The sequence below is a fragment of the Nonomuraea sp. AD125B genome (assembly GCF_041402765.1).
In the GTDB taxonomy this organism is placed as follows: domain Bacteria; phylum Actinomycetota; class Actinomycetes; order Streptosporangiales; family Streptosporangiaceae; genus Nonomuraea; species Nonomuraea bangladeshensis.
In genome coordinates this window covers 112303-167193 of sequence record NZ_JBGLOU010000018.1, presented here as the reverse complement: position 1 = coordinate 167193, position 54891 = coordinate 112303, and the positions used below count along the sequence as shown (strand labels likewise).

Below are 54891 nucleotides of genomic sequence, written 5' to 3'. Positions count from 1 at the left end.
GGAGTCGGACGGGCGCGCGCTCACCTCGACGCCGTTGGAGAACACCAGGTCGGCGAAGAAGATGCCGTCGCGCAGCGCGACGATGTTGACCGCACGCAGGCCGACGCCCAGCGCGCTCAGCACGTCGCGGAACAGGTCGTGGGTGAGCGGCCGCGGCGGAGGCTCCTCCGCCTGGGCGAGGGCGATGGCCGTCGCCTCGGTCATCCCGATCCAGATAGGAAGGAACCGCTCCCCGTGTGCCTCCTTGAGCAAGACGATCGGTTGATTTGTGGGCATTTCGACTCTTACGCCCACGACCTCCATCTGCAACACGGGCTGCTCCGTATTCCTGACCGGTGACCCGGCACAGCTCTTGGTTCGTCGCTTCTGCTGACTGGCTACTTCATTTCAACGTAACACCCGGAAGGCCCCGATTGCTCCCCGGCCACCATCCGGGGTCTCCTCACCGCCCCAGGACCGAACGTACCCCTGTGCGGACCAACGACGCGTGCAGGTCGAGCAGGAGGTTGGACAGCTCCCGCGCGGTCTCCTCGGCCTCGCCGATGGCGCCCGGGGCGCGGCGTTTCAGCACCGGCGCGACGCTCTGCTCGACCAGGCCGCACTCGCGCTCGGCGGCGGCCTTGACCGCGCGCAGGTGCCGGGCGCCGAGACCGAAGCGGGCCAGGGCGCCGACGGTGCGGGCGATCTTGAGCGCCTCCTCGTCGTAGCGGCGGGCGACCGGGGTCAGCAGGCCGTAGTCCTCGCACTCGGCGAGGGTCTCCTCGTCGATGCCGGCGGCCTCCAGCAGCTCGGCGCGGCCGAGCCTGACCTCCTGCTTGTCGGGCAGGGCCCGGGGGCGGCCGAAGCTCTCGGCCATGCGGTCCTTGATGACCCGCAGCGGCAGGTAGTGGTCGCGCTGCTCGGTGAGGATGAAGCGGAGCTGCTCGACGTGCAGGTGCGTGAACTTGCGAAAGCCGGAGGGGCTGCGCTCGGGCTCGATGAGCCCTTCGCCCTCCAAGAACCTGATCTTGGAGATCGTCACATCGGGGAACTCGCCCTGCAGCAGGGCGAGCACCTCCCCGATGCTCATGTGCGAGCGGGCCGCCTGGGAAGTCATGCGCTGTGGTTGCCCCGCATGAGGAAGACCAGCCGGAATTTGCCGATCTGCACCTCGTCGCCGGAGTGCAGTGGAACCTCCTCGATCCGCTCGCGGTTGACGTAGGTGCCGTTGAGGCTGCCCACGTCGCGGACGGAGAACTGGCCGCCGCGGTGACGGTAGAACTCCACGTGGCGGCGCGAGACGGTGATGTCGTCGAGGAAGATGTCGCTCTCCGGGTGGCGCCCGGTCGTGGTGAGCTCCTTGTCCAGCCGGAAGCGGCTGCCCTGGTTGGGGCCCCTGGTCACCGTGAGCAACGCCGTGCCGGGCGGGAGCTGCTCCACCAGCGCCCGCTCCTGCAGGAGCATGTCGCCTGTCTCAGCCTCGTACGCCTCGATTCCCGCCACGGAGATCGTCGAAGTGGTGTCCCCTGCGACCTCGTGTCTGGTCAGCGGTGACCCGCAGCGGGAACAGAAACGGGCATCCTCGGGGTTGGCGTGCCCGCACTGCGTGCAGTAGACGCTCGGCATCGATCGGCTCGGCCTCCTACCGCGAAGACGCGGCGACGGTGCTCAGGACGCGCCTCGCTTCGCTTTCTTCAAGTTTGCGAATGCCGCAACATACGCTGATCAGCGGCAAAGGTCAACTCGGGGCGCTGGACGGTGGTTTGGACGCAGACAAAGTTACCGCCGCTTCCGCCCCGTGGTCCATGCCGCCGCGCGTTTCTACATTACGATCTTGCGGCGGCCGGCGCGCACCCGGCAACCGTGGTTTCCGCCACTTTCGTACCGTTCACGCACCGCTCACTCTCCGTGACATTCATGGCCGCCGGGTCAGCCGGCGGCCTGTTCCACCACCCGCGCCCACCGCTCCAGGAGCGCCTGGGCGCCGTCCATGTCCGCCGCCTCGGCCCACAGGTCGGTGACGGGCTCGGTGGCGGCGGGCAGCACCAGCACCCAGCTCCCGTCGTCGCGGGCCACCCGCACCCCGTCGGTGGTGTCCACGCGGTAGCCCGCGGGCTCGGCCTCGGCGGCCTCGATGACCGAGCGCATGACCGCGCCCTTGGCCGCCCACGGCGTCGGCACCGTCCTGCGCAGCAGCCTGACCTCGGGGATCCTCGCGTCGATCTGGCTGAGCGAGAGCCGGGTACGGGCGACCAGCCCGAGCAGGCGCATGAACGCGGCCAGCCCGTCGATGGCCGGGCTGAACTCCGGCACCACGAACCCGCCCCGCCCGTCCGCCGCGAAGATCATGTCGGGGCCCGCGACGGCCGCGGTGAGGGCGTCCAGCGAGGTGGAGGTCCACTGCACCTGCACGCCGTGGAAACGGCACACCTGCTCGGCGACCCGGGTCGTGGTGACCGGCAGCGCCACCCGGCCGCCCCTGCGCTCGGCGGCGACCAGGTCGAGCACGACGAGCAGGGCGCGTTCCTCGTCGATGAGCTGGCCCATCTCGTCCACCAGGGCGATGCGCTCGCCGACCGGGTCGAAGCGCACGCCGAAGGCCGCCCGCGAGGAGCTGACCAGCTCCGACAGCCGTTGCAGGTCGCGGCGGCGCTCGGCCAGCGTCTCGGTGGGCGAGACGTCGTCGAGGCGGGCGTTGACGGTGAGCACGTCCACGCCGACCCGGCCGAGCAGGGTGGGCAGCACCAGCGAGGAGGTGCCGCCCGCGCAGTCCACGACGACCTTCATGTCGCGTACGTCGCCGACGCCGACGTGGCGCAGCAGCTCGTAGGTGTAGTCCTCGATCGCGCGGGAAGGATGCGTCAGCTCGGCGATCTCGCCGGGGAAGGCGCGGCGGAACTCCTGGCGGGAGAAGACTCGCTCCAGCTTGCGCTGCGCGCCGGGGGCGAGGTCGGCGCCGCGGGCGTCCATGAGGACGATGTCCACGCTCTGCGGGTCGCCGGGCGTGGTGCGCAGCGCGATGCCGCCGGCGGCGCCCTCCCTGCCGGTGTGGAAGCGGGCCACCGGCAGCGGGGCCGCCTCCAGGTCGAGGACGTTGATCGCCCCTGCGGTGAGCGCGCCGTTGACCGCCCGCTTGAGCGCGCGGGCGGCGAGCGAGCAGTCGCGGGCGGTGACGACGTACTCGCCCTTCTTCAGGGTGGTGGCGTAGGCGCTGGCCAGGCGGACGCACAGCTCGGCGGTGATCTCGACGTTGACCAGGCCGCTCACGCCCCGGGGGCCGAACAGGCTGCGCTGGCCGCGCGACTCCCAGATGACGCTGGTGTTGACGACCGCGCCGGCCTCGATGGTCTTGAACGGGTAGACCCTGACGCCGCTGGAGACGTACGCCTCGGACTCGATGACGCACTCGTCGCCGATGACCGCGTTCTCCTCGATGCGGGCGCCGGTCATGACGTCGGTGCTCTTGCCGACGACGCAGCCGCGTAAGTGGGCGCCAGGGCCCAGGTAGACGTTGTCGTGGACGATCGCGCGGTGCAGGAAGGCGCCCTCGCGGACCACGACGTTGCTGCCGAGCACGGTGTACTCGCGCAGCTCGGCGCCCGCCTCGACCTTGGCGTAGTCGCCGATGAGCAGCGGGCCCTTGAGCACGGCGTCGGGGTCGACCGAGGCCGACTCGGCGACCCAGACGCCGGGCGAGAGCTCGAAGCCGCCGAGGTCCAGCTCGACCCGGCCGGACAGGGCGTCGGCGTGGGCCTTGAGATAGCTGTCGTGGGTGCCGACGTCCTCCCAGTAGCCGTCGGCGACGTAGCCGTAGATGGCGGCGCCCTGCTCCAGCAGGGCGGGGAAGACGTCGCTCGACCAGTCGACGGGCTCGCCGGTGGCGACGGCGTCGAGGATCTCGGGCTCCATGACGTAGATGCCGGTGTTGACGGTGTCGGAGAAGACCTGGCCCCAGGTGGGCTTCTCCAGGAAGCGCTGCACGCGCCCGCCCTCGTCGACGATGATGATCCCGAATTCGAGGGGGTTGGGGACGCGCTTGAGCCCGATGGTGACAAGTGCCGAATTTTCCCGATGAAAACGGATCATTTCGGATAAATCGATGTCCGTGAGGGCGTCGCCGCTGATCACCAGGAACCGGTCGTCGCGCAGGCGGTCGGCGGCGTTCTTGACGCTGCCGGCGGTGCCGAGAGGGACGTCCTCGGTGGCGTACTCCAGGTGCATGCCCAGCTCGTCGCCGTCGCCGAAGTAGTTGCGCACCAGCGCCGCCAGGAACTGCACGGTCACCACGGTCTCGGTGATGCCGTGCCGTTTGAGCAGGCGCAGGACGTGCTCCATGATCGGGCGGTTGACCACCGGCAGGAGGGGTTTGGGCTGGTTGGCGGTCATCGGCCGCAGCCGCGTGCCCTCCCCGCCCGCCATGACGACCGCCTTCACCCGCTCACTCCTTCTTGGCCGAGGTCACGAGCCGGCGCACCTGCACCACGTACAGCAGTCCGGCCCACCAGTACAGGCCCGTTCCCCAGAGGGCGAAGGCCCAGCCGACGATCCGGGCTATATCGGCATACCACCCGGAGTGGGAGGCAAGGAAGAGGAGGGGGAAGGCGTACATGAGGTTGAACATCGCGGCCTTGCCCAGGAAATGCACCTGAAGTGCCCGGTAGCCGTGCCTGCGGAGGACGGGGAAGGAACACGCGACGAAGACTTCGCGCGCCAGGATGACCAGCACCAGCCACCACGGGATCACCTCGCGCAGCAGCAGCGCCAGGATCGTGGCGAAGACGTAGAGCTTGTCGGCGGCCGGGTCGATGAGCCGGCCGAGCTTGCTGGTCTGGTTGAACGCCCGGGCGATCTTTCCGTCGAGCCAGTCGGTGAAGCCCGCGACGGCGAGGATCCCGATGGCCCACCCGTCGGCCTGCGGCACGAGGACCAGCCACAGGAACACGGGCACGCCGAGGAGGCGCAGGAAGCTCAGCAGGTTGGGAACCGTCCAGATCCGGTCCTCGGCGGAAGTTTCGCTCACGCAGCAGACCCTACTGATTGCGCCGAACTCCCGCGCAGCCGGTCGGGCCCGGCCCCGTGCTCCGCCGTCAGGCGCGCTGGAAGGAGTGCGTACGGCCGACCTCGGCGAAGCCGAGCCGGGCGTAGAAGTCCTTCGGCCAGTCGGCCGCGTCGGCGACCAGGAAGATCAGCTCGGCGCCGGCCGCCTCGGCGAGCAGCGCGCTCAGCAGCGCGCGGGCGTGACCCCTGCCGCGATGCTCCTCGGCCGTCCAGACGTCCTCGATCTGGGCGACGCCGCCGTGCAGGTAGAGGTCGGCGCGGGCGGCGAGCTCGCCGCCGGGGGCGCGCACGCCGCGGAAGAGCACCCGGTCGGCGCCCGCCACGCGGTTCTCCACGCGCCTGGCCAGCGCCTCGACCACCTCCTCGCCCGCCTCGGGCAGGCTGCGGCGCCAGTCGCGGCGCAGCACCTCCATCAGCTCGGCCGTCTCCAGGGGCTCGGCCGGGGGCGGGTCCTCGGGGACGGCGCCGCGGAAGGCCATGACGAGGTGGACCTCGTGGGCGTAGCCGGCGCGGGCGAAGGCGGGCGCGAACGTCTCGCCGAGGCGGTCGTCGGCGACCGTCACCAGCCGGTGGCCGTGGCCGGTCAGGACCTCGTCGGCGGCCCGCAGCACCTCGTCCGGCTCGGCGGGCTCCCACACGAGGAGGCGGTTGTCGTCGTAGGAGCCGGGGTAACGCTCGTCGAGCACGGCCACCCCGCCGGGCACGGGCACCTCGCGCGGCGCCCGGCGGCGGGCGAAGCCGCGCAGGAACGCGAGCGCGCGGGCCAGGTCGGCCGCGTCGCTCTCGCGCCGTAAGGCGGCCAGGTGGGCGACGTCGTCCATCACACCCGCCATGTCGGGAACGCGGGCCGTGCCCGCCGGGCCAGGAACGCGGGCCGTGCCCGCCGGGCCAGGAACGCGGGCCGTGCCCGCCGTGCCGGGCGGGAGCGGTCAGCCGGCACTGCGCACGGCCTTGAGGAACGCCTCGATGAGGGCCGGGTCCTTCACCCCGGGCGCGGTCTCGACGCCGCTCGACACGTCGACCCCCCACGGGTCGGCGGCGGCGATCGCCTCGGTCACGTTGTCCGGGGACAGCCCGCCGGCCAGCAGCCAGCGGCCCGACGGCCGGCCACGCACGGCCGCCCAGTCCCACGGCTGCCCGGAGCCGGCGTGCGGGGCGTCGACCAGGAGGAGGTCCTCGTCGTAGGCGCCGCAGCGCAGGTCGGCCCCCGAGTCGACGGCGCGGACCAGGGTGGGGCCGAGGTCGCGCAGCGCGAGGAAGTCGGCGTGCGGGTGACGGCCGTGGAGCTGGATCGCCCGCACGCCGGAGGTCAGCGCCGCCGCCCGGACCGTCTCCGGGTCCTCGCCGCGGAAGACGCCGACGGTCAGGACGTGCCCGGGCACCGCCGCGGCCAGCTCGGCGGCGCGCTCGGGCGTGACCCGGCGCGGGCTGCGGGTCATGACGAACCCGATGGCGTCGGCCCCCGCCTCGACGGCGGCGGCCACGTGGGCGGGCTCGCTCAGGCCGCAGATCTTGACGTACACACCCACGACATTAGCGGCGCCGGGCGGCTGCCGGCGACCACGACCAGAACAGCAGCGCGAGGATCAGCCCGAACAGCATCACCCCGTTGGGCAGGTGCGCCCCCAGGACCGCCCAGGTGAAGTGCTGGGCCATGCCGAGGACGAACAGCGCGAGGCTGGCCAGGGCGGGCCAGCCCGCGCCCCGGCCCGGCCGCCAGACGAGCACGGCCAGCACGATCTGCACCAGGGCGATGAGGTGGACCACCATCCCGGCCATCACGTGCGTCTCGGCCAGGGACTCGGTCTCGACCGCCTGCCCGGCGAACGAGGCCGCGACCAGCAGCGCGGCGGCCTGGGCGATGATCGCCACGCGGAGCGCGTACAGCAGGCCGGCGGAGACCTGGCCGGCGGCCGGCCGGTTCATGACCGTGGTGCTCTCCATGTCGGAGGTCCTTTCGAAGCAGGGGTTCGGTGCGGGACCTCATGGTGGCGACGCGCGGCTCGGGGCGTCGTCAGCCTGCGGGATGAGAGCCGGTCCGCCCCGCGGCGGAGCGGGCGGGAGCGCAGGTCAGGAACCCCGGCGGACGGGGCGGAAGGAGGCGTCCACCAGGCCCGCGCGGTGGGCGACCACGGCGGCCTGGATGCGGTTGCGCAGCCCCAGCTTGTCCATCGCGGCCGCGATGTGGGTCTTGACGGTGGTCACGCCGACGTGCAGCTCCTCGGCGATCTCGGCGTTGGACAGGCCGGTGCCGACCAGGGCGAGCACCTCCAGCTCGCGCTCGGTCAGCCCGGCGGGCACCGGGGCGGCGGCCTGCTCCTCCGCGGCGAGGAAGCGTTCGACGACGCGGCGCAGCACGGACGGCGCGAGCAGCTGCTCCCCCGTGGCGGCCCGGCGCACGGCGTCCACCATCCGCTCCGGCTCGTCGTCCTTGACCAGGAACCCGACCGCTCCGGCGCGGAGGGCGGCGTGCACGTTGGCGTCCTCGGCGAACGTGGTCAGCACGACGATCCTGATGCCCGGCCGCCCGGCCAGCACCCGCTTGATCGCCTCCAGCCCGTCCACCCGGGGCATGCGCAGGTCCATGAGGATGACGTCGGGCAGGTGCCGTTCGGCCAGGCGGACCGCCTCGGCGCCGTCCTCGGCCTCCCCGACGACCTCCATGTCGCCCGCGGCCTGCAGCAGCATGCGCACGCCCGCGCGGACCAGCGCCTGGTCGTCGGCCACCAGGACGCGGATCACGTGGCGCTCCTCGCGGGCAGGCTCGCGGCCAGCAGCCAGCCGCCCTCGCCGTCGGGGCCGGCGCTGAGCGTGCCGCCGAGCGCGCGCACCCGTTCGCGCATGCCGGCCAGGCCACGGCCGGAGGACGGCAGGCGTTCGATGACGGTGGGCGGGGGGCCGTTGCGGATCTCCACCGCCAGCCCCTCCCCTTCGGGGGCGACGCTGACGCTGACCCGGGTGCCGGGGCCGGCGTGTTTGAGCACGTTCGTGAGTCCTTCCTGGACGATGCGCGCCGCCGAGGCGCGGGCGGTGAGCGGGGCCTGGTCGGTGGCGGGGTCGAGGTGGAGGTCCACGACGAGGCCGGCGGCGGCCATGCGCTCGGCCGACTCGCGTACGACGTCGGTGGGGTCGGCCAGCAGGTGCGGCTGACGCTCGGGCTCGCGCAGCAGGTCGAGCAGGTCGCGCAGGTCCTGCAGCACCTGGTGTCCGGTCTCGCGGATGTCGCTGAGCGCGTCGGCGACCGGGCCGTCGGGCGCGGTGTAGCGGGCGGCGCTGGCCCGCAGCACCATGGCGCCGACGTGGTGGGCGACGATGTCGTGGACGTCGCGGGCGATGCGCTCGCGCTCGGCGAGCTGGTCGGCCCGCACCTGGGCGACGGCCGCGCGGGCCGCCTCCTCGGCGCGCAGCCGCTCGGCGGCCGCCGCGGCCTGCCGCATGCCGAGGTAGCGGCCGATGGCGATGGGCGTGGCGACCAGCATCATGAGCACGCCGACGCGGAACGGCGTGACCTCGGTGCCCTCGCCGACGACGGCGATGGCGGTCAGCATGCAGCCGGCCGCGTAGGCCGCCACCAGCCACGCCGCCGACGCCACCCGCATGGCGAACACGCCGACGGAGATGAGAGTGAGGATCACGCAGGTGTTGACGGCCTCGTTGAGATAGGTGTCGGCGCACACCAGCAGCACGCCCTGGCCGAGCAGGACCAGGCCGGGCAGCCGCCTGGCCACCCCCAGCGACAGGCCGCCCACCACGGCCAGCAGCCCGACCACCCAGACGGGCTGGCTGCCGGAGTGCCAGGTCGTCCAGGTGCTCAGCACGGTGATGGCCACGCCCCCGGCGGCCAGCAGCGCGTCCGGGGTGACGTCGCGCTCCTCCAGCGGCCCGGCCGAGCCGCGCAGGTACGCGCCCAGCACGGCGGGCACGACCGGCAGCAGCACCGAGTACATCCAGCTGTTGACCGTGAGCGCGATGCCGGGATCGGCGATGTTGACCGCGGTCGCGGCGACGGCGGCGGCCGCCGCGACCACCGTGCCGCGCCGCCCGGAGCGGAACCCGGCCACGCCGACCGCGACGCAGAGGAGGATCTGCGCGGTGTTGGAGGTGTACGAGCCGAGCTGGTCGGTGATGACGAGCAGCGCGGCGAGGTAGAGGGTGACCGGCACCGGCCGGCTGCGGACGAACCCCATGGGCAGGCCGGCCAGCAGCCCCATCGGCAGGTTCGCCTCGGCCGGCAGGTAGGTCGTGTCGCCCGCGTGAGCGGTGGTGAACAGGTCCAGTGCCACTCCCGAAACCGCCAGGAGGACATCCAGCGGCACACCGCGCCAACGCATGCACTCACGCTATCCGCACACCGTGAACCGCTGATCCTCCGGTCGAAGGATGCCGCCTCCTCCTACTGGCCGCAGGTACGCCCGGTGGGTGGAGCGGTGTAGAGGGATCTTGGCCGTACTTTCGTCGCATGTCCAACGACACCGCACTTTTTCTCGGCCAGTTCCTGCGCTCCCCCGCCGTGATCGGCGCGGTCGCCCCCAGCTCGCGGCGGCTGGCCGCGGCCGTCTGCGCGCCGGTGCCCGAGCGCGGCGAGCCCACGGTCGTCGAGCTCGGGCCGGGCACGGGGCCCTTCACGGAGGAGATCCAGCAGCGGCTGGGCGGGCGCGGTCACCATCTGGCGGTGGAGCTGAACGCGCCGATGGCGAAGCTGCTCGCCGCGCGGTTCCCCCTGGTGGACGTGGCGCACGCGGACGCGGCCCGGCTGGGCGAGCTGCTGCGGGAGCGGGGGCTGAGGCAGGCGGACGTGGTGGTCAGCGGGCTGCCGTGGGCGGCCTTCCCCGAACAGGCCCAGCGGGACCTGCTGGGGGCGGTGACGGCGGCGATGGGGCAGGGCGCCGCGTTCACGACCTTCTCCTACATCCACGCGATCCCGCTCAGCTCGGCGCGGCGGTTCCGCGCGCTGCTGGCGGAGCGGTTCGAGGAGGTCGTGCCGGGCCGGACGGTGTGGCGCAACGCCCCGCCGGCGTTCGTCTTCCACGCCCGGCGGCCCCGGGCGTGACCCGCCCGGGGCGCACCGGGTGGGGGGCGGGCGCACCCGAGGCGGAGGAAGCTCTGGCTCAACCACCTCACGCCACAGGTGCTCACCCGCGCGGTGCGCCCGGGTGCCGATCGACCCCGCCTGCCCTCGCCTCGCCGATCACGCACGGGCCCTGACGTGATCGCCGCGGGCGGGCCCGCCGGCAGGATCCTCGGCGCCGTCCCGTCCCCTGCGGGCGGGTGCGCGGGGCGCCATCGCCTCGGCGGCGCCGGCCCCGGGTCGCCCCGGTCTCCGTGTGCGCGCAACCCCCTTCTTCGTCGTCCCGCACGCGGCCGGCGGCCCGCCGCCTTCCCGGCCCGTCCGCCGGGGCGGCGTTCTCGACCTCGCCGGACGGTCCGTCATTGATCTGCGCCTACCCGGAGCGGGCGGAAGCACACGCCCCTCCGTCAGCCTCCCCGTGTCAGCCGAACGCCGGCGGGCGCTTCTCGCGCAGCGCGCGGACGCCTTCGGCGACGTCGGGGCCGGTGAAACCGAGGAACTCCATGGCCAGCGAGGCGTCGAAGGACGGCCCGGCCAGGCGCAGCCAGTTGTTGAGCGCGTACTTGGTCAGCCTGATCGCCTCCTGCGCGCCGGAGGCGAGCCGGACGGCGAGCTCCATGGCCCGCTCGTGCACCTGGTCGTCGTCGACGCAGACGCTCACCAGCCCCATGCGCTCGGCCTCCTCGCCGGTGACCGGCTCGCACAGCAGCAGGTGGTATTTCGCCTTGGCCAGGCCGCACAGCAGCGGCCAGACGATGGCGGCGTGGTCGCCGGCGGCGACGCCGAGGCGGGTGTGGCCGTCGATGATGCGGGCGGTGCGCCCGGCGACGGAGATGTCGGCGAGCAGCGCCACCGCCAGCCCCGCGCCGACGGCGGGGCCCTGGATGGCGGAGACGACGGGCTTGCCGCAGTTGAGCACGTTGTAGACGATGTCGCGGGCCTCGCCGAACACGCGCAGCCTGGTCGCGTGGTCGGCCATCATCTCCTCGATCATCGACAGGTCGCCGCCGGAGGAGAACGCCCGGCCCTCTCCCCTGATGAGGACGGCCCGTACGCTGTCGTCGCGGTCGGCGTCGCGCCAGATCTCGGCCAGCTCGCGGTGGGCGGCGGCGTCGACGGCGTTGAGCCGGGCGGGCTCGCTGATCGTGATGCGCAGCACGCCGTCGGCCGGGGTGTCGAGGCGCAGCTTCTCGTAGCGGGCGTAGGCGTCGTCCTTCACCGGTCCTCCTGGGTCAAAGGGCCTGCCTGAGCCGGGCGGCCAGGTAGTCGCGGGCCTCGGCGCCCTGGTCGAACAGGCCGGGCAGGGCGGTGAAGCCGTGCAGGGCGCCGTCCCAGCGGCGGCACTCGGCCGGCACGCCGGCCTCGGCCAGGCGGCGGGCGTACGCCTCGCCCTCGTCGCGCAGCACGTCGTACTCGGCGGTCACCACGGTCGCGGGCGGCAGGCCGGCGACGTCGGGCAGCCGCAGCGGCGACAGCCTCGGGTCGGCGGGGTCGGTGTCGCCGGCGTAGCAGCGCAGGGACCAGGCCAGCTCGGCGGCGGACAGGAGGTAGCCCTTGGCGTGGTCGCGGTGGCTGGGCAGCTCCATGGCGGCGTCGAGGAGCGGGCAGGCCAGCGCCTGGTGGGCCAGGCGCAAGCCGGCGTCGCGGGCCTGCCAGGCGGCCACGGCCGCAAGGTTGCCGCCCGCGCCCTCGCCAACGACGGCCACGACGCCGTTGCTCTGGTAGAAGGCGGGCCGGGCGAAGATGTCGCGCACGACCGTCCAGGCGTCGTCGGGCGCGGCAGGGAACGGGTGCTCGGGGGCCTGCCGGTAGTCGGCCGACACCACCACCGCGCCCGTGCGGACGGCGAGGAAGCGGCCCATCGCGTCGGAGCGCCGGACGTCGCCGATGACGAAGCCGCTGCCGTGGACGAAGCCGCCGCCGTGGAAGTAGACGACGACCGGCAGCGGGTGGTCGCCGGGGTCGGCGCGGTAGACGCGGATCGGCACGTTCTCGGCCAGCTCGTCGCGGACGAAGGGCAGCGTGGTCAGCGGGCCGCGGTGCAGCGCGTACGGGTCGGGGGCCGCGCGGGCCCGCCGGATGTCCTCCGGCGTGCGCGCGTCGTGGTCGGTGCCCTCGTCAGACCCGGCGGTGGCGAGGAAGCTCCGCGCCTGGGGGTGCAGCGGCATGATCGCAGCCTAGCGGGCCGCCTCCATGAACGCATCGAAGATCCGGGTGTCCCCGTCCCGCTCGGGATGCCACTGCACGCCCACGCCGAAGCGGTGTCCCTGCAGCTCCACGCCCTCGACGATCTGGTCCTCGGCCCAGGCGACGGCCAGCAGGCCGGTGCCGAGGCGGCGTACGGACTGGTGGTGCGGCGCGACCACCTCGACGCGGTCGCCGACGGCCTTGCCGAGCGTGCTGGTCACGCTCACCTGGATCGTGTGGGCGCCCGGCCCGGCGTGCCGGTCGCTGTCGAGGGAGTCGGGCAGCCACGGGATCAGGCTGCCGCCCTGGGCGACGTTGAGCACGTGCATGCCGCGGGCGATGGCCAGGATGGGCACGTCGGCGCGTACGGCGGCGCGGGCCAGCGCCAGCTCGAAGCGGTCGCGGTTGCGCTGCGGCTCGGGGACGCGGGCGTCCTGCTCGCCGTTGTAGGCGTCCGCGCCCACCTCGACGCCGCCGGCGAGGACGAGGCCGCTCAGGCCGCGTACGTAGTCCTCCACCGCGTACGAGCTGACCGGCGGCAGGACCACCGGCGCTCCGCCCGCCCGCAGCACCGCCTTGGCGTAGGAGGGAGGCGACAGGACCGCCTCCCTGACCCAGTCGCCCCAGCGGGCGGCCTCGAAGTAGGCGGTGATGCCGATCAGCGGTCGGGACATGCGCTCTCCCGGGGGGGCAGGATGGAGTTTGGTGCCGCCGCCGGCCCGTCAGCGCCGACGGCTTGAGGCCCATCATGGCGTACGCGCTTTCCGGTATGTCACTTCTCCCAAAGATCCCCCCACATCGGACTTCAGGCTGTTCGTCCGCTTCACTGCCGCCTGTCAGGCGACCGCCTCCCGTGCCAGGCTCTCGCACAGCGCCCAGACCGCGTCCTGGTTGCGCCGGTCGAGGGCGCTCGCGGGCCAGTCCACCCGGCGGCTCTTCATGCTGAAGTAGGCCCCGCTGACCCCCTCGACCTCGGGACTCGACGCCAGGTGGATGCTGGAGCGGGCGGGCTTGGTGAGGTCGCCGAACACGTGCGGCGCGGAAAGCCGCAGCAGCGGGACGACCGGGCGGTAGGCGTAGGGGAACGATCCCATGGTCATCGACCGGTTCATCGGCGTGTGCCCGTGGCCCGGATAGGCGACGTTGACCGTGACGCCGCTGCCGGCCACCTCCTCGGCGAAGCGCAGGCTCATCGCCATGAGCATCGTCTTCGTGTGGTTGTACTGGCTGAACGTCCACCCCATGAAGCGGCGCTCCGCCTGCAGGTTGCCCAGGTCGATCGGCCCGCCGGGGATGCCTCCGGTGATGTTGACGACCCGGCCGGCGAGCACGGGCAGCAGCAGGCGGGTCAGCGTGTACGGCGTCAGCACGTGGGCGGCGAAGTTGAGCTCCACGCCGTCCTCGGTGAGGGTGCGCCGCGGCGGGTTGACGCCGACGTTGTTGACCAGCACGTCCAGCCGGTCGCAGCGCCCGGCCACCTCGGCGGCGAGCCTGGCGACCTCGCGCTGCCGCGTCAGGTCCGCGGCGACGGCCTCCACCTGCGCGCCGCCCGCGCCGAGCTCCTCGGCCGCCTGCCGGGCGCGTACGGGGTCGCGTCCGACCAGGATCACCCGGGCGCCCAGGGCGGCCAGCCCGCGCGCGGTCTCCTTGCCGATCCCACCGGTGCTGCCGGTCACCAGCACGGTCTTTCCTCGCATGAGAACCTCCGGTCCACAGTTCGTAGAGCAATGCCCTCAATATGACACTCAGTGCCACACCTGGCAACTGGTGTAGGCTCCGGGGTCATGGAGGGTCTGCGGGATCGCACCCGGCGCGCCGTCCGCGCCGAGCTGGCCGGGCGGGCGCTGGAGCTGTTCACGACGCACGGGTTCGACGAGACGACCGTCGACGACATCGCGCGCGCGGCCGGGATGTCCAGGCGCAGCTTCTTCCGCTACTTCCCGAGCAAGGAGGACGTGCTCTTCGGGCAGCTGGAGGCGATGGGCGAGCAGGTCGCCGAGGAGATCGCCGCCCGGCCGCCGCAGGAGGGGCCCTGGGAGTGCCTGCACGCGGTGCTGCGCGACTGGGAGGCGCGGATCAACACGCAGGCCGAAGTGATGCGGCTGGTCGAGCGCACCCCGGCGCTGCGCGCGAGGCTCCTGCAGAAGCGCGACGAGGCCCGCGTCCGGATCGTCGAGGCGCTGATCGGGCGGGGGGTGGCGGCGCTGGAGGCCGATCTCGTGGCGGCCGCCGCCGGGGCGGCACTCGACACGGTGGCCCGCGAGTGGCTGCGCACCCACGAGGGCACCGACGAGGGCACGGGCGAGGGCGCGGGCGGGAGCGCCGACCGGGTGGAGCTGACGGACCGCGTCTTCGCCATGCTCCGGCCCGCGTTCCTGGGCTGACCCGCCCCCCGGACCCTCGCGCCACAAAAGGCGAACACGACTTTTGTTCGGATTAATTGCCCCCGGAATAACGAAAAAAGCGATCGCGGAGAAATTCGCCCCCTATTGCGGCGAAACGGTTGTGACGCGTCAGGCGGGGTGTAAGACTCCTTTGCGAGCGCGTGGTAGCCGGGGCCGGACCGCGCCGCTCGTCACCCGGAGCCGTCAGGGAGGTGGAACGACGAGGACCGGAGCGTTTCTCCGGTCAGCAAAGTGGGGTTGCGTACAAATGTCGTTGAATCCGCGCCTGGTGAAAGAGAGTTTCTCCGTCGTCGAGCCGCACGCAGAACGGGCCACCGCCTATTTCTACGGCCGCTTGTTCGCCGAGAACCCGCAGCTGCGCGCCATGTTCCCGCCCGCCATGGACGTTCAGCGCGACCGCCTGTTCGGCGCGCTGACCCGGATCGTCTGGAGCCTCGACAGCCCCGACGGCCTCGACTCCTACCTCGGCCAGCTCGGCAGGGACCACCGCAAGTACGGTGTCCTCGCCGAGCACTACACCGCCATCGGCAACGCGCTGCTGGCCACGATCCGCCGCTTCGCCGCCGACATCTGGGACCACGAGATCGAGGCGGCGTGGGTGTCGGCGTACACCGCCGCGGCCAACTCCATGATCCGCGCGGCCGACGCCGACGCCGGCGTCTCCCCGCCCTGGTGGCTGGCCGACGTCGTCGGCCACGAGCTGCGCCACCGCGACATCGCGGTCATCACGCTGCGGCCGGCGCAGCGGCTGCCGTACCTGCCCGGCCAGTACGTCAACGTGCAGACCTCCCGCTGGCCGCGCGTGTGGCGGACGTTCTCCATCGCCAACGCGCCGCGTCCGGACAACACCATCCGGCTGCACGTGCGCTCGGTCCCCGGCGGCTGGGTGTCCACGGCGCTGACCCGGCACACCGCGGTGGGCGACACGGTCCTGCTGGGCCCGGCCATGGGCACGATGACGCCCGACGACGAGAGCGGGCGCGACATCCTGTGCGTGGCGGGCGGCACCGGCCTGGCGCCGCTGAAGTCGATCGTCGAGCACGTCATCGCCTCCGGCCGGCGGCCCAACATCCACCTGCTGTACGGCGCCCGCACCGCCGCCGAGCTCTACGACCTGCCCGACCTGCTGAGGATGGCCGCCGCGTTCCCGTGGCTGCGGGTGGTGCCGGTGGTCTCCGGCGACCCGTCCTGGGTGGGGATGAGCGGCGGCCTGCCCGAGGTGACGCAGCGCTTCCACTCCTGGACCGAGCACGAGGTGTACGTGTGCGGCCCGCCCGGCATGGTCAGCGAGACCGTGCGCCGCCTGCAGTCCGACGGCGTCCCCCTGTCCCGCATCCACCGGGACCTCGCCCACGCCCAGAGCTGACCGCCGGGCGGGGGCGCGGGTCCCGTGAGGCGCGGGGGCTGGTCGGGCGCGGGGGCCTGGTCGGGCGCGGGGCCGGTCAGGCGCGGCGGAAGGCGGCGGCGGTCTCCTCGTCGCTCGGCCAGAACGTCTCGATCGCCAGCTCCGACACCGTCACGTCCAGCGGGGTGCCGAACGTCGCGATCGTCGTGAACATCGACAGCACCCGGTCGCCGGCCGCGATGCGCAGCGGCACCAGGATGTCGGCCGGGCCGGGCACGTGGGCCACGTTGAGGTCCACGCCGGGGTAGGTGTAGGAGGCCAGTTCCTCGTACAGCTCCGCCAGCCGCGGGTCGCCCGAGGTCTCGGCCTGCCGCCGGATCGGGGGCAGCAGGTGGGCGCGCACCTCGGCCAGGTTGAGCAGCCGCCCGCCCATGCCCTGCGGGTGCAGCGACAGCCGCATCACGTTGACGGGCTCCTTCAGCAGCTCGGCCGGCACGCCGTCCATGAACATCCCGGCCGCCGCGTTGGCCGCCACCAGGTTCCACGCGGCGTCCACCACGACCGCCGGGTACGGCTCGTGCCCGGCGAGGATCCGGTCCAGCGCCTGGCGCACCACCCCCAGCTCCGGCGCGCGCACCTCCCGCTCGGGGTACATCGGCGCGAACCCGGCCGCGGTCAGCAGCGCGTTGCGCTGCCGCAGCGGCACCTCCAGCTCCTCGGCCAGCCGCCGCACCATCTCACGGCTCGGCCGGGCCCTGCCGGTCTCCAGGAAGCTGATGTGGCGGGCCGACACCTCGGCCTCGATGGCCAGGTCGAGCTGGCTCACCCGCCGCCGCTGCCGCCACGACCGCAACAACTCACCAAAAGTCTCATTTCGTACGGCTACCGCTCCCATGCCGGAAAACCTACCGTTCCGAGGGAAGCGCCACGATTACCCGTCAGGTAATGGGCGGCCCGGCGAGCCGAGGCCGGGGACGTCACGGGGCGAATCCACCAGTGCCCGGAAGTTGTCGGCGGCGCGTGGCACGATGGGCGCCAAGCCCCACCCGACAGCGACACGCTCACCAGAGACACGCCGTTTCACCTCCGCGCCCGCATCCTCCGCTCCCGCTCCGAGACCAGCTTCCACGCTGAAGGAGATCCGATGACTGACGCACTGCTCGCGATCGGCACCCGCAAGGGCCTGTTCCTCGCCCGCTCCCGCGACGGCGGCCCGTTCGAGATCGAGCCGATCCAGTTCTCCACGGTGGCGGTCCCCTCGGTGGCCGTCGACACCCGCGCCCCCGCCCCCCGGCTGCTGGCCGGCATCGAGTACGGCCACTTCGGCCCGTCCGTCATGTACAGCGACGACCTGGGCCGCACCTGGAACGAGGCCGAGCGGCCGCCGATCGCCTTCCCCGAGAAGACCGAGACCACCCTGACCCGGGTGTGGCAGCTCGTGCCCTCCCCCAGCGAGCCCGGCGTCGTGTGGGCCGGGGTCGAGCCGGGCGCGCTGTTCCGCTCCGAGGACCGCGGCGTGACCTACCAGCTGGTCGAGGGGCTGTGGGAGCACCCGCACCGCCCGCGCTGGGTGCCGGGCGGTGGCGGGCTGTGCCTGCACACGATCGTCTGCCATCCCGCCGATCCACGGGTGATGGGCGTGGCGATCTCCACGGGCGGCTTCTACCGCACCTCCGACGGCGGGCTGTCCTGGGAGGCGGCCAACCAGGGCATCAGGGCGCCGTTCCTGCCGGAGGGGCAGCAATACCCCGAGTTCGGGCACTGCGTGCACAAGGTCGCGCCCGACCCGGTCGACCCCGAACGGCTCTACCTCCAGCACCACTTCGGCGTCTACCGCAGCGACGACTTCGGCGGCGCCTGGCACGACATCGGCTCCTCGCTGCCGTCCGACTTCGGCTTCCCCGTCGTCGCCCATCCCACCCGGCCGGACACCCTCTACGTGCTGCCGCTGCACGCCGACATGGACCGCACGCCGGTCGGCCACCGCTACCGCGTCCACCGCAGCGACGACGCCGGCGGCACCTGGCGGGCGCTGGAGCGCGGCCTGCCGGAGGGGCCGGTGCACGCCGCCGTGCTGCGCGACGCGATGACCATGTCGGAGGCGGGCCTGTTCTTCGGCACCCGCGACGGCGAGGTCCACTGCTCGCGCGACGACGGCGAGAGCTGGACCCTGGTGGCCCGGCACCTGCCCGACGTCCTCACCGTGCGTGCGGCGGTGCTCTGACCCATGGCCGGATCGGTGACGATGGTGGTCTTCGTGCTGCCCAGCACGTTGCGGCGGTGGGTGAGCGGCCGGGCCGAGGTCAAGGTCTTCGCCGTGGGCGCCGACCGCGACTCCCCGCCCACCCTGGGCTCGGCGCTGGAGTCGCTGCGCCGCGCCCATCCGCTGCTGGAGGAGCGGCTGCGCGACGAGTACGGGCGCATCCGCCGCCACATCAGCATGTTCGTCTGCGGCGAGAACGCCCGGGGGCTCGGCGGCCTCGACTGCGCCCTCCCGCCGGGCGCGGAGGTCTATGTGCTGCCCGCCCTGACCTGACCTGAGCTGACCGGCCCCGCCGGGGGGCGGGGTCAGACCTTGCGCCAGCCGGGGATCCAGGCGCCGTCCTCGACGACGTAGTCGCCGAAGAGGGCGGGGGCCTCCTCGCGCATCAGCTCGCCGATGCGCTGGAACAGCAGGCGGATCTCCTCCTCCGCCCCCACGGCGGTGCGGGCCTCGATGGTGTGCCGCAGCGTGCGCACGTTGGCCGTCCACACCAGCCCGGTGGCCAGGCCCTCGGGGGCGAACCTGCGCATGAACGAGGTGCGGTGCTTCTTCTCCGAGAACGGCACGCCCTCCTCGTCGAGCCCGAAGTGGCCGGCCATCCAGAGCTGGAACTGCTCAAGCTGCTCCAGCACCGCCGTGGCCCGCTTCATCAGCTCGGCGTCGGCCTGCGCCCACTCGGGGAACCAGAACGGCAGCTCGTCGAGGCGGACGAAACGCAGCGACTCCTGCGAGATGGCCACCCCGGGACGGTGCCGGACCAGCTCGTGGGTGAGCACCCGGCTCACGTTGTGCAGCACGAAGCTGAAGCTGACGTGCTCCAGGACCGAGCCGTGCGCGCTGGCCAGGATGTTGCGCAGATATTCGTCCTGGTTTTCGCGGATGCGTACGACGTTGGGGTTGAGGCCCGGCTCGAAGGAGCGGTAGCAGAGCCGGCCGGCGAACTCGGCGAGGTTCTGCGCGTCGAGGTCGCCGCGGTCGAGCCGCTCCAGCCAGCTCTCGCCGCCGACCTCGGAGAGGTAGCGGGCCAGCTCGTCGTAGTCGAGCGCCGGACGGGCGACGACGAAGACCTCGGGTTCGACACTGCGCATGTTTTCTTGAGCCCCCCGCTCGTTCGGGTATTCGGTGACCGCAGTCATGCATCCAACCAGGTGAGAGGCCGTTTGGGAAACGGGCCGGTCAGAGGCGGTAGACGCGGCGGGCGTTGCCCGAGCCGATCATGTGGGCGATGCGGGCGGCGTCGGCGGCGCTCCACTCGCCGTCGCGGACGCGCCCGGCCAGGGCCGTGCCGAGGGCGCGCCGGTAGTAGAGCGCGCCGAGCAGGCAGCTCTCGGCCAGGCCACGGGAGCCGGAGCTGAACAGCAGCTTGTGGAACGGGGCCAGCTCCAGCAGGTCCTCCATGACCCGGGCCGCGGCGCCCGCGGTGTGCGGCAGGGCGAGGCCGACGTCCACGTAGACGTGCGGGTGGAGGCCGGCGAGGTAGGCGGCCTGGCGGTGGAACGGGTAGCAGCCCAGCAGGATCACCGGGACGCTCAGGGGCTGCAGGGCGGCGATGAAGGCGCTCAGCCGGACCGGGTCGGCGCGGTGCGGGCCGGGCGGCTCAGGGGCCGCGACGAGGCCGCTGAGCAGCAGCTCGGACGCGCTCAGCCCGCGCCCGCCATGACCGGTACGGCCGGGGTCGGCGGGGTCGGGCTGGGGCGGGACGGGGGCGGCGGAGGTGGGGAAGCCGGTGTGGAGCTGGAGGGGCAGGCCGCGTTCCCTGGCCACGTCCACGGCGCTCCACAGCAGGTGCCGCAGCAGCACCGGGTCGGTCAGCGGCTCCCTGGGCGCGGCGAGCCGCCGGTTGGCGGCGGCGATCACCGAGCCGCGGCTCGGCCGGGCCGGGTCGAAGTCGAGCCCGCACCGGGTGGCGACGACGGTCTTGAGCCCGACGGCGCGGGCGGCGCGGGCGGACAGCTCCTCGCCCAGGGTGTCGAGGTAGTCGACGGCGAGCGCGGCGCTCTCGGCGACGTCCTGCTCGATCTGCTCGACGCGGACCAGTTCGTCGGCGGCGGCGCCGCCGTGGCGGCCCATCTCGGCGGCCGACAGCAGGTCGAGGTCTTCAGTCCCGGTGTCGACCAGGAACGCGACCACCCCGGCCGCGGCCAGCAGCCGCCGGTTGACCTCGACGGCCCCGAGGTCGGCCCGGCGGGAGAGGTAGACGGCGGGCGGGGCGTGCGGCTCCAGGTCGAGCACGGGCGCGCACCAGCGCCGCACCGCCATTCCGTACGGCGTGTCGAAGTGCGTGGTGCCGGGCGGCGCCGGGGCCCCGCCCTCGCTGATCAGCAGCTCGAACCGGGCCCGGCCCAGGTCGTCGCGGTGCACCCCGTGGCAGTGGTGGTCCACCAGCGGGGCCAGCAGCGCGTCACGCACCGTGACGGGCAGTTCTACGGGGAGCATGCGGAGACTCTAAGGGAGCTCCGCACGCCCCCGCGGCCGTTTTCACACAGCCGTTTTCACACAGCCGGCGTCACCGGCGGGACAGGCGCAGCACGTTCGCGATGACCTTGGCGCCCGCGCCGCCCTCCTGGGTGAGGATCGACTCGGGGTGGAACTGCACGGCGAAACGGCGCCGCTCGGGGTCCTCGATCGCCATGACGTTGCCGTCGGGCGTGAGCGCGGTGGCCTCGAACCCGACCACTCCGGGCTGCTTGGCGTGCAGCGAGTGGTAGCGGGCGGCGGTGAACCGCTCGGGCAGGCCGTCGAGCAGGGCGCTGTCGCCGAGCCGGCCGACCTCGCCGCGCTTGCCGTGCTCGGGGTAGCCGAGCAGCTCCAGCGTGCCGCCGGCGTGCTCGACCATGGCCTGCAGGCCGAGGCAGACGCCGAAGACCGGCAGGTCGCGGGCGTAGACCTGGTCGAGCAGGGCGGACATCCCGAAGTCGGACGGCCAGCCGGGGCCGGGCGAGAGCACGACGAGGTCCGGCGCGATGTCGTCGATCATGTGGGGCGGGAAGCCGTGGCGCAGGGTCACGACGTCGGCGCCCTCCTGGCGGAAGTAGTCGGCCAGGGTGTTGACGAAGGAGTCCTCGTGGTCCACGAGCAGCACCTTCATGCCGAGCCCTGGCTGCGGGCGGGCCTCGGCGACCGGGACGGCGCCGGGCTCGTTGACCGCGGCGAGGGCGCCGAGCAGGGCGCTGGCCTTGAGCTCGGTCTCGCGCTCCTCGGCCTCGGGGTCGGAGTCGAACAGCAGCGTGGCCCCGGCGCGGACGGTGGCCACGCCGTTCTTGATCTGGGCGGTGCGCAGGGTGAGGCCGGTGTTCATGGAGCCGTCGAAGCCGATGAAGCCGATGGCGCCGCCGTACCAGCGGCGGGTGGTGGCCTCGTGGTCCTCGATGAACTGCATGGCCCAGGTCTTGGGCGCGCCGGTGACGGTGACGGCCCACATGTGGGTGAGGAAGGCGTCGAGGGCGTCGAACTCGGGGCGCAGGCGGCCCTCGATGTGGTCGACGGTGTGGATGAGGCGCGAGTAGAGCTCGATCTGGCGGCGGCCGATGACCTTGACGGTGCCGGGGACGCAGATGCGCGACTTGTCGTTGCGGTCCACGTCGGTGCACATGGTCAGCTCCGACTCCTCCTTGACGCTGGACAGGAGGGTGCGGATGGCCTCGGCGTCCTCGACCGGGTTGCTGCCGCGGGCGATCGTGCCGGAGATCGGGCAGGTCTCGACGCGGTCGCCGCTGACCCTGACGTACATCTCGGGCGAGGCGCCGACCAGGTGCTCGCCCTCGCCGAGGCTGATGAGGAACTCGTACGGGGCGGGGTTGCTGCGGCGCAGGCCGCGGTAGAAGGCGGCCGGGTCGGTGCAGGCGGCGTGGAAGACCTGGCCGGGCACCACCTCGAACAGGTCGCCGCGCTTGAACTTCTCCTTGGCGGCGGCGACGACCTTGGCGTAGTCGCCCCTGACCGGGTTGGGGGGCAGCTCGCCGGGCTCGCGCAGCGGCGTGGCGGAGCCGGCGCGCTCCAGCCCGCGGGTGGTGGCGCCGTCGACGGTGAACTCGTAGCGGTATTCGACGCAGGTCTCGCGCTGGCGGTCGACCACGACGAGCCGGTCCGGCAGGTGGAGCACCAGATCGCGCTGGTCGTCGGGGCGGACGAGCTCCTGCCGGATGGGCTCGAACTGGAAGGCCAGGTCGTAGCCGAAGGCGCCGTACAGGCCGAGGTGCGGGTCGTCGCCGCGGAAGGCGGCGATGACCTCGCGGATGGCGGTGAAGACGGTGGGCCGGCGGCTGCGCTGCTCCTCGGGGAGCAGGTCCTCCGACTCGGGGACGTGCACCTCGACCCGGTCGGCGGTCGGCTCGCTGACCGGCTTGCCCGCGGCCAGCAGGCAGGAGGCGACGGCGGGCAGGACGACGCGGCCGCGCTCGTTGAGCGCGGTGGCCGCGATGGTGCGGCCGCGGGCGACCAGTTCGAGGCACGGGTCGACGTAGCCGAAGGCCCATCGGCTGTAGCGGCCCGGGTAGTCCATGCCCGAGGAGAAGGCGCCGCCGCGGCGCTCCCCGAGGGCGGTCACGATCTCTTCGAGCGCCGCCTCGTCGACCTCGCGAGCCTCGCGCTCGACGCCGATCCCCCCGGCGGTGGTATATCCGCTCGTCTCCACTTGCTGCCCCTTACCACGTGAAATGATCGAGCCCCGGGGGCGGACACGAGAAAGGCCGCCTTCCGGGGCGGCCGTCCATGAGGAATGCGAAACTCGCGCCGCCTAGGAGCGGCGCCACCACTGGAGCTGAGCGCTGTTTCGCATGCCGACAGGTTAACCCGCCGACCAAGATCGCGCAACGCGGCCACGCCGCGGCCGTGACAAAAGGCGCGCGAAGGATCTAGCTTGGGCGTTCATGGAGCGGCCCTTGGCGTGGCGGTCGGTCTCGGTGGTCGCGGTCCTGCTGTTCGGGGCGCTGCTGGCGCTGAGCCCCTCCTACGGCTACCACCGCGACGAGCTGTACTTCCGGGTGCTGTCCGAGCACCCCGGCTGGGGGTACGTCGACCAGCCGCCGCTGACGCCGCTGCTGGCCGGGGCGGGCATCCGGCTCTTCGGCGACACGATCACCGGCATCCGGGTGTTCCCCGCGCTGGCCATGGCGGTCCTGGTGTGGCTGGTGGCGCTGATCGCGCGGGAGCTGGACGGCTCACGGGCGGCCCAGACGCTGGCGGCGGCGGGCACGGCGACGGGGGCGTACACCCTCATCGCGGGGCACTCGCTGCTGACGCTCAGCTTCGATCTGCCGCTGTGGGCGGCGGCCATCCTGTTCCTGCTCAAGGCGCTGCTGCGGGAGCGGGAGTCGCGCTGGTGGCTCGCCGCGGGGGCGGTGATCGGGCTCGCCACCTACAACAAGCACCTCATCGCGCTGCTGGTGCTGGGCCTGGCGGCCGGGCTGCTCGCCGCGGGGCCGCGCCGGGTGCTCGCGAACCCCTGGCTGTGGGCGGGCGGCCTGCTGGCGCTCGCGCTGGCCGTGCCGAACCTGCTCTACCAGGTGGCCAACGACTGGCCGCAGCTCAAGATGGCGGCGGCGCTCAGCGCGGACAAGGGCGCGGAGCTGCGGATGATGTACGTGCCGATGCAGCTCACGCTGTTCGGGCCGGCGGTGTCGGTGATCGCCGCGTTCGGGTTCGTCCGGCTGTGGCGGGACCGGCGGGTGCGGGCGCTGGCGGTGGCCTACCCGGTGGCCGCGGCGCTGACGCTGATCGCCGGCGGGCGCTTCGACTACACCGCCGGGCTGATCCTGCTGCTGTTCGCGGCCGGCTGCGTGTCGGCCGCCGCGGCGGCCCGCCGGGTCCGGCTGGCGGCGGGCGCGGGCCTCGCGCTCAGCGGGCTGGGCTCGGCGCTCCTGGCGCTGCCGCTGGTGCCGGTGGCGGAGCTGGCGGGGACGCCGGTGCCGGCGATCAACGAGGTGGCGCGCGAGTCGGTCGGCTGGCCCGAGTTCGTGGCGGCCGTCCAGAGCGTGCGCGCCGCGATCCCGCCGGCCGAGCGGGCGACGGCGATGGTGTTCACCGGCAGCTACGGCGAGCACGGCGCGCTGGCGCGGGCCGGGGTGCCGCGCGTGTACTCGGGGCACAACCACCTCTGGCTGTTCGGCCCGCCGCCGGACACCGCCACCACGGCGGTGCTGGTCAACGTGGGGCCGCGGATCCGCGAGCAGTTCGGGACGTGCGAGCGGCGGGCCACGGTGGACAACGGGGCCGGTCTGGACAACGAGGAGCAGGGCCTCGCGGTGTGGCTCTGCCGGGACCTGCGCACCCCCTGGTCGGTCACCTGGCCGCGCTGGCGGCATTTCAGCTGACCCGCGCCGGCGCGGGCCCGCTTTTGTGCATGACCGAATCTCCTATCTCTCTGTCATGTCACGGTTTACGACAAGTCTTGCTTTCCCGACATGTGCGCTTCACTCTTTCCGACAGAGGCGGAAAGATCACTCGAAGGAGAGCGTGTGCTCATCACCCCCCGAAGGCGGGCGGCCCTGGCCGGGCTCGTCGCCGCCGCCCTGTTATCCCCGCAGGCGTTGTTCCCGCAGGCCGCGGCCGCGGCCGAGCCCGGCAAGATCGACGCCGTCGTCCAGGCGGAGCTGGAGCAGGACGGCAAGGCCACCTTCTGGGTCCGGATGAAGGGGGCCGCCGACCTGAGCGGCGCCCGCCGGGCCGCCACCAAGCAGGCCAAGACCGAGCTGGTGGTCGAGTCCAAGACCGAGCGCGCCGAGTCGGCCCAGCGGAGCCTGCGCAAGCTGCTGGACGCCCGCTCGGCCGACTACACCTCGTTCTGGATCGTCAACGCCGTGCGGGTCACCGCCGACGAGAAGCTGGCCGCGGAGATCGCCAAGCTGCCCGAGGTCGAGACCATCGCCCCGGTCCGCACGCTCAGCCTGCCCAAGCCGGACAAGGCCACGGCCGAGGCTCGGGTGAACGCGGTCGAGTGGAACATCGACAGGATCGGCGCCCCGCGCGTGTGGAGCGAGACGGGCAACCGGGGCGAGGGCATCGTGGTCGCCACGATCGACTCCGGCGCCCAGTTCGACCACCCCGAGCTGGCCGCGAGCTACCGGGGCAAGAACCCCGACGGCACGGTGACGCACGACTACAACTGGTTCGACCCGGCCCGGGTCTGCCCGACGTCGGCGCCGTGCGACAACAACGGCCACGGCACGCACGTCATGGGCACCATGGTCGGCGCGAACGGCATCGGCGTCGCCCCCGGCGCCCGCTGGATCGCCGCCAAGGGCTGCGAGCTCAACACCTGCACCGACGCCTCCCTGCTGGCCGCCGGGCAGTGGATCCTCGCGCCCACGGACGCCTCGGGCCGGAACCCGCGCCCGGACCTCGCGCCGGACATCGTCAACAACTCCTGGGGCGGCGACGGCTACGACCCCTGGTACAAGGAGACGGTCGAGGCGTGGGTGGCGGCCGGCATCTTCCCGGCCTTCGCCAACGGCAACGAGGGCCCGGCCTGCGACACCTCGGGCTCCCCCGGCCAGTACGTCATCAGCTACAGCGCGGGCGGCTTCGACGTCAACAACGCCGTGTACGCCCGCTCCAGCAAGGGCGAGGGCGAGGGCGGCGAGATCAAGCCGAACATCTCCGCCCCTGCCGTGAACGTGCGCTCCTCCACCCCCGGTGGCACCTACGACAGCTACACCGGCACCTCGATGGCCTCGCCGCACGTGGCGGCCACGGTGGCGCTGATCTGGTCGGCCTCGCCCGCGCTGCAGGGCGACGTGGCCAACACCCGGCCGCTGCTGGACTCGACCGCCGTGGACGTCAACGACACGAGCTGCGGCGGCACCGCGGCCGACAACAACGTCTGGGGCGAGGGCCGGCTCGACGCGTACGCGGCCGTCAACGCAGCGCCGAGAGGCGAGACCGGCGACCTGAGCGGCACGGTCACCTCCGGCGGCGCGCCGCTCGCCGGGGCGGCGGTCACCGTGGCGGGGGCGGTGACCCGTACGGTCACCACCGGCGCGGACGGCCGGTACACGATCCCGCGCCTGCTGGAGGGCGACTACGAGCTGACCGCGGCCAAGTTCGGCTACGACACGGCGACCGCCCGGGTGACGATCGCCGCCGGGCAGAGCGCCACGGCGGACGTGCCGATGACGCAGAAGCCGGGCGGCACGGTGTCCGGCACGGTCAGCACGGCGGGCACGCCCGAGGCGGGCGCGACCGTGGCCGCGCGCGGCACTCCGGTGAGCGCCGTCACCGATGCGGCCGGCCGCTACAGCCTCACGCTGCCCGAGGGCTCCTACGAGCTGGACGTCACACCGGCCTCCCGCTGCTCGACCGCGGCGAGCGCCGAGGTCACCGTTGCCGGGAACGTCACCAAGGACATCGAGCTGCCGCTGCGTGGCGACGGGTTCGGCTACACCTGCCGCGGCGGGGCGCAGCCGTACGTGGCGGGGACCGAGAAGCTGGCGCTGACCGGCGACGACGAGGCCACGCAGGTGACGCTGCCGTTCCCGGTGCCGTTCTACGGGGCGGGCCAGAGCCGGGCGTGGATCGCCACGAACGGGTTCCTCACCTTCGCCGACAGCCGGGCGACCACCGCGAGCAACGGCAACCTGCCCACCACCTCGACGCCGAACAACGCGGTCTACCCGTACTGGGACGATCTGATCGTGGACGCTCAGGCCGGGGTGTACACGGCGGTGACCGGCACGGCACCGCACCGGGCGTTCGTGGTGGAGTGGCGCGACGTCGCCTTCTACAACGTCAGCGGGCAGCGGATCTCGTTCGCGGCGCTGCTGGGCGAGGACGGCTCGATCTCCTTCCGCTACAAGGACCTCGCCAGCGAGCGCGCCCGGGGCACCAGCGCCACGGTCGGCATCGAGAACGCGACCGGCACGGACGCGATGCGCTACTCCTACGAGGAGGCCGCGCTGTCCTCCGGGCAGGGCGTGACGTTCACCGCGAGCCGGCACGGCCTGGTGACCGGCGCGGTCACCGACGCCAACGACGGTGAGCCGATCGCCGGGGCGACGGTCAAGGTGGGCGACGTGGCGACGTTCACGACCGGCGCGGACGGCTCGTTCTCCGGCCAGGTGCTGGCCGGCGACTACGACGTCACGGTGTCCAGGGAGCACTACGGCACCTTCACCAAGCAGGTCTCGATCGCGCCCGGCTCGGTGACCAGGATCGACACGAAGCTGGTGACCGGGCGGGTGAGCGCGTCGGCGGCCGAGCTGACCGTGGTCATGCCGGCCGGATCCACCCGTACGCGGACGCTGACGCTCACCAACCTCGGCGCGGCGACGCCGTACACGGTGACGGGCGAGACGTGGGCGGCGGTGACGCCCGCGGCCGGTGAGCTGGCCACCGGGCAGCAGGTGACGCTCAAGGTGACGGTCTCCAGCGACGGGGTCGCGGCGGGCGCGGTGCGCGCCGGGAAGATCCTGGTGAAGTCGGCGAGCGGGCGGCAGCCCACGATCGAGATCGCGGTCAAGGTCGTGGTGCCGAGGCTCCAGGTGGCGGTCGACGTCGGCGGATCGAAGGCGGCGACCGACGCCGCCGGGGACGCCTGGACGCCGGACCGCAAGTACGCCCAGGGCTCGCACGGCTACGTCGCCACCTCCAGCAGGACGCTGAGCACGACCAGGACCGTCGCGGGGACGACGGACCAGGCGCTGTTCCGGTCCGCCCGCGAGGGCATGCTGGAGTACCGCTTCGACGGGGTGCCGGCCGGGACGTACACGGTGGAGCTGGACTTCGCCGAGATCAAGAACACGCAGATCGGCAAGCGCGTGTTCGACGTGCTGGTCGAGGGGCAGCTCGCGATCCCGGCGCTGGACCTGGCGCTGGAGGCGGGCGCCTACACGGCCGTGGCCAGGCAGTACACGGTCCGCGTGACCGACGGGCAGCTCAACGTGCGCTTCGCCACGCGCGTGGGGTCGCCGGTGGTGAACGCAATCCGGATCTCCGAGCGGCCCGACCGCACGGCCTCCTGACGGGGCTCCCGGGCCGGTCCCTCTCCAGGGGCCGGCCCGGGCTACCGCGCCAGGACCGGCGTATGTTACTGAGTAGTACATGAGACGCGTCCGGCTCCAGCGCGACCTCCCGGTCCCGATGCCCGACGGCGTGCGGCTGCTGGCCGACCACTACGCCCCGGCCGGGGCCGGGCGGGCGCCCGTCGTCCTCGTCCGCTCGCCGTACGGGCGGCGTGGCCTGTTCGGATTCATGTACGGCCGCGGGTTCGCCCGCCAGGGCTTCCATGTCGTCATCCAGAGCTGCCGGGGCGGCTTCGGCTCGGGCGGCACCCTGGACCCCCTCGGGGACGAGCACGAGGACGGCCTGGCCACCATCGCCTGGCTGCGCGAGCAGCCCTGGTACGGCGGCTCGTTCGCGATGTTCGGCCCCTCCTACCTCGGCTACACGCAGTGGGCCGTCGCCCCCTACGCCGGGCCGGAGCTGAAGGCGCTGGCGACGCAGATCACCGCCTCCCAGTTCCGCGACGCCGCCTACGTGGGCGGGGCGTTCGCGCTGGAGTCGGCGCTGAGCTGGACCACGCTCACCGACGGCATGTCGCGCCGCCTCGGCGGGGCCGCGGTGCTGACCGCGCCGCGCTCGACCCGCCGCGCGGTGCTGTCGGGGCGGCCGGTGGCCGAGCTGGACCTGCTGTCGGCGGGCCATCCGCTGCCGTTCTTCCAGGACCTGCTGACCCATCACGCCGACCCGGCCGTCCCCTACTGGGACAAGCGCGACTTCTCCCCCAAGGTGGGCGAGGTGGACGCGGCCGTCACCATGCTGGGCGGCTGGTACGACGTCTTCCTGCCCTGGCAGCTCCAGGACTACGCGGCGCTGCGCCGGGCGGGCCGCCGGCCCTACCTGACGATCGGCCCCTGGTGGCACATCGACGCCCGGCACGCCCGCCCCACCCTGACCGAGGCGTCGGCGTGGTTCCGCGCGCACCTGCTGGGCGACCCCTCGCTGCTGCGGCCCCAGCCGGTGCGCCTCTACGTGACGGGCGCGGAGGAGTGGCGCGACTACCCCGACTGGCCGGTGCCGGGCGTGCGCGAGCGGCGCTGGCACCTGCAGCACGGCTTCGGCCTCGGCGAGGACGGCCCGCAGGAGGCCGGGCCCGACCGTTTCCGCTACGACCCGGCCCGTCCGACGCCGGTCATCGGCGGTCCCGTGCTGCTCGGCGACTCCCGTCCGCGCGACCAGCGCAGGCTGGAGCAGCGCCGCGACGTGCTGGTCTACAGCTCGCCCGCGCTGCGCGCGGACATGGAGACGATCGGCCCGGTACGCGCCGAGTTGTTCGTCCGCTCCAGCACGCCGTACGTTGACGTCGTGGTACGGGTGTGCGACGTGGCGCCGGACGGGCGCTCGCTGAACGTGTGCGAGGGTGTGCGCCGGCTCGGGCCGGGGCCGGACGGCGTCCGCCGGGCCGAGGTCGACCTGTGGCCGATCGCGCACCGGTTCCGGCGCGGCCACCGGGTCCGCGTGCACGTGGCGGCCGGGGCCTACCCGACGATCGCCCGCAACCCGGGCACCGGCCACCCGCTGGCCGCGGGCGGGCCGATGGTGCCCGCCGACGTCGAGGTCTTCCACTCCCCCGAGCTGCCCTCCGCCGTGGTGCTGCCGCTGTGCGCGCCGCGCGGCTGATGTCGCTGGTCCTGCTGCTGCAGGGCCGGGGCGGGATGACGGCGGCGGAGCTGGCGAAGGAGCTGGAGGTCTCGGAGCGGACCGTGCACCGCGACGTGCTCGCGCTCGCCGGGGCGGGCGTGCCGGTCTACGCCGACCGGGGACGGGGCGGCGGCTACCGGCTGCTGGACGGCTACCGCACCCGGCTGACCGGGCTCGACCGGGCCGAGGCCGAGGCGCTGTTCCTGTCGGGGGTGCCGGCCGCGCTGCGCGAGATGGGGCTGCAGGACGTCGCGGCCACCGCCCGGCTGAAGGCCGCCGCGGCGCTCTCCCCCGGGCTGCGCGACGCCCCCGCGACCGCCGCGCAGCGCTTCCACCTGGACGCGCCCGGCTGGTTCGCCGGGGACGAGCCGCCGCCGCCCGCCCTCGCCACGCTGGCGCGGGCGGTGTGGAACGACCGGCGGGTGCGGGCCCGCTACAAGGACCGCGTCCGCGTGCTGGAGCCGTACGGGCTCGTGCTGAAGGCCGGGACCTGGTATCTCGCGGCGCGGCTCGGCAGCCGCTTCCTCATCTTCCGCGTGCACCGGTTCGGCGAGGTGGCCGTGCTGCCCGAGACCTTCGACCGCGAGCCCGGCTTCGACCTGGCCGCGTTCTGGGCGGAGCAGTCCGCCGAGTTCAGCCGCTCGCTGCTGCGCGAGGAGATCACGCTGCGGCTCAGCGAGCGGGGCCGGCGGATGCTCCGGCACGTCGCCGATCCGGCCGCGCTGGCCGGCGCGCTCGCCACGCTCGCTCCCGACGGCACCGTGCGGCTGGCGGTGGAGTCGATCGAGGTGGCCTTCTCGCAGGTGCTGCGGTTCGGGCCGGAGGCGGAGGTGCTGGAGCCGCCGGAGCTGCGGGCGATGGTCGCCGACGCCGCCGCCCGCACCGCCGCGCTCTATCAGCGGTAGCCCGCCGGGTCCGCCTCCTTCCCCTGCTCCAGGACCTCGGTGATGTAGCGCCACACCTGCGGGCGGCTGCCGTCCACGTCGGTGAAGCCGTACGCCTCGGCCAGCTCGCCGCTGGTCACCGAGCGGCCCGACCAGCGGCCCCGGTCCGGGTCGGCGGCGAGCGCGGCGACGGCGCGGCCCGCGTAGGCGGGCGTCTCCGACACCATCCAGGCCGGGTCGGCCTTGGCCTCCCGCCAGTTCTCCTCCGTGACGCCGAAATTGTCGAGCATGGCCTCCGAGCGCAGGAAGCCCGGCGTGATCGCCACGCCGGCGCCGCCGTGCGGGCGCAGCTCGTGCGACCAGGCGTACGCCAGCCGGTTCACCGCCACCTTGGCCAGGTCGTAGTAGACGTTGCCCCGGTAGCGGGTCTGGTTGAACTCCCAGGTGCCGTCGGTGACCTCGACGACCAGCCCGCCCTCGTGCCTGACGAGCAGCGGCAGCAGGAACCTGGCGGTGACGAGGTGGGTCTCGACGGCCAGCCGCAGCAGCCGCAGCCCGTCGTCCAGGTCGTGCTCCCACACGGGGGTGTCCCACTTCCACAGGCGGTCGCCGCCCCAGATGTCGTTGACCAGCACGTCGAGCCGCCCCTGCTCGCGCCCGACGCGCTCGGCCAGCGCGGCCACCTGCCCGGGGTCCAGGTGGTCGGCGGGCACCGCGATGCCGGTGCCGCCGGCCGCCGTGACCAGCTCGGCGGTCTCCTCGACGGTCTCCGGCCGGTCCATCTCCGAGCGTGCCGCGCGGGTGCTGCGACCCGTGCAGTAGACGGTCGCGCCGATCTCCCCGAGCGCGACCGCGATTCCTCGTCCCGTTCCGCGGGTGGCTCCCGCTACCACAGCGATCATGACGCCGATCGTGCCGCCGAAAGAGGACATCTCATGTCATGTTTTACGGCAGGACCCTGTGATAAGCACGGAATTACTATGAACACCGAATTCGAGCTTCGCGGGGTCAACCACATCGCGCTGGTCTGCTCGGACATGAAGCAGACCGTCGACTTCTACTCCGGCGTGCTGGGCATGCCGCTGATCAAGACCATCGAGCTGCCTATGGGCTGGGGCCAGCATTTCTTCTTCGACTGCGGCGGCGGCAACGCCCTCGCCTTCTTCTGGTTCCCCGACGCTCCCGACGGCGTGCCGGGGGTCTCGGCGCCGCGCAACCTGCCCGACCGGGGCGAGCTGGTCTCGGCCGTCGGCTCCATGAACCACATCGCCTTCGACGTGCCGCCGGAGAAGATCGAGGAGTACCGCGACCGGCTCGTGGCCAAGGGCATCGACGTGGGCGTGCTGCTCAACCACGACGACAGCGAGTTCGGCGTGGCCCCGGAGATGCACGACGGCGTGTTCGTACGCTCGATCTACTTCAAGGACCCCGACGGCGTCCTCGTCGAGTTCGCCGCCTGGACGCGGCGGGTCGGGCAGCCGGGCGACGTGCGTCACGAGCCGAGGACGGCCGCCGACAGGACGGGCGCTGACAGGACGGGCGCCGACAGGACCGTGCCCGGCGGGGCCGGCTGATGCCGCGCCTGCGCCGCGTGCCGCGCGCGGAGATGACCGACCCGCTCGTGACGTACTTCCACGACCGGCTGTTCTCCCCCGACAGGGAGGGCACGGCGACGGGCTCGCCGGGCGACTGGTGGGAGGTCTTCGCGCTGGACCCGAAGATCTTCCGGCACTGCGTGAAGGGCTTCCAGGTCTACCGCGAGGCCACGCTGGACCCGGTGCTGCGCGAGCTGGGCCAGACCCGGGCCGGCTGGGCGCGGCAGAGCCAGTTCGTCTACTCCCAGCACTGCAAGCAGCTCCGGGCGCTCGGCGTGCCCGAGGAGAAGGTGCGCGCGATCCCCGCCTGGCAGGTGAGCGACTGCTTCGGGGAGCTGGAGCGGGCCGTGCTGGCCTACGCCGACGCGCTGGTGCTGGACGGCGGCCGGGTGCCGGACGAGGTGTTCGCCGTGCTCCAGCGGCACCTGCCGGACGAGCAGATCCTGGAGCTGACGTACATCACCTGCATGTACGAGATGCACGCCACGATGGCGCGGGCGCTGCGGCTGGAGTTCGACGACCGGCCGGACCCGGTGACGGAGGTGCCGGCGCCCGAAGGCTACGGCTCGCGGGACATCGCCGACAACCTGACCGGCGACTTGACCGTTCGGCGCGAGTAACCGACCGCTCACCGACCACCAGGCGGCGAACTACCCACGAGTAACCAGGATGCGAAGCCGGGACCTGCGACGACGTGCGCGGGTGTCCCGCATGGTGAGACGATGGCTCGCCATTTAGGCCGAACCGTAATATTAACGGCACTGGGTTTAATACCACCGCAAAGTTAGTGTCCCTCCGTTGACGCCACGTGTCAGGACCGGTCACCCCCCGGTCCCTGGCCTTCGCCATCGGAGGGTCGATGACTACCGGTGAACCCGGACAGCAACGCACCGACCGCAGCCCCTGGAACTGGCTGCTGGTCCTGCCGATCGTGCTGCCGCTGCTCACGTTCCTGTTCAACGCCGACGAGCCCCGCCTGCTCGGCTTCCCGCTGTTCTACTGGCTGCAGATCGCCTTCATCGCCGTCGGCGTCACCTGCACGACGATCGTCTACAGGATGACCAAGTGAGCGGGCACACGACCGAGCTGGTCGTCTTCGTCGTCCTGTTCCTGCTCGTGACCGTCATGGGCTTCGTCGCGGCCCGCTGGCGGCGGCCGGAGAGCATCGACAGCCTGCACGAGTGGGGCCTCGGCGGGCGCAGCTTCGGCTCCTGGATCACCTGGTTCCTGGTCGGCGGCGACCTCTACACGGCCTATACCTTCGTGGCGGTGCCCGCGCTGGTGTTCGGGGCGGGCGCGCTGGGCTTCTACGCGCTGCCGTACACCGTGGTGGTCTACCCGCTGGTGTTCCTGGTGCTGACCCGGATGTGGTCGGTCTCGCACGTGCACGGCTTCGTCACGCCGGCCGACTTCGTCCGGGCCAGGTTCGGCTCGCCGACGCTGGCCCTCGCGGTCGCGATCACCGGGCTGGTCGCGACGATGCCGTACATCGCACTGCAGCTCGTCGGCATCGAGGCCGTGCTGAAGTCGATGGGCATCACCGGCCACCTGCCGATCGTCATCGCCTTCGCGATCCTCGCGGCCTACACCTACCAGTCGGGGCTGCGCGCGCCCGCGCTGATCGCGTTCGTCAAGGACGCGCTCATCTACATCGTGATCCTGGTCGCGGTCCTCTACATCCCGACGCAGCTGGGCGGCTGGGGCTCGATCTTCGACGCGGCCGCGCAGAAGTTCGCCGCCACCCCCGCGCCCGGCGACGGCATCACGCTGAACGCCACCAACCAGCTCCAGTACGTGACGCTGGCCTTCGGCTCGGCGCTGGCGCTGTTCCTCTACCCGCACAGCCTGACCGGCGTGCTGGCGTCGAAGAACCGCAACGTCATCAAGCGGAACATGTCCGCCCTTCCCGCCTACAGCCTCGTGCTCGGCCTGATCGCGTTGCTCGGCTACATGGCCATCGCGGCCGGCACCAAGCCGGTCGTGGGCGCGAACGGCCGGCCGGACGCCAACACGATCGTGCCGCGGCTGTTCGACCAGGTCTTCCCCGACTGGTTCACCGGCGTGGCGTACGCGGCCATCGGCATCGGCGCGCTCGTGCCCGCCGCCATCATGTCGATCGCGGCGGCCAACCTGTTCACCCGCAACATCTACCGGGAGTACCTCAACAAGGACGCCACCGACGCGCAGGAGGCCAAGGTCTCCAAGATCGTCTCGCTGGTGGTCAAGGTGGGCGCGGTGCTGTGCATCCTGCTGCTCGACCCGCAGTTCTCGATCGACCTGCAGCTCATCGGCGGCGTCATCATCCTGCAGACGCTGCCGTCGGTGGCGCTCGGCCTCTACACCCGCTGGTTCCACCGGGGCGGCCTGCTCGCGGGCTGGGCGCTCGGCCTCGCGGCCGGCATGTGGATGCTCTACCTCATCCCCAACCCGGCCAACGGCAAGGCGCACTTCGGCGGGTCGGCGTTCGGGCTGGCCAACCTGGGCTTCGACACCACGATGACGGTGTACGCCGGGTTCCTGGCGCTGATCGTCAACCTGGCGGTGGCGGTGCTCGGCACGCTGGCCTTCCGGGCGTTCAAGGTGGCCGACGGGCCGGACGCCACCCGGCGCGAGCACTACTTCGTGGACGAGGGCGACCCGCGGGTCAAGGACCTCGACCTCAGCGGCTCGCACTGACGTCAACCATGGAGGTGGGCGGGGTTGGCGACCTCCAGCTTCGCCCGCACCGCCTGCTCCAGCGCGGTCACCAGCGCGTGGTCGTCGGGCAGGCGGCCGTCGCGGACGGCGGCGGCCAGCTCGGCGTCGTCGGCCACGCCGAGCGCGGCCAGGCGGGCGGCGTGCTCCTCCGCCTGGGCCGGGCCCAGCTCGATCTCCCGCTCCACCATGCCGAGCACGTTGATCGCGACCCGGGTGTGGAAGCGGGTGCGTCCCTCCACGGCCGGCAGCACGTCGCTTTCCAGGAAGTCGCGCACCGCGGCCACGAGCTGCGCCGCCGTGGGGACGTCGTGGGGACCCGTGGACGATCCGGTTCGCGTCATGGCTTCCTTCTAGCACACGCCTGCTCCCTTTATCCGGGTCCGATGAGGGATACGGCTAATCTGCGCTCATGAGCACTCAGTCGCCGCCCGCGGCCCTCCCGGCACTCGCGCCCCGGCTCATCGGGGCCGAGATCTTCGTCGTGATGTCGGTCTCGCTCGGCGCGAGCGGGCTGATCGCGCTCATCCGGCTGATCGGGGCGCTCACCGCGCCGAAGGAGCTGAAGAGCCAGCAGGCCGTGCTCGTCGGCTCGATGGCCCCCGGGCGGCCGTGGCTGGACCTGTCGCTGCAGCTCGCCCAGATCGCCATCGCGGTGGCGCCGGTCGGGCTGGTGGCGTACCTGCTGGTGCGCTCCGGCGAGTCGCTGCGCACGATCGGCGCGGACCTGCGCGAGCCGCGCCGCGACCTGCTGCGCGGCGCGCTGCTCGCGGCCCTGATCGGCGGCAGCGGGCTGGCGTTCTACCTGGTGGTGCAGGCCGTCGGGGTCAACCTCACCGTCGTGCCCGGCGCGCTGCCCGAGGTGTGGTGGCAGGTGCCGGTGCTGCTGCTGGCCGCCGCGCAGAACGGCGTTCTGGAGGAGGTGCTGGTCGCCGGCTACCTGCTGCACCGGCTGGGGCAGGCCGGCTGGTCGCCGTGGCGGGCGGTCGTGGTGTCGTCGCTGCTGCGGGGGTCGTACCACCTGTATCAGGGGTTCGGCGGGTTCGTCGGGAACGTGGTGATGGGCATCGTGTTCGGCCGGGCCTATCAGCGGTGGGGGCGGACGATGCCACTGATCGTGGCGCACACGCTCATCGACGCGGTGGCCTTCGTCGGGTACGCCTTCCTGCGCGGCAAGGTGAGCTGGCTGCCCTAGACCGTTGCCCGTACCGTTGACTGGGCAACGATATTCGGCTGAGATCCAGGCATGAGCTTCGCCGTGCCCGCGAGCGTCCGGCCCGTCCGCGACGCCGTCCATGCGTTCATGACCGAGCGGGTCGAGCCCGCAGAGCCGGTGCTGCACGAGGGCGGGCCCGCCGCCGAGGAGGCCCTGGCCGGCCTGCGGGCCGAGGCCAAGAAGGAGGGCCTGTGGGCGCTCGGCCACCCGCGTGAGCTGGGCGGCGGCGGGCTGCCGTTCCTCGACTACGTCTACGTCAACGAGGTCCAGGGGCGCAGCGAGTTCGGGCAGCTCGCGCTCGGCACGTACACCCTCCAGGACTCGCTCATGCTGCACGAGCACGCCTCGCCCGAGCAGCGCGAGCGCTACCTGGAGCCGCTGGTGCGCGGCGACATCTCGCCCAGCTTCGCCATGACCGAGCCGGGCGTCTCCAGCTCCGACCCCACCCAGATCCGCACGAGCGCCGTGCTCGACGGGGACGAGTGGGTGATCAACGGGCACAAGTGGTTCACCACGGGGGCCTCGCGGGCGGCGTACACGACCGTGATGTGCCGCACCGAGCCCGACGCGCCGGCGCACCTGGCCTTCTCCATGATCCTGGTGCCGACCGACACGCCCGGGTACACGATCGTGCGCGACACGCCCGTGCTCGGGCTGGACGGCGCGCACTGCGAGGTGCGCTACGACAACGTCCGGGTGCCCGCCTCCAACCTGCTGGGCGAGCGGGGCCGCGGATTCGTCATCGCGCAGAAGCGCCTCGGTCCCGGGCGCATCTTCCACTGCATGCGCTGGCTCGGGCAGGCGCAGCGGGCCTTCGACCTGATGTGCCGGCGGCTGCACGAGCGCACCGCGTTCGGCGAGCCGCTGGCCAAGAAGCAGCTCATGCGCCAGCACGTGTTCGACTCCTACGCCGAGATCCAGTCGGCCCGGCTGCTCACGCTCCACGCCGCCGAGGCGATCGACGCCGGCTCCGACGCCCGCGTGGAGATCGGCGCGATCAAGGTCGTCGGCGCGCGGATGCTGCACAACGTCATCGACCGGGCCATCCAGGTGCACGGGGCGGCGGGGCTGACGGGCGACACGCCGCTGGACCGGATGTACCGGCACGCGCGGGCCGGGCGCATCTACGACGGGCCCGACGAGGTGCACATCGACTCGGTCGGGCGGCGCATCCTGGGCTCGTACGCGGCCGGCGGCAACTGGGAGTTCGGTCTCCGATGAGCGGCGACACCGTCGCCGCCGTGGTGGCGGAGGTGTTCGGCCCCCAGGCCGCGCTCCCCCACCGGGTACGGCTCCCCGGCGGCGCGTCACGGGAGACGTGGGCCTTGGACGTCGCCGCGCCCGGCGGCGAGCGGCACGAGCTGGTGCTGCGGCTCGACTCGCCCGGCGGGGCCGGGGAGGCCGGGACCACGCTGGAGGCGGAGGCGCGGCTCATGCGGGCGGCGGCCGCCTCCGGCGTGCCGGTGCCGCGGATCGTCGCCGCAGGGTCGGCGGGCGGGGCGCCGTACGTGCTGATGGAACGGGTGGACGGGGAGACGATCCCGCGCCGGATCCTGCGCGACGACGCCTACGCCGCCGCCCGGCCGCTGCTGGCCGCCCAGTGCGGGCGGGCGCTGGCCGCCGTGCACCGGATGCCGCTGTCCAGCCTGCCGCCAGACCCCGATCCTGCTGCCGATCCGCTGGCCCGCTGGCGGGACGTGCTGGACCTGCTGGGCGAGCCGCACCCGGTGTTCGAGCTGGCGTTGCGGCGGCTGGCCGCGTCCCGGCCGCCCGCCGGGCCGCCCGCGGTGGTGCACGGCGACTTCCGCAACGGCAACCTCATCGTCGGGCCGGAGGGCGTGCGGGCCGTGCTGGACTGGGAGCTGGCCCACGCCGGCGACCCCCTGGAGGACCTGGGGTGGCTGTGCGTGAAGGCGTGGCGGTTCGGCTCGCCGCTGCCGGTCGGCGGGTTCGGCGGCTACGACGAGCTGATCGCCGCGTACGAGGAGGCGGGCGGCGCGAAGGTGGACCGCGACGCGCTGCGCTGGTGGGAGACGTTCGGCGTGCTCAAGTGGGGCGTCATCTGCGTCATGCAGACCATGCGGCACCTGCGCGGGGGCGCCAGGTCGGTGGAGCTGGCGGCGATCGGGCGGCGGGTCTGCGAGACCGAGTGGGACCTGTTGCGGATGCTGCGGGACCACGGCTGAGGCAGCGCAGGGGGCGCGGCTGGGGGCTCGGCGAGCGCTGTTCGGGGCCCGGCGAGCCTGGCCCGGAAAATGCGTTGCCGCCGTGTGGTCGGGGGCCGCACCCTTGAGCGGTGGCCATCCTGCGGGCGTCCCATCTGGTCAAGCGGTTCGGGCCGGTCACGGCCGTCCGCGACGTGAGCCTCACCGTCGGCGAGGGCGAGATCGTGGGGCTGCTCGGCCCCAACGGCGCCGGCAAGTCGACGACCCTCCACATGCTGCTGGGCCTCATCACCCCCGACGCGGGCAGCGTCGAGCTGTTCGGCATGGAGCTGGCCCGCCACCGCACCGAGGCGCTCAGCCGGCTCAACTTCGCCGCCAGCTACGTGGACCTGCCCGGGGCGCTGCGGGTGGGCGAGGTGCTGGACGCCTTCGCCCGCCTCTACGCCCTGCGCCGTCCGCGCGAGCGGGTCGCCGAGCTGGTCGAGATGTTCGAGCTGGGCCCGTTCGTCAAGCGGAAGGTCATGGCGCTGTCGTCCGGGCAGCGCACCCGCGTGCAGCTCGCCAAGGCGCTGCTGAACGCGCCCCGGCTGCTGGTGCTGGACGAGCCGACGGCCAACCTCGACCCCGACGCCGGTGACCGCGTACGTGGCCTGCTGACCCGGGTGGCCGCCGAGAACGGCAGCGCCATGCTCATCACCTCGCACAACATGCGCGAGGTGGAGCGCATGTGCGACCGGGTGCACTTCCTGTCCGGCGGGGTGATCGTGGCCGCGGGCAGCGCGGCCGAGCTGGCCGGCCACTACGGGGCCGAGGACCTGGAAGAGGTGTTCCTGAAGGTGGCCAGAGGATGAGCATGTCACAGGCTTCCACGCTCACGCTGCCGCCGCTCGGCCTCGCCGCCCGGCGCACCCGGGTCATGGGCGTGGTCCGGCGCGACTTCGCGGCGCTGCGGCGCAGCCCGGTCCGGGTCTTCGAGATCTTCTTCTGGCCCAGCGTGGAGCTGGTGCTGTGGGGGTTCATGACGCTGTTCCTGCAGGCGCAGCGGGTGCCGTTCGCGGTGTCGTTCCTGCTGGGGGCGGTGCTGCTGTGGCAGGTGCTGCAGAAGGCGAGCAACGAGATCTCGATCGCCTTCCTGGAGGACATCTGGTCGCGCAACCTGCTGAACGTGCAGGTCAGTCCGCTGTCCAGCGCCGAGTACCTGACCGGGCTCGTGCTGTTCTCGCTGGGCAAGGTGATCTTCGCGCTGGCCGTGATGGCGGCGCTCGCCCTCGGCCTCTACGGTTTCGGCGTGACCGCCATCGGCGTGGGGCTGGTGCCGTTCATGGGGGTGCTGCTCGTGCTCGGCTGGTCGCTCGGGCTGGTCGGCATCGCGGCGGTGCTCCGTTTCGGCGAGAACGCGCAGGTCATCGCCTGGTCCATCGTGTTCATGGTGCAGCCGCTGGCCGGGATCTTCTACCCGGTGTCCGTGCTGCCCGCGCCGCTCCAGGCGGTGTCGGAGTTCCTGCCCGCCTCGCACGTCTTCGAGGGCATGCGCACGGTCATGGCCGGCGGCCCGGTGCCGTGGGACCGGCTGGCCTGGGCGGCCGGGCTCGACGTGGTCTATCTGGCGGCGACGGTGGGGTTGTTCGCGTGGGCGCTCACGTACGCCCGGCGGCACGGGAAGCTGTCACGCTTCGGCGAATGAGCGCGGGTCGGTGACGGCGGCCGTGATGACGTCCACCAGGCTCTCCACCACCTGGTCGCGGTCGAGGCCGGGCTGGTCCAGCCACCAGTCGCCGGTGGTCTGCACCATGCCGACGAAGGCGTGGCCGAGCACCTGCGCCCGCACCGGGTCGGGCACCACCCCCTCGGCGGCGAGCACGCCGCCCAGCTCCTCGCCGAGGCTGCGGACGAGGGAGGTGACGCGGGAGCGGGTGCGGACGTCCTCGGCCCCGGCGCGCTGGAACAGGAAGCGGTAGAGGTTGAGGTTGGCGGAGACGAGGTCGAGGTAGGCCGTGATGGTGGCCCTGGCGCGGGCGCGCAGGTCGGCGCCGGCCTCGGCGAAGCGCGGCCGGAGCTGCGCGATCACGGTGCGCACGTGCCGGTCGGCGAGCGCCTCGTACAGGCCGCTGCGGTCGCCGAAGTGGCGGTAGAGGATGGGCTTGGTGACGCCCGCGGCGGCGGCGATGGCGGCCATCGACACGTCGGGGCCCTCGGCCGCGATGGCGCGGTCGGCGGCGTCGAGCAGCGCCCTGCGCCGGTCGGGGTCGCGTCCGCTCACGGGCCCAGGATAGATCGCCGGCCGCGCGGGAGCAGCGCCGAGAGGACGAGAACGACGCCGATGAGCGCGTAGAGGCCGGTGATGCCGGCGAGGGTGCCGGGCGGCTCGGCCGCCTCCGCCCAGGGGGCGGCGCCGGGGCGGGCCCAGGGCAGGCCGCCGGCGTACGGCAGGGTGGCCGCGGCGGCGATGGCGCCGGTGGCGTCGAGCGCGAACAGCGTGCCGGCCGCCGCCAGCGGCAGTCCGCAGGCGAGGGCCGCCGGCGGCCAGGCGGCGAGCATCGCGACGATCGCCGCCACCGCGAGGAGGCAGCCGAGGCCGGCGGGCGACGGCCCGGCCGCCACCGTGCCCGCGCGCAGCTCCCGCGCGCCCGCCTCGGTGAGGTAGTAGACGGGGGCGAGGGCCGCCAGCCCAGCGACGGCGCCCAGCAGATGACGCAACCCACGACTCACAGGGACCAGTGTCCCCTGCTGACCCGTCCTTTACTCGGTGTTGATCGAAAGACGGGAGCCGGTCCCCTTTACGAAGTAGATTTCGGAAACGCCGCCAATTTACTGGAAAATGCTGGGACTGTTGGTACGCTCGCGCTCATGAGTGACCGGCTGGACGAGCTCGAACGGCGGATCGACGAGCTGCGGGCCGGCGTGCGCAGGGCCATGCGCGCACGGGACGGCGGCGCCGCCCGCGGCCTGCGGGCCGAGCTGCGCGCCGCCGAGCGGGCCTGGGACGCCCTGGTGGGCGGCGAGCAGCCCGAGGAGCCCGCGGCGCGGGCGGTCCCGCTGGTCACCGTGCGCGAGCAGGTCCACCAGGGGCTGCGGCTGCTGGGCGCGACCGCGCAGCCGCGGCTGGTGGTGGCGGTCAGCGAGGCGTTCCTCGGCGGCACGATCCGCAGCGCCCAGCTCACCAGCCTGCGCAGGGACGAGGAGCGTTCGTTCCGGTCGGCGCCGTTCGGGCGGCCGTACTATCTGTGCGCCGCGCTGACCGACCGCCTCTCCCCCGCCCGCGGCCTGCTCACGCTGAGCACCTGGCCGCTTGAGCGGCGCGTGGTCGGGCCGCTCAGCCCCCGCGTCGACTTCCTGACCTGCGCGATCGCCGTGGCGGGGCGCGAGCAGGCCGATCCGCGGGCGGCCCGGTTACTCCTGCGCATGGCCAGGAACATCCCCGGCGCCACCGACGGCTCGCTCGGCCCGCCCGACCCGGACCGGGTGATCGCGGCGGCCCGCGCCGAGCTGGCCGTGCACGCCCCGCGCGACACGCGCGACCGCGCGGAGCTGGCGCGACGCGCCGCGCGGCAGCTTGATGACGTCGCCCGACTGTTCGGCGCCGCTACGCTGAGCACGATCAAGAAGGAGTACGCCACGTGAGCGGCTTGAAGCGCGAGGGCGACCCCGCGCACCGGCTCGACGCGCTGCGCGGCACCACGCCGCCGCGCCCCCATGACGCCCGCGCCATCGCGGCGCTCGCCGCCAACCCCGGCTGCGCCCGCCGCGCCCTCATGGACGGCGCCGGGCTCGACAAGGACGCCGCCGCCCGCCATCTCGGCTTCCCCGCGCCGTTCGGGCAGTCGCCGTTCGCGATCACCCGCGGCAACGCCTTCGAGGCGCTGGTCAAGGCCGACGGCTGCGCGGAGCTGCTGCGGATGCTGCGCGAGCTGCTGCGCCTGCCGGTCGCCGAGGTCGCCTACCACGACGTCGAGAACGTCGGCGAGAAAGCCGACGCCAAGACCGGCGCCCACCTGCGCCACGCCCACACCCGATCCTTGATCGACCGGGCGGCGCGCGGCGAGGACGACGCCGGCACGCTCTACGACCATCCGCTGCTCGCCCTCACCATCGCCGGGCACACCGCCTACCTGGAGCCCGACGTGGTGGCCTTCCAGCTCGGCGGCCGCTTCCACATCGTGGAGATCAAGTCGTTCGCGGTGATCGACGGGCAGGCCGAGCCGTCGGCGGCGGCCGCGGCGGCCCGGCAGGCCGCGGTGTACGTCCTGGCGCTGCGCACCCTGCTGGAGGAGCTGGGCCACGACCCGCTGCGGGTCTCCCACGACGTGGTGCTGGTCTGCCCCGAGAACTTCGCCAACCGCCCGGTCGCCGCCCTGGTGGACGTACGCCGCCAGCTCGCCGTGCTGCGCCGCCAGCTCGCCCGCATGACGACCCTCGACCGGCTGATGGCCGGCCTGCCCGAGGACCTCACCTTCGACCTGCGTCCCGGCGAGGACGGCCGCCCCACCCGGCCGGTCGCCGAGCTGGCCGACGCGGTGCGCAGGACCACCGCCCGCTACGCGCCGGAGTGCCTGTCCACCTGCGACCTGTGCTTCTTCTGCCGGGACGAGGCCCGCCAGGAGGGCGCCTCCGACCTGCTCGGCCGTCAGGTGCGCGACGAGCTCGGCGGGGTGGCGTCCGTGGCCGAGGCCCTGGGCCTGGCCGACGGCACCCGCGACCCGGCCGAGGGCCAGGAGGAGATCGCCCGGCTGCTGCGCAACGCCGAACGCCTGCGCAGGGAGTGCCTCGGGAGTGTGTGACAAGTGAGCCTGCTGACCTCGCTGGCCCGGCTGCGGGCCCTGGACGAGGGCATCGCCCAGCCGGTCGCGACCGTGCGGCACTGCCATCTGTCGGCGCGGCCGATGGTGTTCGTGCCGCTGCGGCTGTCCGGCGAGGCCGCCGCGCCGCTCGCCGCGATGCTCGGCGACGACCGCGACCGGCCGCGCCTGCTCGTGGTGCCCCAGCCGCGCAACCGCGACCTGCGCTTCGCGTGGGCGGCCGAGCTGGCCGGGGTGCTGCTGCCGTACGTGGAGAGCTTCACGGCCGACACCGAGACGGTCGAGCGGCGGGGCGGCGACCCGTACGAGCGGGCGCTGGACGCGCCGCAGCTCGTCGTGCCCAACACCGGCGGCGTGGCCTTCACCCGGCTGCTCGGCCGCTCCACCCGTTTCCGCCGCGCCGACGGCCCCTACCCGGTGCCGGAGTCGGTGCCGCTGCTCGGGCGGTGGCTGACGTACTTCGCCGAACGGGCCGCGTACCCGGGGTCGTCGCTCATGCTGGCCGCGACGGAGGAGCTGGGCCGGCACTGGGCGAGCGGGCAGAGCGGGCTGGAGGACGGCAACCTCGCCTCCCTGGTCGCCTGGATCACCGAGGGGCCGCGCGAGGAGGCCGAGGACCCGCTGGTGTGGCCGCCCGCCGGTCCGGCGACGGACCCGGGGTTCGACGCGGAGGTGCTGGCCCCCGCCATCGAGAGCGGGTCGGCCGAGCGGGTCACGGAGGCGCTGCGCACCCAGCTCGCGCCGACCTGGCGGCTGATGTGGCGGGCGCTCGACCTGCTGGCCGGGCTGGAGCCGGGGGCGAGCGTGGCGCAGCGGTGGGAGCAGGACCGGGCCTCGTTCAGCGCCATGGCCGAGAGCGTCGCGGAGGGCGGCCCGCCGCAGCCGCGCAGGGACGGCGCGGTGGCCGCCGCGGCCCGGCTCGCGCGCATGGAGCGCGCCCAGGCCGCCTACGAGGTGCAGCGCGCCTATGACGACCCGCTGGTGATGGCCGAGTACCGGTTGACCGGCGAGGCGTTCGCCGGCGAGGTGGTGGAGACCGTCCCCGACAACGCCGAGGGCGAGGGCCGCTCGCGCAAGCTGCGCCCGCTGGTCGTGGTCAAGACCGACGACCCGGTGCTGCTGCCGGTCGGCACGGCGCTCGGCACCCCGGAGCGCCGCGCCCAGGGCGCGGAGCTGGTCGAGGCGCACGAGGGCCTGGTCACCATCAAGATCACCAAGGGCATGGGGCGGGGCAGGACGGCCGCTCCGGGGTCGGTGCCCGACGTCGGCGAGCGGGTCTGCTACACCTCGCTCACCGGCGACTTCCAGGGCTCGCCCGGCCTGCCCGACGCCGAGGCCACGCCGTGGACCCACGGCGGGCCGCCCCAGCAGTACGTGCCCGACGACGAGGACGCCCAGGAGGAGTGGTCGTGACCGCCAGCCCGCCGGAGCGCAGCCCGGAGCAGGTCATCGCGGACGTGCTGGCCGACCTGCCCCGGCATCGGGGCGTGGTCGTGGACTCCCCGCCGGGCGCGGGCAAGTCCACGCTGGTGGTGCGCGCGGCGGCGCATCTCGCGGCCACCGGCGAGCCGCTGATGATCGTCGCCCAGACCAACGAGCAGGTCGACGACCTGGTGGTGCGCATCTGCGACAAGCACCCGCATTTGACGGTCGGGCGGCTGTCGGCCGGCGCGTACGCGCCCCCGCAGCGCCTGCTGGAGCTGGCCGGGGTCCGGGTCGGCACGCGGGTGCAGGATCTCGGCGATCCGGACATCGTCATCGCCACGGCCGACAAGTGGGCGTGGATCGGCGACAGGAAGTGGCCGTGGGCGATCGTGGACGAGGCCTACCAGATGCGCTCGGACAAGCTGCTGCGCATCGCGGGGCTGTTCGAGCGGGCATTGTTCGTGGGCGATCCCGGGCAGCTCGACCCGTTCTCGATCGTCGACGGTGACCGCTGGTCGGGGCTGTCGTGGGACCCGCTGCAGAGCGCGGTGTCGGTGCTGCTGCGGCACAACCCGGACCTGCCGGTGCACCGGCTGCCGGTGTCGTGGCGGCTGCCGGCGACGGCCGCGCCGGTGGTGTCGCGGGCGTTCTACCCGTTCACCGGGTTCCGGTCCGGCACCGGGCCGGGCGAGCGGCGCATGGAGCTGGTCACCGGCGGCCTCGGCACCCCGCACGACCGGGCGCTGGAGGAGGCGGCCCGCTCCGGATGGGCGCTGCTTGAGCTGCCGGAACGGCACACCGTGCGCACCGACGGCGAGGCGGTGCGGGCGGTGGCGCTGCTGGCGGCGCGGCTGCTGCAGCGCGGCGCGGTGGCGGGCTCGGAGCAGGGCGAGCGGCCGGTCACCGCCGACCGGATCGCGGTCGGGGCCGCGCACCGCGACCAGGTGGCGGCGATCCGCGCGGCCGGGCTGCCGCCGGAGATCACCGTGGACACCGCCAACCGGCTCCAGGGCCGCGAGTACGACGTGACGATCGTGCTGCACCCGCTGTCGGGGCGGCGCGACGCGACGGCCTTCCACCTGGAGTCGGGGCGGCTGTGCGTGCTCGCCTCCCGGCACCGGCACGCCTGCGTGGTGGTCGCCAGGGCGGGGATCGCCGAGCTGCTGGACGCCCACCCGTCGGCCGAGCCGGTGCAGCTCGGCGTGCCGGTGAAGTTCCCCGACGGGTGGGAGGCCAATCAGGCGGTGCTGGAGCACCTGTCGCGGCACCGGGTCCGGGCGGGCCGGGGCCAGATGTACGGCTAGAGCCTGCGGCGCCAGACGTCGATGCCCATCACCGGGCGCATGCCGGCCGACTCGTACAGGCCGAGCGCCGGGGTGGTGTTGTTGCTGTCCACGTGCAGGATCGTGCCCTTCCTTCCGCGGGCGGCGTCGGCGGCGAAGGCGTGCCGGAGCATGAAGCGGCCGAGACCCTGACCGCGGAACTCGGGCAGCACGGCGAGTGTGGCGACGTAGCCGCAGCCCTGGTCGGGCAGGAACTGGTCGGTGCCGATCACCACCGCGGCCGGGCGGCCGTCGATCCTGGCCAGGGCGAGCTGGCTCCAGTCGGTGGAACTGTGGGCCTGGCGGCGTTCGTACCACTGCTCGTAGGTGACGGGGACGAACCCGAAGTGATCGGCGAAACCCTCCTGGTGGACGCGGTGCGCCTCGCGCCGCACCTCCTCGCTCTCCCCGGAGTGCAGCGTCAGCCCGGCGGGCGGGGCGGGCGGCTCGACGGGGCCGTCGAAGTCGATCCGCATGCGGTGGAAGCCGGTGCCCGGCTCGAAGCCGTGCTCCTTGGCGATGACCTGCTTGCCCTGGTCGGCGCGGTAGATGCCGAGGTGGAGGGTGGCGCCGTCGTGGCCGCGCGCGGCGGTCAGCTCGCGGGCGCGGCCGAGGACCTTCTCCCAGAGCGGCTCGGTCAGCTCCTCGGCTCCGGGACGGACGATGACGTCCAGGTCGACCAGGTCGCTGTCGCCGTTGGCGCAGGCCCAGGCGTAGGCGAGCAGCCGGCCGCCGGGCTCCTCGGCGACCCAGCCGTCGCGGTCGAGGTCGAAGTCGGGCTCGGCGAGCTCGTCCGCGATGTCCTGGAGGGTCATGTCGGGGCCGCCGAGCACGGCGGTCTCGTACGCCGCGACGAGGTCGTACAGGGCGGCCGCGTCGTCCGGGCGCGGTCGTCGGAAAGTGTGCATGGGGACAATTGTCGTCAAAACCCCCAGCTGGCACCTCTCCTTTTTTCGCCGAATAAACTGGACATCTCCTTACCGGCCGTCCAGTCAGAAAATGGTGCACAGTGCGAGCAGACACACGGACCCGTATTCAGGAGGTCGCGCTGCGGCTCTTCACCGAGCAGGGGTACGAGGCGACCTCGCTGCGGGAGATCGCCGAGGAGCTGGGCGTCACCAAGGCCGCGCTCTACTACCACTTCAAGACCAAGGACGACATCGTGGCGAGCCTGGTCGACCTGCGCGTGGCCGAGATCGAGGAGCTGGTGGAGTGGGCGCGGGAGCGCCCGAAGACGTCCGCGACCCGCCGCGAGCTGCTGGAGCGCTATGCCGCGAACCTGACCCGGCCCAGCCACCTGGAGGTCACCCGGTTCCTGGAGCGCAACCAGACGGCGCTGCGCGAGCATCCGAAGCTCATCAAGATGCGCGAGGCGATGCTGGCGCTCACGGCCGAGCTGAGCGAGCCGGGCGCGACGCCGGTGGAGCGGATCAGCCGGTCGCTGGCGCTGTTCGCGCTGCACGCCGGCAAGTGGATGGCGGCGCAGGACGGCCTGACCGAGGACGAGATCGCCGAGGCGTCCATGGAGGTGGCGCGGCGGCTCGCGGACATGTGATCCCGGGGAGGCCCGGTTCCGCCGCCGACGATTGGGCTCCGCGATCTCGGGCAGAAGGTCGCCACGCGTTCCGCAAGGAAGGAGAAGTCGTGGAGGCCTCGATAGCGCTCCGGCTGCCCAGGGATGCCGCGAGCGTCCCGCTGATCAGGCAGATGCTGGACGGCACTCTGCGCTCGCTCGGCGTGGAGAGCGGGATCCGCGACGACATCGAGCTCATGCTCACCGAGGCCTGCTCCAACGTGATCCGGCACGCCGAGCCGAGCGACGAGTACACCGTCAGCGCCACCGTCCACGACGACCGGTGCTTCATCCGGGTCGTCGACACCGGGCACGGCTTCGACCCCGACAAGCTGCAGGAGCCGAAGCCGGGGGCCGAGCACGGACGCGGGCTGATGATCATGCGGGCGCTCGCCGACGACATCCGCTTCACCAACAAGCGGGAGAACGGCGCGATGGTGTGCCTGGAGAAGCGCCTCCGGTACCAACCCGGGGCCGCCGGGCCCCACCTGATGTCAGCGGACCACCGCTCCTCCCCCGCCTCGCGCTGACGCCCTCCCCTGGCTTCAGCGCCTTCGGCGTGCCCGTTCATTCTCATTATTGATAGTGATAACGTCTGGGGTGTGAGGACATCCCCAGAGCGCTGGGCGCAGCTGGCGCTGCACCCCGTGCGCATCCGCATCCTGCGTGCCACGGCCGGCGCCCGCCGCACGTCGTCCGACCTGGCGGGCCTGCTGCCCGACGTGCCGCAGGCGACGCTGTACCGGCACATCGCCACGCTGGCGCAGGCCGGCCTGCTGCAGGTGGTGGAGGAGCGCAAGGTCGGCGGCGCGACGGAGCGGGTGTACGCGGTGCCGGAAGGCGGCGTCACCCCCTCCCCCGAGGCGCTGGCCTCGGCCTCCCCCGAGGAGCACGCGCGGTACTTCACCGCGTTCGTGGCCAGCCTGCTGTCGGAGTTCTCGCGCTACCTCGCCAGGGAGCACATCGACCTCGTGGCCGACGGCGTCGGCTACCAGCAGCTGGTGCTGCACCTGGACGACGAGGAGTTCGTACGTTTCGCGCAGGGTTTCGCCGGCCTCGTCCAGCCCCTGCTCGCCAACCAGCCGGCGCCGGGACGCACACCCCGGCTGCTGGCCACGATGTTGCTCCCCCTGACGGAAGAAGGTTGACATGGCGACGGTCATCATCGACGGCGGCTCGATCATCGTGAAGTTCGGCCCCTGGGAGAGGTTCTTCGCCGGCCGCGCCCGGCACGTCATCCCCCTGGCGGCCGTGCGGGAGGCGGTCGCCACCGGGCAGCCGCTGCGCGTCCCGCGTGGCGCGCGCAGCGGGCTGGCCGTGTCGGGCCACACCAAGATCGGCGTCTGGGGCCTGTACGGCGGCCCCCGCCAGCTGGTGGCGGTCAACCGTCACCTGCCCGGGCTGCGGCTGCTGCTGGACCGCGCGGGTTCGGGCGGCGAGTTCGACGAGGTCGTGGTCTCGGTCCCCGGCGCCGACCGGCTCGCCGAGACCATCCGGGCGACGGCCGCATGAGCGGCGTCGAGGTCCGGAGCCTGACCAAGAGGTACGGCACGCTCACCGCCGTCGACGACCTCAACTTCACCGTCAGGCCGGGAGCGGTCACCGCCTTCCTCGGCCCCAACGGCGCCGGCAAGACCACGACCATGCGCATGATGGTCGGCCACGTCGCGCCCACCTCCGGCGGCGTGACGATCGGCGGGCGGCGCTACCGCGACCTGCCACGCCCGACGAGCGTCGTGGGGGCGGCCTTCGACGCCGCCGCCTTCCATCCGCGCCACTCGGCCAGGGACCATCTCAGGATCTACGCGGCGATGGGCGGGCACCCGTCCCGCCGGGTGGATGACCTGCTCGGCCTGCTCGGCCTGGCGGCGGCGGGCGACCGCGCGACGGGCACCTACTCGACCGGCATGCGGCAGCGGCTCAGCCTGGCCACCGCCCTGCTGGGCGACCCCGGCGTCCTGCTGCTGGACGAGCCGGGCAACGGCCTGGACCCCGAGGGCACGGCCTGGCTGCGCGCGTTCCTGCGCGAGCTGGCCGGGGAGGGCCGCGCCGTCCTGGTCTCCAGCCACGCGCTGGGCGAGGTCCAGCAGGTCGCCGACGACGTCGTGGTCATCCGGCGGGGCCGGCTGCTGGCCGCCGGGGCGCTGAGCGAGCTCGCCGGCGCGGGACACGTCGTACGGGTGAGCAGCCCGGACGCGGACCGGCTCGCCCGCGTCCTCGCGCCCGCCGCCCGAGGGATCGACCGCGACGGGCCCTGCGACCTGCGGGTGCACGGGCTGGAGCCCGCCGAGATCGCCGGCCTGGCCGCGGCGCACGAGCTGCCCGTCCACGGCCTGGCCGCCTGCCCGCCCAGCCTGGAAGAGCTCTTCCTGGACCTGACCGGCGAACGGACGGACGCATGAGACCCCTGATCCACGCGGAGCTCCGCAGGCTGCTCGCGACCCGGCTGTGGCTGGGCACCCTGCTCGTGGCCGCCCTGCTCGGCGGCGGCCTGGTCGGGCTGCTGGCCCTCGTCGGGCCGGAGAACTTCGACCCGCCGATGCCGGGGCTGCACACCGAGGCGGGGGTGCGGGCCGTGCTCGGCTTTCTCGGCTTCACCGCCTTCGTCCCTGCCGCCGTCGGCACCCTGGCCCTGACCTCCGAGTACCGGCACCGCACGATCACCGTCACGTTCCTGTACGCCCCGGACCGATGGCGGGTGCTGGCCGCCAAGCTCGTGACGTACGGGCTGGCCGGCGTGGTCTACGGGCTCGTCCTGTCGGGCACCGCCGCCGTGGCGCTGTTCGGCGCCGCCGCGGCGCGCGGCGTCACCCTGGGCCTGGACGCGGGGACCGTCGCCGAGCTCCTGGCCCGCCTGGCGGTCGCGATGGCCGCCTACACGGTGCTCGGCGTCGGCATGGGCGCGCTGATCCGCCACCAGGTCGCGGCGCTCTGCGTGGTGGTCGGCTACCTGTACGGGGCGGAGCTGATCCTCGTCACGATCCCGGGCGTCCGCCACCTCTATCCCCTGCTGCCCGGCGGCGCGACGGCGGCGCTCACCGACTTCACCGCCGTGGCCGACGCCCTGGCCCAGCAGCTGTCCAGCGAGCCCGTCCGTCTGCTGTCCCCCCCGGCCGGAGCGCTGGTGCTGCTCGGATACACGGCGCTGGCCAGCACGGCCGCGCTGCTCAGACCCCTGCGCCGCGACGTCGCCTGACCTCCAGCGCGAAGTGGCGGCGCAGGCGCGGGGTGCGGCCGCTCAGCTCGCCGCGCCGCCGCTCGGGGACGCTCTCGCCGCTCAGCTTCACCGTCAGCCGCCGCTCCCGCCCCGTCAGCCGCCGCCACAGCCGCGGCAGGGGGAGCATGGAGCCGGCCATGACCACGAACGCCACCAGGGCGATCACGGCGATGACGGCGATCGCGACGGCGATGAGGAGCAGCACGACCAGCAGGGACCCGATGGCGCCGAGCACGTCCAACATCTGGCGAAGAGTTCCCGATCATCAGCCGGTTATGCCAACTCATGCGGATATAACGCACTTACTCCACGCCAGAAGAGTGCGTGCTCAGCCCGCTACCAGTCCCGACTGGTCGAGCCGGCCCGGCAGCAGGTCGAGCCGGCGCAGGATGACGCCCTCGCGCAGCGCCCACGGGCACACCTCCAGGCTGTCCACCTCGAACAGGTCCATGGCCGCGTCCGCGACCAGCGCGCCCGCCGCGAGCTGCGCCGCCCGCCCCTCGGACACGCCGGACAGCCGCGCCCGCTCGGCCGTGCTCATGGCGGCGAGCTTGGTCACCCAGTCGGCGGTGTCCTGCCGGGTGAGCCGGCGGGGCACGTACAGGCCCTCGCTGGTGGGCGCGGCCCCGGCGATCCTGGCGAGCTGCTTGAAGGTCTTGGAGGTGGCGACGGCGCGGTCGGGCCGGCCGTAACGGGCGACGGAGCCGACCGTGCGGGCGACCTCGGTGCGTACGTGCCGCCGCAGCCTGCGCACCTCCTCGGCGGACGGCGGGTCGGCGGTGAACCAGTCGCGGGTCAGCCGCCCGGCCCCCAGCGGCAGCGAGACGGCCACGTCGGGCTCCTCGTCCACGCCGGCCGCGATCTCCAGCGAGCCGCCGCCGATGTCGAAGGCCAGCAGCCGCCCCGACGACCAGCCGAACCACCGGCGCACGGCGAGGAAGGTCAGCCGGGCCTCGTCGCGCCCCGACAGCACCTCGATGTGCACGCCGCAGCCGTCCTCGACGCGGGCCAGCACCTCCTCGCCGTTGGCCGCCTCGCGCACGGCGGAGGTGGCGAAGGCGAGCAGGTCCTCCACGCCCTTGTCCTCGGCCAGCTCGACGGCCTCCTTGACGAACGCGCACAGCCGCTCGACGCCCCGCTCGGCGAGCCGGTTGTCCTCGCCGAGGTATTCCGTGAGGCGCAGCTCCTCCTTGTGCGAGTACGCAGGGATGGGCCGGGCGCCGCGGTGGGCGTCCACGACGAGGAGATGCACCGTGTTCGAGCCGATGTCCAGCACGCCGAGTCGCATGGGAAGACGCTACCGTTCTGCCGGATTCATGGCATAACGCGAGGGGTGACCAGCGGCGGCCGCGTGATCGGGGGCATGGTGCAAGGGCTACCCTTCCTTACTGGTATGACACGTTTGGGGGGACTTTGAGCGCTTGCTGTGGCCCGAGCAGGGAGGGCGCCGCCACGCCGCAGCCGCGGCCGGCCGTCCTGACCACGCGGCGGTCGGCGCCGCCGCGCGGCATGGTACGCGTCCCTGGCGGGACGTTCCTCATGGGCGGCGACGACTGGGACGCCCGCCCGGAGGACGGCGAGGGACCGGTCCGCGAGGTGCGGCTGGACCCGTTCATGATCGATCCGACGTGTGTGACGAACGCCCAGTTCGCCACCTTCGTCAAGGAGACGGGCTACGTCACCGAGGCCGAGCGGATCGGCTGGTCGTTCGTGTTCCGCCAGTTCGCCCGCGCGGGCGTCATCGACGCGACCGTGCCCGGCGCGTCCTGGTGGGCGGGCGTCGAGGGGGCCGCCTGGCGCACCCCGGAGGGGCCGGGCTCGTCGATCGGCGCCCGGCAGAACCACCCCGTCGTGCACGTCTCCTGGAACGACGCCACCGCCTACGCCGAGTGGGCGGGCAAGCGGCTGCCCACCGAGGCCGAATGGGAGATGGCCGCCCGCGGCGGGCTGGAGCGCAAGCGTTTCCCCTGGGGCGACGAGCTGGCGCCGAACGGGCGGCAGCGGTGCAACATCTGGCAGGGCCACTTCCCCACCGCGCCGAGCAAGGGGACGATGCCGGTCAAGTCGTTCCAGCCGAACGGCTACGGGCTCTACAACGTCGCGGGCAACGTCTGGGAGTGGACCGCCGACTGGTGGGGCACGGCGTGGGAGCCGTACGCGGAGAACCCGGCAGGGCCGGCCGAGGGCACGGCGAAGGTGATCCGCGGCGGGTCGTACATGTGCCACGACTCCTACTGCAACCGCTACCGGGTGGCCGCGCGCACCTCCAACACCCCGGACTCGGCGACCGGGCACACCGGTTTCCGCTGCGCGGCCATACTCTGATCGCATGTCACGAACCCTGCGACTGTTGATCACCGGCGGCGGCACCGGCGGTCACACCTACCCGGCCCTGACGACGCTGTCCGCCTTCCAGCGCCGCCAGGTGCCGCACGACGTGCTCTGGGTCGGCACCGCGAACGGCCTGGAGGCCAGGATCACGGCCGAGCACGGCATCCCGTTCAAGGCGATCACGACCGGCAAGCTGCGCCGCCGCCCCAACCTCCGGGAGCTGGGCACCAACATCGCGGACGTGTTCCGCATCCCGGTCGGGGTGTTCCAGGCGATCGGGCACGCGGCCCGCTACCTGCCCGACGTGGTGCTGTCGACCGGGGGCTACGTGGCCGTGCCCATCGGCGTCGCGGCCAAGCTGATCCGCCGCCCGCTCGTCATGCACGAGCAGACGACCGTCGTCGGGCTGGCCAACCGGATCCTGTCGCGCCTCGCCACCCGGATCGCGCTGTCGCACGAGTCGTCGCTGGAGCACCTGCCCGCCTCCGCCCGCGCCAAGGCCGTGGTGACCGGCAACCCGGTACGGCCGGAGCTGCTGGCCGGCGACCGGGCGGCGGCCTACGACCTGTTCGGGCTGACGTTCGAGGTCCCGCTCATCTACGTGACCGGCGGCGCGCAGGGCAGCAAGCAGATCAACACGCTCATCGCCGAGATCCTGCCGCGGCTGCTGCCGCACGCGCAGGTCGTGCACCAGTGCGGGCCCAACTGGATCGAGCAGATGCGCGCGGTGCCGGTGCCCGCCGAGCTGGCCGACCGCTACCACCCGGTGCCGTACGTGGGGGCCGAGCTGGCCGATCTGTTCGCCGCGGCCGACGTGGTGATCGCGCGCAGCGGCGCGGGGACGGTCTCGGAGCTGACCGCGATCGGCAAGCCGGCCGTGCTGATCCCGCTCATCCCGACCGGCGGCGACGAGCAGCGCAAGAACGCCGGCTACCTGGCCTCGGCGGGGGCGGCGCGGGCGCTGCTGGAGCCGCACCCGACGCCCGACATGCTCCTCGCTGAGCTGATGCCGCTGCTGGCCGATCCCGGGCTGCGCGCCGCGATGGGGCAGGCCGCGGCCAAGCTGGGCCGCGTGGACGCCGCGGACGCCCTGTGCGACCTGCTGCTGGAGGCGGCCCACGCGGGCGGCGCCGGCGTGGGTCAGGGCTCGCCCGGTGCTCCCGGCACCTCTTTCGGCGCTCCCGGGTCCAGGTAGCGGAAGGCCTCGCGGGCGGAGCTCACGCTCCGCCTGAGCGCCTGCTCCAGCCGGTCGGCGTCGGCCGCCAGCCGGTCCAGCTCGGGCACCGCGAAGCCGTCCGCGCCGGTCTCGGCGACGAGCTCCTCGTACTGGTGCAGCCGCCCGCGCAGCTCCTCGATCTGCTCGTGGGCGAGGTAGGCGCGCTCGGCCTCGGTGACGTTGGCGGCGTAGCGCTCCAGCGCCTCGACGCGGGCGAGCACGGCGTCCTCGCTGCCGTCGAGCGCGCGGGCCAGCGGCTCGGCGACGGCCTCGACCTCGGGCGTGAGGCCGCGCGAGACGGTCTCGCGGTGCTTGGTGCGCAGCGCCGACAGCTTGGCCAGCAGGCGGGCGATCGCCCATTCCTCGGCGGGCAGCATCACGGCGTTGCGGGCGTCGTCCAGCAGGCCCTCGGTGTTGACGCGGGAGCCGGTGACGGTGGCGACGGCCCGCTGCGCGCGGGCCAGCAGCCGCCTGGCGGACTCGTCGAGGTCGTCGAGGAGCACATAGCGGCCCTCGTG

The 54891-nt window shown here is 73.3% G+C and carries 56 protein-coding genes (2 of these 56 cut by a window edge); 30 read left to right on the top strand and 26 right to left on the bottom strand.

Annotated elements, in window-relative coordinates:
• The 10 genes from ACBR40_RS38355 to ACBR40_RS38310 form a co-directional block, all read right to left on the bottom strand.
• On the bottom strand, positions 1-312 hold the 5' portion of the coding sequence (locus tag ACBR40_RS38355; RefSeq protein ID WP_020539830.1) for a bifunctional nuclease family protein. 159 nt of this gene lie to the left of the window's left edge; the window shows 312 of its 471 coding nt (coding positions 1-312); its start codon is at positions 310-312; its stop codon lies off the left edge, out of view.
• 130 nt (positions 313-442) lie between these two features.
• Positions 443-1096 (bottom strand): MerR family transcriptional regulator, encoded by a 654-nt coding sequence (locus tag ACBR40_RS38350; protein WP_344206209.1) that lies wholly within the window; start codon positions 1094-1096, stop codon positions 443-445.
• Positions 1093-1605, bottom strand: a complete 513-nt coding sequence (locus ACBR40_RS38345) for an FHA domain-containing protein (protein WP_344206208.1) — start codon at positions 1603-1605, stop codon at positions 1093-1095. The genes ACBR40_RS38350 and ACBR40_RS38345 overlap by 4 nt, the downstream gene beginning before the upstream one ends.
• 303 nt (positions 1606-1908) lie before the next feature.
• Positions 1909-4413 carry a sugar phosphate nucleotidyltransferase gene (locus ACBR40_RS38340; RefSeq protein ID WP_371251873.1) on the bottom strand — a complete coding sequence of 835 codons (2505 nt, stop codon included), beginning with the start codon at positions 4411-4413 and terminating at the stop codon, positions 1909-1911.
• Positions 4414-4417: 4 nt separating this feature from the next.
• Entirely contained in the window at positions 4418-4999 is a 582-nt protein-coding gene (locus ACBR40_RS38335) for a CDP-alcohol phosphatidyltransferase family protein (RefSeq protein ID WP_344206204.1), read from the bottom strand.
• A gap of 67 nt (positions 5000-5066) precedes the next feature.
• Positions 5067-5870: a GNAT family N-acetyltransferase gene (locus ACBR40_RS38330; protein ID WP_371251872.1), complete on the bottom strand. Its 804-nt coding sequence runs from the start codon at positions 5868-5870 to the stop codon at positions 5067-5069.
• Between the two features lie 96 nt (positions 5871-5966).
• Positions 5967-6560 carry a phosphoribosylanthranilate isomerase gene (locus tag ACBR40_RS38325; RefSeq protein WP_371251871.1) on the bottom strand — a complete coding sequence of 198 codons (594 nt, stop codon included), beginning with the start codon at positions 6558-6560 and terminating at the stop codon, positions 5967-5969.
• A 10-nt stretch (positions 6561-6570) separates the two neighbouring features.
• Positions 6571-6981, bottom strand: coding sequence for a hypothetical protein (locus ACBR40_RS38320; RefSeq protein ID WP_344206199.1), 411 nt, complete (start codon positions 6979-6981; stop codon positions 6571-6573).
• A 126-nt stretch (positions 6982-7107) separates the two neighbouring features.
• Positions 7108-7779 (bottom strand): response regulator, encoded by a 672-nt coding sequence (locus ACBR40_RS38315; RefSeq protein ID WP_371251870.1) that lies wholly within the window; start codon positions 7777-7779, stop codon positions 7108-7110.
• Positions 7776-9368, bottom strand: a complete 1593-nt coding sequence (locus ACBR40_RS38310) for a sensor histidine kinase (RefSeq protein ID WP_371251869.1) — start codon at positions 9366-9368, stop codon at positions 7776-7778. Before ACBR40_RS38310 ends, ACBR40_RS38315 begins: the two co-directional genes overlap by 4 nt.
• A 128-nt stretch (positions 9369-9496) precedes the next feature.
• Between ACBR40_RS38310 and ACBR40_RS38305 the strand changes: the two genes are divergently transcribed.
• Positions 9497-10087: an SAM-dependent methyltransferase gene (locus tag ACBR40_RS38305; RefSeq protein ID WP_364456103.1), complete on the top strand. Its 591-nt coding sequence runs from the start codon at positions 9497-9499 to the stop codon at positions 10085-10087.
• 439 nt (positions 10088-10526) lie between these two features.
• Here the strand turns inward: ACBR40_RS38305 and ACBR40_RS38300 are convergent, their stop codons facing one another.
• The 4 genes from ACBR40_RS38300 to ACBR40_RS38285 form a co-directional block, all read right to left on the bottom strand.
• Positions 10527-11324 (bottom strand): enoyl-CoA hydratase/isomerase family protein, encoded by a 798-nt coding sequence (locus tag ACBR40_RS38300; RefSeq protein WP_344206195.1) that lies wholly within the window; start codon positions 11322-11324, stop codon positions 10527-10529.
• Between the two features lie 13 nt (positions 11325-11337).
• Entirely contained in the window at positions 11338-12273 is a 936-nt protein-coding gene (locus tag ACBR40_RS38295) for an alpha/beta hydrolase (protein ID WP_371251868.1), read from the bottom strand.
• Positions 12274-12282: 9 nt separating this feature from the next.
• Positions 12283-12966: a gamma-glutamyl-gamma-aminobutyrate hydrolase family protein gene (locus ACBR40_RS38290; protein ID WP_371251867.1), complete on the bottom strand. Its 684-nt coding sequence runs from the start codon at positions 12964-12966 to the stop codon at positions 12283-12285.
• Between the two features lie 162 nt (positions 12967-13128).
• The gene (locus ACBR40_RS38285; protein ID WP_371251866.1) at positions 13129-13989 is read right to left on the bottom strand and encodes an SDR family NAD(P)-dependent oxidoreductase; all 861 of its coding nucleotides are present in this window, start codon (positions 13987-13989) and stop codon (positions 13129-13131) included.
• Positions 13990-14076: 87 nt separating this feature from the next.
• Between ACBR40_RS38285 and ACBR40_RS38280 the strand changes: the two genes are divergently transcribed.
• Both ACBR40_RS38280 and ACBR40_RS38275 read left to right on the top strand, forming a co-directional pair.
• Positions 14077-14676, top strand: coding sequence for a TetR family transcriptional regulator (locus ACBR40_RS38280; protein WP_371251865.1), 600 nt, complete (start codon positions 14077-14079; stop codon positions 14674-14676).
• A 289-nt stretch (positions 14677-14965) separates the two neighbouring features.
• A complete protein-coding gene (locus tag ACBR40_RS38275; protein WP_344206188.1) occupies positions 14966-16063 on the top strand; it encodes a globin domain-containing protein in 1098 nt (365 codons plus the stop codon).
• Positions 16064-16139: 76 nt separating this feature from the next.
• On the opposite strand, the gene ACBR40_RS38270 is transcribed toward ACBR40_RS38275, so the two are convergent.
• A complete protein-coding gene (locus ACBR40_RS38270) occupies positions 16140-16937 on the bottom strand; it encodes a helix-turn-helix domain-containing protein (RefSeq protein ID WP_371251864.1) in 798 nt (265 codons plus the stop codon).
• 249 nt (positions 16938-17186) lie between these two features.
• Between ACBR40_RS38270 and ACBR40_RS38265 the strand changes: the two genes are divergently transcribed.
• Positions 17187-18266: a WD40/YVTN/BNR-like repeat-containing protein gene (locus ACBR40_RS38265; protein WP_371251863.1), complete on the top strand. Its 1080-nt coding sequence runs from the start codon at positions 17187-17189 to the stop codon at positions 18264-18266.
• A 3-nt stretch (positions 18267-18269) separates the two neighbouring features.
• On the top strand, positions 18270-18578 hold the full coding sequence (locus tag ACBR40_RS38260; protein ID WP_329578499.1) for a hypothetical protein: 309 nt from the start codon (positions 18270-18272) through the stop codon (positions 18576-18578).
• 32 nt (positions 18579-18610) lie between these two features.
• On the opposite strand, the gene thyX is transcribed toward ACBR40_RS38260, so the two are convergent.
• The 3 genes from thyX to ACBR40_RS38245 all read right to left on the bottom strand — a co-directional run bounded on the left by thyX (position 18611) and on the right by ACBR40_RS38245 (position 22938).
• Positions 18611-19393: an FAD-dependent thymidylate synthase gene (thyX, locus tag ACBR40_RS38255; RefSeq protein WP_344206182.1), complete on the bottom strand. Its 783-nt coding sequence runs from the start codon at positions 19391-19393 to the stop codon at positions 18611-18613.
• Positions 19394-19481: 88 nt separating this feature from the next.
• Positions 19482-20741 carry an amidohydrolase family protein gene (locus ACBR40_RS38250; RefSeq protein ID WP_371251862.1) on the bottom strand — a complete coding sequence of 420 codons (1260 nt, stop codon included), beginning with the start codon at positions 20739-20741 and terminating at the stop codon, positions 19482-19484.
• Positions 20742-20811: 70 nt separating this feature from the next.
• The gene (locus ACBR40_RS38245; protein WP_344206178.1) at positions 20812-22938 is read right to left on the bottom strand and encodes an anthranilate synthase component I; all 2127 of its coding nucleotides are present in this window, start codon (positions 22936-22938) and stop codon (positions 20812-20814) included.
• A gap of 235 nt (positions 22939-23173) precedes the next feature.
• Between ACBR40_RS38245 and ACBR40_RS38240 the strand changes: the two genes are divergently transcribed.
• The 4 genes from ACBR40_RS38240 (at position 23174) to ACBR40_RS38225 (ending at position 30844) form a co-directional block, all read left to right on the top strand.
• Positions 23174-24616 carry a glycosyltransferase family 39 protein gene (locus ACBR40_RS38240; RefSeq protein WP_371251861.1) on the top strand — a complete coding sequence of 481 codons (1443 nt, stop codon included), beginning with the start codon at positions 23174-23176 and terminating at the stop codon, positions 24614-24616.
• Between the two features lie 144 nt (positions 24617-24760).
• Positions 24761-28261, top strand: a complete 3501-nt coding sequence (locus ACBR40_RS38235; protein ID WP_371251860.1) for a S8 family serine peptidase — start codon at positions 24761-24763, stop codon at positions 28259-28261.
• A 79-nt stretch (positions 28262-28340) separates the two neighbouring features.
• Positions 28341-29918 carry a CocE/NonD family hydrolase gene (locus tag ACBR40_RS38230; protein ID WP_371251859.1) on the top strand — a complete coding sequence of 526 codons (1578 nt, stop codon included), beginning with the start codon at positions 28341-28343 and terminating at the stop codon, positions 29916-29918.
• On the top strand, positions 29900-30844 hold the full coding sequence (locus tag ACBR40_RS38225; protein ID WP_371251858.1) for a helix-turn-helix transcriptional regulator: 945 nt from the start codon (positions 29900-29902) through the stop codon (positions 30842-30844). Before ACBR40_RS38230 ends, ACBR40_RS38225 begins: the two co-directional genes overlap by 19 nt.
• Here the strand turns inward: ACBR40_RS38225 and ACBR40_RS38220 are convergent.
• Positions 30835-31725 carry an SDR family oxidoreductase gene (locus tag ACBR40_RS38220; RefSeq protein WP_371251857.1) on the bottom strand — a complete coding sequence of 297 codons (891 nt, stop codon included), beginning with the start codon at positions 31723-31725 and terminating at the stop codon, positions 30835-30837. The two genes, ACBR40_RS38225 and ACBR40_RS38220, sit on opposite strands and share 10 nt — an antisense overlap.
• 78 nt (positions 31726-31803) lie before the next feature.
• Between ACBR40_RS38220 and ACBR40_RS38215 the strand changes: the two genes are divergently transcribed.
• From ACBR40_RS38215 to mctP, 4 genes are all read left to right on the top strand, one after another.
• On the top strand, positions 31804-32397 hold the full coding sequence (locus ACBR40_RS38215) for a VOC family protein (protein ID WP_344206168.1): 594 nt from the start codon (positions 31804-31806) through the stop codon (positions 32395-32397).
• On the top strand, positions 32397-33038 hold the full coding sequence (locus ACBR40_RS38210) for a carboxymuconolactone decarboxylase family protein (protein ID WP_371251856.1): 642 nt from the start codon (positions 32397-32399) through the stop codon (positions 33036-33038). Before ACBR40_RS38215 ends, ACBR40_RS38210 begins: the two co-directional genes overlap by 1 nt.
• Before the next feature lie 239 nt (positions 33039-33277).
• Positions 33278-33487, top strand: coding sequence for a DUF3311 domain-containing protein (locus tag ACBR40_RS38205; RefSeq protein ID WP_344206163.1), 210 nt, complete (start codon positions 33278-33280; stop codon positions 33485-33487).
• Entirely contained in the window at positions 33484-35094 is a 1611-nt protein-coding gene (gene mctP, locus ACBR40_RS38200) for a monocarboxylate uptake permease MctP (RefSeq protein ID WP_344206161.1), read from the top strand. Before ACBR40_RS38205 ends, mctP begins: the two co-directional genes overlap by 4 nt.
• 2 nt (positions 35095-35096) lie before the next feature.
• Here mctP and ACBR40_RS38195 read toward each other — a convergent pair whose 3' ends face one another.
• The gene (locus tag ACBR40_RS38195; protein WP_344206159.1) at positions 35097-35456 is read right to left on the bottom strand and encodes a DUF6285 domain-containing protein; all 360 of its coding nucleotides are present in this window, start codon (positions 35454-35456) and stop codon (positions 35097-35099) included.
• 68 nt (positions 35457-35524) lie between these two features.
• Between ACBR40_RS38195 and ACBR40_RS38190 the strand changes: the two genes are divergently transcribed.
• From ACBR40_RS38190 to ACBR40_RS38170, 5 genes are all read left to right on the top strand, one after another.
• A complete protein-coding gene (locus tag ACBR40_RS38190; protein ID WP_344206158.1) occupies positions 35525-36307 on the top strand; it encodes a type II CAAX endopeptidase family protein in 783 nt (260 codons plus the stop codon).
• A gap of 51 nt (positions 36308-36358) precedes the next feature.
• Entirely contained in the window at positions 36359-37549 is a 1191-nt protein-coding gene (locus tag ACBR40_RS38185; RefSeq protein WP_371251855.1) for an acyl-CoA dehydrogenase family protein, read from the top strand.
• The gene (locus ACBR40_RS38180) at positions 37546-38514 is read left to right on the top strand and encodes a phosphotransferase family protein (protein WP_371251854.1); all 969 of its coding nucleotides are present in this window, start codon (positions 37546-37548) and stop codon (positions 38512-38514) included. The genes ACBR40_RS38185 and ACBR40_RS38180 overlap by 4 nt, the downstream gene beginning before the upstream one ends.
• A gap of 110 nt (positions 38515-38624) precedes the next feature.
• A complete protein-coding gene (locus tag ACBR40_RS38175; protein WP_344206154.1) occupies positions 38625-39344 on the top strand; it encodes an ABC transporter ATP-binding protein in 720 nt (239 codons plus the stop codon).
• Positions 39341-40177, top strand: coding sequence for an ABC transporter permease (locus ACBR40_RS38170; protein WP_364456156.1), 837 nt, complete (start codon positions 39341-39343; stop codon positions 40175-40177). Before ACBR40_RS38175 ends, ACBR40_RS38170 begins: the two co-directional genes overlap by 4 nt.
• Here ACBR40_RS38170 and ACBR40_RS38165 read toward each other — a convergent pair.
• Together ACBR40_RS38165 and ACBR40_RS38160 are read right to left on the bottom strand one after the other, a co-directional pair.
• A complete protein-coding gene (locus ACBR40_RS38165) occupies positions 40160-40753 on the bottom strand; it encodes a TetR/AcrR family transcriptional regulator (protein WP_344206151.1) in 594 nt (197 codons plus the stop codon). The two genes, ACBR40_RS38170 and ACBR40_RS38165, sit on opposite strands and share 18 nt — an antisense overlap.
• Positions 40750-41202 (bottom strand): hypothetical protein, encoded by a 453-nt coding sequence (locus tag ACBR40_RS38160; protein WP_364456160.1) that lies wholly within the window; start codon positions 41200-41202, stop codon positions 40750-40752. Before ACBR40_RS38160 ends, ACBR40_RS38165 begins: the two co-directional genes overlap by 4 nt.
• Before the next feature lie 138 nt (positions 41203-41340).
• Here ACBR40_RS38160 and ACBR40_RS38155 point away from each other — a divergent pair, with 138 nt between their 5' ends.
• The 4 genes from ACBR40_RS38155 to ACBR40_RS38140 are packed head-to-tail and all read left to right on the top strand — an operon-like array spanning position 41341 to position 46018.
• Positions 41341-42114 (top strand): hypothetical protein, encoded by a 774-nt coding sequence (locus ACBR40_RS38155; protein ID WP_344206148.1) that lies wholly within the window; start codon positions 41341-41343, stop codon positions 42112-42114.
• Complete coding sequence (locus ACBR40_RS38150) at positions 42111-43271, top strand: hypothetical protein (protein ID WP_371251853.1); 1161 nt, start codon at positions 42111-42113, stop codon at positions 43269-43271. The genes ACBR40_RS38155 and ACBR40_RS38150 overlap by 4 nt, the downstream gene beginning before the upstream one ends.
• A 3-nt stretch (positions 43272-43274) precedes the next feature.
• The gene (locus ACBR40_RS38145) at positions 43275-44702 is read left to right on the top strand and encodes a hypothetical protein (RefSeq protein WP_371251852.1); all 1428 of its coding nucleotides are present in this window, start codon (positions 43275-43277) and stop codon (positions 44700-44702) included.
• A complete protein-coding gene (locus tag ACBR40_RS38140; RefSeq protein WP_371251851.1) occupies positions 44699-46018 on the top strand; it encodes an AAA family ATPase in 1320 nt (439 codons plus the stop codon). Before ACBR40_RS38145 ends, ACBR40_RS38140 begins: the two co-directional genes overlap by 4 nt.
• On the opposite strand, the gene ACBR40_RS38135 is transcribed toward ACBR40_RS38140, so the two are convergent.
• Entirely contained in the window at positions 46015-46944 is a 930-nt protein-coding gene (locus ACBR40_RS38135) for a GNAT family N-acetyltransferase (protein WP_371251850.1), read from the bottom strand. The genes ACBR40_RS38140 and ACBR40_RS38135 overlap by 4 nt on opposite strands.
• A 101-nt stretch (positions 46945-47045) precedes the next feature.
• On the opposite strand from ACBR40_RS38135, the gene ACBR40_RS38130 reads away from it, so the two are divergent.
• The 6 genes from ACBR40_RS38130 (at position 47046) to ACBR40_RS38105 (ending at position 50805) form a co-directional block, all read left to right on the top strand.
• Positions 47046-47591: a TetR/AcrR family transcriptional regulator gene (locus ACBR40_RS38130; RefSeq protein ID WP_371251849.1), complete on the top strand. Its 546-nt coding sequence runs from the start codon at positions 47046-47048 to the stop codon at positions 47589-47591.
• Between the two features lie 89 nt (positions 47592-47680).
• Positions 47681-48139: an ATP-binding protein gene (locus ACBR40_RS38125; RefSeq protein ID WP_344206139.1), complete on the top strand. Its 459-nt coding sequence runs from the start codon at positions 47681-47683 to the stop codon at positions 48137-48139.
• Positions 48140-48211: 72 nt separating this feature from the next.
• The gene (locus ACBR40_RS38120; protein WP_371251848.1) at positions 48212-48757 is read left to right on the top strand and encodes a helix-turn-helix domain-containing protein; all 546 of its coding nucleotides are present in this window, start codon (positions 48212-48214) and stop codon (positions 48755-48757) included.
• Between the two features lies 1 nt (position 48758).
• On the top strand, positions 48759-49121 hold the full coding sequence (locus ACBR40_RS38115; protein ID WP_371251847.1) for a hypothetical protein: 363 nt from the start codon (positions 48759-48761) through the stop codon (positions 49119-49121).
• Positions 49118-50011, top strand: a complete 894-nt coding sequence (locus tag ACBR40_RS38110) for an ATP-binding cassette domain-containing protein (protein WP_371251846.1) — start codon at positions 49118-49120, stop codon at positions 50009-50011. The genes ACBR40_RS38115 and ACBR40_RS38110 overlap by 4 nt, the downstream gene beginning before the upstream one ends.
• A complete protein-coding gene (locus ACBR40_RS38105) occupies positions 50008-50805 on the top strand; it encodes an ABC transporter permease (RefSeq protein WP_371251845.1) in 798 nt (265 codons plus the stop codon). Before ACBR40_RS38110 ends, ACBR40_RS38105 begins: the two co-directional genes overlap by 4 nt.
• On the opposite strand, the gene ACBR40_RS38100 is transcribed toward ACBR40_RS38105, so the two are convergent.
• On the bottom strand, positions 50777-51070 hold the full coding sequence (locus tag ACBR40_RS38100; protein WP_371251844.1) for a hypothetical protein: 294 nt from the start codon (positions 51068-51070) through the stop codon (positions 50777-50779). The two genes, ACBR40_RS38105 and ACBR40_RS38100, sit on opposite strands and share 29 nt — an antisense overlap.
• Positions 51071-51154: 84 nt before the next feature.
• Positions 51155-52114 carry a Ppx/GppA phosphatase family protein gene (locus tag ACBR40_RS38095; protein WP_344206130.1) on the bottom strand — a complete coding sequence of 320 codons (960 nt, stop codon included), beginning with the start codon at positions 52112-52114 and terminating at the stop codon, positions 51155-51157.
• A gap of 221 nt (positions 52115-52335) precedes the next feature.
• Between ACBR40_RS38095 and ACBR40_RS38090 the strand changes: the two genes are divergently transcribed.
• Positions 52336-53151, top strand: coding sequence for a formylglycine-generating enzyme family protein (locus tag ACBR40_RS38090; protein ID WP_371251905.1), 816 nt, complete (start codon positions 52336-52338; stop codon positions 53149-53151).
• A 4-nt stretch (positions 53152-53155) separates the two neighbouring features.
• On the top strand, positions 53156-54352 hold the full coding sequence (locus ACBR40_RS38085) for a glycosyltransferase (RefSeq protein WP_371251843.1): 1197 nt from the start codon (positions 53156-53158) through the stop codon (positions 54350-54352).
• On the opposite strand, the gene ACBR40_RS38080 is transcribed toward ACBR40_RS38085, so the two are convergent.
• Positions 54298-54891: the 3' portion of a hypothetical protein gene (locus ACBR40_RS38080; RefSeq protein ID WP_371251904.1), read on the bottom strand. 321 nt of this gene lie beyond the right edge of the window; only the last 594 of its 915 coding nucleotides appear in the window; its start codon lies beyond the right edge, outside the window; it ends in the stop codon at positions 54298-54300. The genes ACBR40_RS38085 and ACBR40_RS38080 overlap by 55 nt on opposite strands.

Coding starts and splice junctions, on each gene's coding strand:
- ACBR40_RS38350 (WP_344206209.1), bottom strand. CDS start 1,096: ATGACTTCCCAGGCGGCCCGCTCGCACATGAGCATCGGGGAGGTGCTC.
- ACBR40_RS38345 (WP_344206208.1), bottom strand. CDS start 1,605: ATGCCGAGCGTCTACTGCACGCAGTGCGGGCACGCCAACCCCGAGGAT.
- ACBR40_RS38330 (WP_371251872.1), bottom strand. CDS start 5,870: ATGGCGGGTGTGATGGACGACGTCGCCCACCTGGCCGCCTTACGGCGC.
- ACBR40_RS38320 (WP_344206199.1), bottom strand. CDS start 6,981: ATGGAGAGCACCACGGTCATGAACCGGCCGGCCGCCGGCCAGGTCTCC.
- ACBR40_RS38310 (WP_371251869.1), bottom strand. CDS start 9,368: ATGCGTTGGCGCGGTGTGCCGCTGGATGTCCTCCTGGCGGTTTCGGGA.
- ACBR40_RS38305 (WP_364456103.1), top strand. CDS start 9,497: ATGTCCAACGACACCGCACTTTTTCTCGGCCAGTTCCTGCGCTCCCCC.
- ACBR40_RS38295 (WP_371251868.1), bottom strand. CDS start 12,273: ATGCCGCTGCACCCCCAGGCGCGGAGCTTCCTCGCCACCGCCGGGTCT.
- ACBR40_RS38290 (WP_371251867.1), bottom strand. CDS start 12,966: ATGTCCCGACCGCTGATCGGCATCACCGCCTACTTCGAGGCCGCCCGC.
- ACBR40_RS38285 (WP_371251866.1), bottom strand. CDS start 13,989: ATGCGAGGAAAGACCGTGCTGGTGACCGGCAGCACCGGTGGGATCGGC.
- ACBR40_RS38280 (WP_371251865.1), top strand. CDS start 14,077: ATGGAGGGTCTGCGGGATCGCACCCGGCGCGCCGTCCGCGCCGAGCTG.
- ACBR40_RS38270 (WP_371251864.1), bottom strand. CDS start 16,937: ATGGGAGCGGTAGCCGTACGAAATGAGACTTTTGGTGAGTTGTTGCGG.
- ACBR40_RS38265 (WP_371251863.1), top strand. CDS start 17,187: ATGACTGACGCACTGCTCGCGATCGGCACCCGCAAGGGCCTGTTCCTC.
- ACBR40_RS38260 (WP_329578499.1), top strand. CDS start 18,270: ATGGCCGGATCGGTGACGATGGTGGTCTTCGTGCTGCCCAGCACGTTG.
- thyX (WP_344206182.1), bottom strand. CDS start 19,393: ATGCGCAGTGTCGAACCCGAGGTCTTCGTCGTCGCCCGTCCGGCGCTC.
- ACBR40_RS38250 (WP_371251862.1), bottom strand. CDS start 20,741: ATGCTCCCCGTAGAACTGCCCGTCACGGTGCGTGACGCGCTGCTGGCC.
- ACBR40_RS38240 (WP_371251861.1), top strand. CDS start 23,174: ATGGAGCGGCCCTTGGCGTGGCGGTCGGTCTCGGTGGTCGCGGTCCTG.
- ACBR40_RS38230 (WP_371251859.1), top strand. CDS start 28,341: ATGAGACGCGTCCGGCTCCAGCGCGACCTCCCGGTCCCGATGCCCGAC.
- ACBR40_RS38220 (WP_371251857.1), bottom strand. CDS start 31,725: ATGATCGCTGTGGTAGCGGGAGCCACCCGCGGAACGGGACGAGGAATC.
- ACBR40_RS38215 (WP_344206168.1), top strand. CDS start 31,804: ATGAACACCGAATTCGAGCTTCGCGGGGTCAACCACATCGCGCTGGTC.
- ACBR40_RS38210 (WP_371251856.1), top strand. CDS start 32,397: ATGCCGCGCCTGCGCCGCGTGCCGCGCGCGGAGATGACCGACCCGCTC.
- ACBR40_RS38205 (WP_344206163.1), top strand. CDS start 33,278: ATGACTACCGGTGAACCCGGACAGCAACGCACCGACCGCAGCCCCTGG.
- ACBR40_RS38195 (WP_344206159.1), bottom strand. CDS start 35,456: ATGACGCGAACCGGATCGTCCACGGGTCCCCACGACGTCCCCACGGCG.
- ACBR40_RS38190 (WP_344206158.1), top strand. CDS start 35,525: ATGAGCACTCAGTCGCCGCCCGCGGCCCTCCCGGCACTCGCGCCCCGG.
- ACBR40_RS38185 (WP_371251855.1), top strand. CDS start 36,359: ATGAGCTTCGCCGTGCCCGCGAGCGTCCGGCCCGTCCGCGACGCCGTC.
- ACBR40_RS38180 (WP_371251854.1), top strand. CDS start 37,546: ATGAGCGGCGACACCGTCGCCGCCGTGGTGGCGGAGGTGTTCGGCCCC.
- ACBR40_RS38170 (WP_364456156.1), top strand. CDS start 39,341: ATGAGCATGTCACAGGCTTCCACGCTCACGCTGCCGCCGCTCGGCCTC.
- ACBR40_RS38155 (WP_344206148.1), top strand. CDS start 41,341: ATGAGTGACCGGCTGGACGAGCTCGAACGGCGGATCGACGAGCTGCGG.
- ACBR40_RS38135 (WP_371251850.1), bottom strand. CDS start 46,944: ATGCACACTTTCCGACGACCGCGCCCGGACGACGCGGCCGCCCTGTAC.
- ACBR40_RS38115 (WP_371251847.1), top strand. CDS start 48,759: ATGGCGACGGTCATCATCGACGGCGGCTCGATCATCGTGAAGTTCGGC.
- ACBR40_RS38110 (WP_371251846.1), top strand. CDS start 49,118: ATGAGCGGCGTCGAGGTCCGGAGCCTGACCAAGAGGTACGGCACGCTC.
- ACBR40_RS38105 (WP_371251845.1), top strand. CDS start 50,008: ATGAGACCCCTGATCCACGCGGAGCTCCGCAGGCTGCTCGCGACCCGG.
- ACBR40_RS38100 (WP_371251844.1), bottom strand. CDS start 51,070: ATGTTGGACGTGCTCGGCGCCATCGGGTCCCTGCTGGTCGTGCTGCTC.
- ACBR40_RS38095 (WP_344206130.1), bottom strand. CDS start 52,114: ATGCGACTCGGCGTGCTGGACATCGGCTCGAACACGGTGCATCTCCTC.
- ACBR40_RS38090 (WP_371251905.1), top strand. CDS start 52,336: ATGGTACGCGTCCCTGGCGGGACGTTCCTCATGGGCGGCGACGACTGG.
- ACBR40_RS38085 (WP_371251843.1), top strand. CDS start 53,156: ATGTCACGAACCCTGCGACTGTTGATCACCGGCGGCGGCACCGGCGGT.